The sequence below is a fragment of the Sphingorhabdus sp. genome (assembly GCF_035329025.1).
In the GTDB taxonomy this organism is placed as follows: Bacteria; Pseudomonadota; Alphaproteobacteria; order Sphingomonadales; family Sphingomonadaceae; genus Sphingorhabdus_B.
Window position 1 is genome coordinate 1 of sequence record NZ_DAOLHN010000008.1, and the last position, 55709, is coordinate 55709.

The following is a 55709-nucleotide window of genomic DNA, read 5'->3' on the forward strand; positions in this document are numbered from 1 at the left end:
TCCAGCACCTTGCGGGCATGAAGGATTCAAAGACCATCATCGCCATCAACAAGGATGAAGACGCCCCGATCTTCCAGGTCGCGGACATCGGCCTTGTCGGTGACCTCTTCAACGTGGTCCCGGAACTCACGAGCAAGCTCTGAGGTACGAAATCTATGGCGAGCCGGTCAGGAAAATCAGGATCGGACAGCGCAACCAATCATGCCGGGGCTGAACGCTCCGGCATTTTTGTTGATCTGTCCGCGCAGGAACGAACCGACGAAAGTCGTGCCCTAACTCTTGCCGGGGTTGCGCGCGATGCCCGACTCGACCGGCAGTTTCTGATCCTGATCGCGCTGGCCTCGGCAATTGCCACGCTTGGCTTGCTGCAAAGTTCGACAGCTGTGGTCATTGGCGCCATGCTGGTGTCGCCGCTGATGGGGCCAATCATGGGGGTCGGATTTGGCGTTGCCACCATCGATCTTGGGCTCATCCGAAGGTCTCTGGTGACGCTTGCCGCAGGTATGGCGTTGGCGGTGCTGGTGGCGATGTTTATCATCCTCATTTCGCCGATCCAGGATGTCACCCCCGAATTGCGCGCTCGCACACAGCCGACGTTGATGGATCTTGGCGTGGCAGTCGTCGGTGGCATAGCAGGAGCTATCGCCATCATCCGCAACATGAGCGGTGTCATGGTCGGCGTGGCGATTGCCACTGCGCTGGTGCCGCCTTTGGCAACGGTTGGCTTCGGCATTGTTACTGGCAGGGCAGATTTTGCCACTGGTGCCGCCTTGCTGTTCCTGACGAATACGCTCGCCATAGCCTTTGCGGCAACAATTGTCGCCCGCATCAACCGTTTCGGGCCATCGCTGACCCCGCAACATACGGCAGTGCAATTGGTCGGCATCATTGCCACCCTGGGCGTTCTGTCGATTCCGCTGGCGATCTCGCTCGACAATATCGGTCGCGAGGTGCGGGCGCGGGCGATCGTCCAATCCGAACTGGCAGGGCTGTTGCAACCCCGCGACCGGATCGAAAATTTGAATGTTAGCATTGTTGGTGACAATGTTTCGGTGGAAGGCGTGGTGCTGGTTGACAAATTCACACCATCGCTCGGCGACGATCTTGCCAAGGCGAGCGGGCAGCGCCTTGGTCGCGAAGTGCTTGTCGATATGGCACAGGTGAAACGACAGACGAATGCGGCGGAAGAGTCGCAGGATCAGCTTAACCGGCGCGTTAGCGCGCTTGAACAGCGTGACGCAGAGGTCGAGGCAATCCTCTCCAGTTTGACCGTCGGAGGTCTGATTGGACGCGAAAGCATTCTGATCGATGCGCAGGCGCGACGCGCCATCGTCAACCGCGATCGCGGTGCAGAAGCGGACGAAGTGGCTGCCGCGAAGGACCGCATCGTGGCTGAGGCACAATCACGTTTCCCGGGCTGGCTGCTGCAAAGCGCCAATCTTGAAGGTGCAACTGGCGCCAGCGAGCCAGCGCCTGAAGTGAATAATGAATGAGGAGCGTCGAATGGCACTGGTTTTAACCGAAATCGAAGATGGCATCGCCGTTGTCACACTCAATCGCCCGGAGGCGATGAATGCCTTGTCGCGGGCCTTGCGGGCGGAATTGGCGAAGGCGATGCGGGCTGTGGATGCCGACGACAGCGTCCGTTGCGTCATCCTGACCGGCGCAGGTGAGCGCGCCTTTACCGCTGGGCTGGATCTCAAGGAATTGGGTGCAGACACCAGCAATCTGGGCGCGGCCAATGCCGAAAGCGCCGACGAAAATCCGGTGAAAGCAATCGAGATTTGCCGCAAGCCAGTGATCGGTGCCATCAACGGGGTCGCCATCACGGGCGGGTTTGAGGTAGCGATCGCCTGCGACATCCTCATCGCCTCTACCAACGCCCGTTTTGCCGATACCCATGCCCGGGTTGGCATCATGCCCGGCTGGGGCTTGTCGCAAAAACTGTCGCGCACCATTGGCATTTCGCGTGCGAAGCAATTGTCGTTCAGCGGCAACTTCCTTGATGCCGAAACCGCCGCTGACTGGGGCTTGGTCAATTTTGTCGTGCCTGCAAATGAACTGATGACCCACGCCAAGGCGCTTGCCCGCGATATCGCATCGGTCGATCCGGTGATGGTGCAAACCTATAAGCGCATCATCGACGATGGCTATGCGCTACCCTTTGGCGAAGCGATGGCGCATGAGGCACGCGTATCGACCGCCGCCAATGGTAAGGTGAGCGCCGACGAGGTTGAGGCGCGCCGCATGGCTGTAATCGAACGCGGTCGGACGCAGGGCTAAAAGTCTGTCGCGACGGTCAGGGCCAGGCCATCGACCGGCGCCGCATTGCCGACCACGCGTTTCCGCCAATCGAGTTGCAAAGTGAAGTCGGCGAAACGGTTGTCGACCTGGGCAGACAGCGTCGGCCCGATGTCGGCCCGATAGGCGCCTTTTTGGCCACCCACCCATGCCCCGGCCCCAATCCGGACCGGGATGCCAAGTGGTTTGGCCAGCGGATGCTGCACCCGCGCCTGAGCATCGGCAAACGGGCTGGATATGCCGCCCAGTGAATAGCCCGCTTGCCCATAGGTATCGAGTGTCAGCTTCCCAATCAGCGGTACGCGATCAACACCGCCCGCTATATAGGCTGCGAAACCATCGGCCCCGTAGAAACGGAAACGGCGCTCGACCGATAGCGATACCGGCCATTTCCTGTCAGGCTGCCACCTTGCCCCGACGGCAACTTCCTGTTGCAGTCCGTCCGGCGTGCCCGAAGCGCGCACCAGCAATGCCGGCCCTTTTCCTGCGCTGCCGAGTGGGTCCCAGGTCGCAATCGCGCCATATTGGCTGCCGCCATATTGTGCTTGGGGGGCAAGCGCCGCGCCAGCACTGCCCTGCCGCCAGAAATTATAGCTGTAAAACTGCAGTCGCCGTTGTTTGGGCAAAGCGGCGTAGGGTTGAGCTTTTGCCTGCGCCTGGGCAGTAGCCGGAAGGGCGGTGAGCTGAAACGATCCGGTTTCCGGTAAACCGGTGTAGGGCGCCGGCCTATGGGCAAGTGCAAGGGAAGGATCTGCCCTGCCAGCAGAAAAAGCATGCCGCGCGTGCCGATGCATCCCGGCATATAGAAAGCGGGGCGGCATTGGCAGATATTGAGGCGGGGCTGTTGGATAGTTCGGAACCGGCATCGGGCAGGCGACGCCAATCGATGGCAGCCCCCCTCCTGCCGTTCGCGTCTCTGCGGGCAGGGCGGGCTCCGCAATCGATGCGGGAGGCGATGCAGACAGGCTGATACTGCGACCGACAATCCAGCCTGCGATGAGCAGACCGGGATAGATAAGGGCACGCCCCTTGAAACCCGGCATGGCGGGGGTCCTTTCAGGATGAGTGGGGACTGTTCCGTGAGCGGAGACTGGAAGTTGGCGTTTCAGCCCATCGCTTCAGAAGGTCTTCGCTGGTTTTGCAGCGATGCAAAGAGGATCAATAGCAGCGTCGGGTAAGCCAGATACATAGTCATCAATGCATAAGGTGCAGGCAAGATGTCATCGAATAAAGCCCTTTGCAGGTGCACGAGCACCGCGACCAGTTGCCAGCCGGTGACCCAATAGGGCCAATAGCGGCGACTGTGGATCGCCAGCCACCAGAAACTGGCAAGGACCAGCAGGTCGATGACAAGAAGCTGGATGATCAGTCCGCTCCAGTTTGCGTTGAGTGCGGTGAGCGTCGATGCGAGCGAACCCGCCAACGCTGTCACCGCACCCCAACGCTCGCTTCGTGCACCTCTCCAGAAGGCTGCGGCTAGGGTGGCAGCAAGGACGATGTAATACAGAAGTTTGTGATCCATCGTCCTTACCGCTCTGCTCGCTGCGCCTCAGGCGGCTACGCCTGCGGCCAATCCCGTTGGCGATTCTGATCCATTCTGATTGAGCGGCAACGGCACAACATGGCTACCGCTTGGCGGCTTGTTCAAGCCGGCCCCGAACATGCGCGCACCCAGGCCGACCTGCTTTTGCGTTTCGCCCAGCGCCTGATGCGCCTCGGTCATCATCTGGCGGACCTGACCGGCCGCCGCCACTGCCTGCGTGACCTTTGCGACAGCTTCCTGTCCGACGATCGCAGACATATTGGTATCAATTCGTGCAATCGGTAGCGTTGCTGCCAGCTGGGCAATTTTGACAATGGCCTGATCGATGGCGTGTTCGGCATCATGCAATTCGGCTGCAATACGCTCTGCAGCAACTAGGCGTTCTTTGAGCATTTCCTATTCCCTGTTGGTCTCTATGCCGCCTCGCGGGCGGCGAAATTATTGACCCGGTCAAGTAAGCATGGCCCCCAGACCGAGAAGGACGGCGTAGAGCGCGGCGAAGGCCATGATCGTTCCGAAGGCAATCAGTATCGGCCATAAAATCCGCTCTCTCAGGCCATGCGTGTTGGTTGGCCTGGCCCTGGTCGGAAAGGGGTAGCCGATGCTGAGCGCACCTAACTCGACCCTTCCGGCCGGGGCAGCCTGCTCATCGGCTGCAATTCTGCCCTCTACCAGCTCCGAAGACTGATATATCAAAGGTTGATATGTCGAAGGCTGTACTTCTCCCGCCACCAGCCGGGCCGCTTCGATTCGCGAATTCACACCGAGGATGCGGATCGCCCGCCGCAAGCGCTCGTCGACGGTATGGGGCGACACGCCCATGATTCGGGCAATTTCCTTGGAACTTCGATGCGCGTAAACATGCTGCAAGGTTTCCACCTGTGCAGCCGATAGTTTCTCTATGCCAAGACCCCTGCTTTCGCCCACAGTTCTAAAATAGCGTAAATCCTATCCGGCCTGCCATATAATTATGGTTAGAATCCAATTGCCGCGCGGCAGTTGCCGAAATCCTGCTTTTGCGCCATATTGGCTCCATGTTGATGATGAACCGCAATAAACAGGCCAAATTGCATTATATGGCCAACGGATTTCGTATGTTGTCGAGCGGAGACCATGTGGTCTGTGCCGTCACGGGCGAAACGATTTCGCTTGATGAGTTGCGTTATTGGAGCGTCTCACGGCAGGAGCCTTATGCGAGCGCCGAGATTTCCGTGAAAGCGGCGCTCGCACAGCGATAAGTGTTCGATGAACCTCGCTCGTTCGTCTGTTTCGCTGCTTGCCTTTGCCGCGCTCATGACGTGCACGGCAATACCACCACAGGCCGCCGCGCCTTTGCCAAGCCCGCCAACGCCTGCTGCCGCGGTAATCGAAAATCAAACGCCGGTCGCAAGTAATCGCGAACGGTTCTGGCTCGCACGCGATCCTGTGCAGGGTTCCGTTAGTGTGGCGCGGGCACCATCTGGAGCCATAAGCGTTTTGTTCAATGGAAAGCAGATGCCGCTGACAGCGGATGGCTTTTTCCTCATCGGCTTTGACCGCGATTCTGAAAACAGTGCAAGTCTGGTGGCCACTCTGGCGGACGGACGGCGTGTCGAGCAATATTTGCCCGTCAAACCCGGAAACTGGCAAATTCAGCATGTGAACGCCAATCCGCTGGGCGGCGCCAAAACCACTGCCGAATTTCAGGCAAGGCGGGGGCCTGAACTTGCGCGAATCAATGCCGCACGCGCAAGGGCTGTGGAGAGCGATGGCTGGCGGCAGGATTTCGTCTGGCCATTACGGGGCCGGATATCGGGGCGTTTCGGAGCGCAGCGAATCTACAATGGCAGCCCCGGCAGCTATCATAGCGGCCTCGATATCGCGATGCCTGCCGGCACGCCATTTGTCGCACCTGCCGATGGTGTCGTCGTGCTGGCAGCAAAAGATGCCTTTACGCTGGAGGGGCATTTGCTGATGATCGACCATGGAATGGGCCTGAACAGCGCTTTTCTGCATTGTTCCGAGTTGTTGGTCGAAGAGGGTCAGCATGTCCGCCAGGGGCAGGTAATCGGCAAAGTTGGCGCGACGGGTAGAGCGAGTGGCCCGCATTTGCATTGGGGTATGAAGTGGAACGCTGCCCGGGTCGATCCTTTGAACTTGCTAACAACTATTTAATCGCATCGCGCCCGTTTGCCAATCTGTTGCAAAATAGTGACAGCCACCCACAAAACTAAGTGTTCTTGCGACATTTTCTTTGCCCTGCCCGACGTTTTGTTCCAACACCCTAGGCAATCTGGTGTTTTGCGCGGGTGAGGTGCGTCCTCTTTCCGTGCAGGCCAACAGAGAAGTCGAAACCGGCAAGGTCGGCTCTTCAAATGGGAGGGGAGGCCAATGCCAATTCAGATTAAGGGGCTGGAAACGTGAAAAACACACGTATTAGCAAATTCAAATATGCGACCGCGCCGCTTGCGCTCGGTCTCGCGCTGATTTCGACGCCGTCGTTCGCACAGGACGAAGCGGCTGAGGAAGAAGCAGGCGAAGCCATCATCGTTACCGGTTCGCGCATTGCGCGTCCGAACATCGAAGCGGCAAGCCCGGTTACCGTTGTCAGCGCCGAACAGGTTGCTTTGACCGGTACCACCACCGTTGAAACGCTTCTGAACGAATTGCCGCAGGTTGTTGCCGGTAATACCCGCGTTTCGAACAACTCGGGCGGTGAAAACTTCTCGACCATCGACCTTCGCGGTCTTGGACCCGGCCGTACCCTCATCCTTCTGAATGGTGAGCGTCTGCCGGCTTCGACCACCACGGGCGTGACCGACGTGTCGCAGATCCCGACCGGCCTGATCGAGCGTATCGACGTGGTGACCGGCGGTGCATCGGCCGTTTACGGTTCGGATGCTATCGCAGGGGTTGTCAACTTCATCCTGAAGAAGGACTTTGAAGGCGTCGAACTCGTTGGTCAGACCAGCCTTTCGGAAGACGGTACCGGTTTCGGTTTCAACGTGTCGGGCCTCGTTGGCGGCAACTTTGCCGACGGCAAGGGCAACCTGACCGTTTATGGCTCGTTCACCGATCGTAGCTCGGTTAGCCAGTCGCGTTACAATTACAGCCGCGTATCAGGCGCGCTTCTGTTCGATCCGAATGTTGATGTCGGCACGGGCTATCCTGCTCGCACCGTAACCGATCCTTCGCAGATCGCCACGCTGTTCCCGGATGGGTTTGGTATCGCTGCTGGCGGTGGTTCGGCCACTCCCCCTTGGGGCACTATTGCCGCATCGACGCTGGCCGGTACGCAGTTCCGCAATCTGTCGACTCTCTTGCCGTCGACCTTTGCCGGCGCCAATACCGATTGTAACACCGCAACTGCGGGCGTAAACGTTGGTTCGACAGGTACGGTATCGTTCAACGATGCGCGCCAGCTTTCTCCTCTGGCAAGTGGAGGTTTCTGCACGATTCCGATCCGTGGAAATGGTTCGTCGCGTTATAACTTTGCGCCGCAGAACTATCTGATCACGCCTTATGACCGTCTGACGCTGACGGCCACTGGTCGTTACGAGTTTGACGACAAGACCCGTCTCAACGTCTACACCTCGTTCACCAACGCCAACCAGCAGGTCAATCTGGCTCCGACTCCGGCGACCGGCATTGTGGTAACCACCGCAGCGCCCTTCATCCCGGCTGATCTGGCTGCTGCACTTGCTGCCCGCACCTATTTTGCTCGTACGGCTGGCGTAGGCGCAAGCGGCACGGCATTTGACGCAGGCCGCTTCACCTCGGCTGCTGCATGCCGCACCGTTGGCGACACTGCCAATGATGCACCGGCTGCAAACTGCGTAGAAACTTCGGCTGCAAACGAACCGTTCGTTATCAACCGTCGCTTCTCTGAAACCGGTCCGCGCGATGGTCGTTTCAAGACCAATGCGGTCAATGTTCGTGCTATTCTCGAACATGATCTGAGCGACAACTGGCAAGTCAACGGCGTGTTCAGCTATGGTCGCGTCGACAACTCGCTTCGCGGTATCGGCAACATCAACCGTACCGCCGTTGCACAGGGTCTGCTCAGCTGCCCAGCCGGTTCGCTTCCGGGTTGCGTTCCCATCAACCTCTTTGGTGCAGATACGCTCACGCCGGCGATGCTCAGCTTTGTTCGCGTCGATACGCAGCAAACCGAGGCATTCGAACAGGTTCGTGCCGCAGTCAACCTCACTGGTTCGCTCGGTGAACTTCCTGGTGGCCCGATCGGTATCGCCGCTGGTGCGGAATATCGCAAGGACAGCGGTGAAGGCATTGTTGACGATGCCCAGCGCACCGGCGACATCTATGGCTTCAACGCAGTTCAGAGCCTTGCCGGTTCGATCAGTGTGAAGGAAGTCTACGGCGAAATCCGTTTGCCGATCCTCGACATGTTGTCGGTCGGTGCCGGTGCTCGCTATTCTGACTATTCGTCGGTTGGCGGCCTGTTCAACTGGAAGGCTGAAGCGGAATTGACCCCGGTCGATTTCCTGAAGCTTCGCGCTTCGTACAACCGTGCGGCTCGTGCGCCCAACGTCTTCGAACTGTTCCAGAATGGTGACCAGGGCTTCCCGTCCTATGTTGATCCTTGCAACGATACGGCTGCTCGTTCTGCGGCAGTTCTTGCTCGTTGCGTAGCCGGAGCTCCGGGTGCAAACTTCACCGGTTTTGCGCAGGCTAACGGTCAGGTACAGGCCTTCGCATTCGGCAACCCGAATCTTTCGGAAGAAAAAGCTGAAACCTGGACTGCAGGTGCAGTGCTCAACTTTGACAATGTTGTAGGTGGTGCGCTCACGCTGACCGCTGACTATTACAACATCAAGTTGACCAACCGCGTTGCAGGCTTGGGTGCTGGCTTCTTCATCGCCGGTTGCTACAATGGCGGTGACGCGGCCTCATGCGCTCGCATCGTACGCGATCCGGGTACTGGTCAGATCACCAGCGTAGATACCACGGTTACCAACAGCGCAACTCCGCTGAAAACCTCGGGTGTTGACGTTGGCCTCGACTGGTCGGTCGAAGCTCTGGGCGGTCGCTTCAGCCTGTCGAACGTGTTCACCTATGTTGACTCTTACAAGATTGGTACAACAGAGTACTCCGATACGGTTTTCTCTGGTATCGGTGGCGTAACGATCAAGTACGGCAACGCGTTGACGGCTGGTTTCCGCAAGGACGGTACAACCGTGCAACTCCGTCACGTTTGGAAGAAGGGTGGACGCCAAAACTTTGCTGGTGCAGAGCTTGAAGGCTTCTTCCCCGACAGCGCTCGTATTCCCGATCTCAACCTGCTCAACTTGTCGCTGCGTCAGCAGATCGGTGACAATTTTGAGTTTACGGCGATCGTGAACAACCTGCTCAACAAGTATCCGCCCGTCACGGCGACCGGTTACTTTGAACAGGCAAACACGAACATCAGCTTCTACGATCCCTATGCACTGGGTCGTAACTACACCATCCAGGCACGCGTTAAGTTCTAATCGAACCTGACAATGCCAGAACGGAACGGCGGGGTTTTGTGCCCCGCCGTTTTCGTTTGTGCACTTGGGGCAGGCCGGTTCGTCGCAGAGCTTGACCGACAGCAGCAAAGTTCGCGGCCCGCATCTGCAAGTCGCGGCACCACGATGGCCGGTTTGGAAACCAAAACCAATTTCAGGCGTTAAACGGCACCATATCAAAGGCTGCGGTCAACCGCGTGTCAGTACCGGAAAAGGGTATTGTGCCATGCCACATATAGGATGGGAATAATGCCAAAGTTCCTGTCTTGGGGATTATAATCCTGCGGGGCGGATGGTTGAGCCCAAAGATTGCCGGGGGTTCACCAAAACCAATGCATCCCTCCCGCTTTTCGGTCGCATTGTCCATAATTGACGGCAGCTGCGCATAATAGGCAGAACTAATCCATCCTTGGCTGTGAAAATGCGGGACATGAAATCCGCCGGGTCTGAGCTTTACCGACCACGATCCGGAAAAGCGGATAGCGGTGCCTTTGCGCTTCAGAAAGGGGTGGTCGCTTGCATCGGGCAATTGGTTGACCCAATTGTTTATTGCGACGGTCAAGGCCAGTTTCAAACGGGCGATCATGGGATCGCGGCGATCAAATAAGGACCCTGACGTTTGCGTTCCGTTACGGAGCGACTGATCCCCCGGCTCATATTGGGTCTGATGTAGCGCGGCCAAGGTTTCAGCCACAGCATGTGCGAATCCGGCCGAGCCATCGAAACCTTCCGCTTCAACCTCAATCGGTTGTACCAGTCTCTCATAATCGCACAGCCAGAATTCGCGCTCGTCGTTCAACATACGCCATGCTGTCGCAAGATAGGCCCAAGCTGCCTGATTGAGTGGTACCACGTGAGTCAATATCGTGGCTTGTTGTTCAGCCAACTTGCCGTCACCAGCCTTGATCGCCACCTGCACCAGAAATTCGCGAAAGCTTGCCGCGTCTGAATCGACAAGGTCCTTCAATGGACCGAGCTCATCACTTGCATTGCCTCCCATCGCACGCGAAAAATGTCGGATTGCCCGTATCGCCGGGTCGTTGGCTAGGTATGAAAGCGCTTCGGTCGCAATCTCGTCCGCTTCCGAATAGCGGTTGTGGCCAAGCGTCGCGAACAACCAACGCAACCAACCGTCCGCTTCTCCGGGCCGCGACCTTGCATAGCTTGCCCAATGCGCAAAGGGATTTTCGGGCCGTTCATATTCCACCAATATCCGCGTCAATCCCAGCGATGCCTCGTCATGATCTGGTGCCGCCGACAACACCTGCTGATAGCGCAAGATTGCTCCATCAATGTCGCCGCATTCCAATTCAGCTGCCGCGAGACAGCAATGCGTCGGAATATCGTTTAAACCAAGATTGATTGCCTGCTGAAACTCCGCCCGTGCCGACTCAAATTCCCCTGCTGCCATCAAGGCCGCGCCATGATTTTTCCGGGTTAGTGCCCGATTTGGTTCGGCTTGGATTGCGGCTTCGAACATTGGCAATGCTGATGGTATTTCGCCGCAATTTTTGAGCGCAAGGGCCTTGATACCTATCAATCGCGCATTACCGGGAAACATGCCTAAGCCGTTTTCCGCCATCTCTGCTGCTAATGCGAAGTCACCAGCGTCATTTGCCGTCAACGCGAAGTTTATGTAACCATCCAGCGACTTGCGATCATGTTTGAGTAGAGATCTGAAAGCGGAAAGCGCTTCGTCAAACCTCCCGTTGGCCGCCAGGCTGTTGGCATGGATGTTCCAGACACGGACGTCAGTCGGTGCCAGTCGATGAGCTGCGGCAAAGCATCGCTCAGCCTCGTCTCCAAGCTCGCCCGCCCGCGCGACAAAGCCCATGAGCATCAACGTATCCAGATGCTGCGGTGGGCGAGTGTAGAGCGTGTGCAACTCCCGCAACGCTGCGGATATATTTCCGGCATTGAACATACGAGCCGCCGAAGCGGCACGAATCTGCCAGTCTGGAGGGGGTGGCAATAAGCTGGCCATAGGACCGGATGTCAGTCAATCCGGCGTTTGATCCGGAACGATGGCCGGCCTTCCACCGAACCGGTATAGCTGCCCATTGCCGCGCGCTTGATCACGATTTTATGCCCGGCTTTGGGTGTAATACCCGGATAGCGATCTTCGGTCTGCGCCCAGACCGCACCATCCTCGAGCGTGAATACATAGCCTGTGGAACTGGAGCGAACGGACTTGATCACTGCCTCGATCTGCTTGATGATGTCTTCGTCTGCGTCATCCTCATCATCGCCACCGAAAATGCCAAGATCAGGAAGCGCCAAGCCGAACAGGCCACGGCGGCTCTTTTTCACCTCTTCCTTGTCGGCAATGTAAAGCTGCTTGCTCTGCTGAGCCGATTCCAGCGAAGCGACCTTGCTGTCATAACAAGCAAGCCTCTCGGCATCCGCCGCTATCTTGCGGCAATCAACCACATCCTGGAAAATTTTTGGCGCAACTTTGGCTTCATCCTTGTCCTTTGCACCAGCCGGAACAGTGGCAAGGACCAAGGCAAAGGTTGCAATTGAAACAGCGCGCAATCTCGACATGTCGATCTCCCTCTTCAGGAAACTTTATGCCAGCAGATTGCGCGCTGCGTCAAACGTTCACTTGGATGATTTGACGGAGAATTTCAGAGCGCCGTCACCTTCCTCTATCTTCAGCGTTGATCCATCGGGGACTTCGCCTCTAAGAATCAGATCGGCTAGCGGATCTTGCAAATGGCGCTGGATCGCACGCTTCAGCGGCCGGGCGCCGTAAACCGGGTCGTAACCGACGCGGCCCAGCCAGCCTTTCGCACCATCGCTGAGTTCGATAATGATTTTGCGATCCTTGAGCAGTTTTTGCACACGGCCGACCTGGATGTCGACAATCGGTGCCATATGCTGCGCGGCCAAGCGATGGAACAGGATGATCTCGTCGAGCCGGTTGAGGAATTCCGGGCGGAAATGTGCGCGGACGACTTCCATCACCTGCGGCTCGGCCTTCTCGACATCCTCATCATCGCCCAGTGCTGCCAGATACTGGCTGCCGAGGTTCGATGTCAGGATGATCAACGTGTTCGAGAAATCGACCACGCGGCCCTGACCGTCGGTCAGGCGACCATCGTCCAGCACCTGCAGCAGCACATTGAAGACATCGCTGTGCGCCTTTTCAACCTCGTCGAACAACACCACCTGGTAAGGGCGGCGGCGCACGGCTTCGGTGAGCACACCGCCTTCATCATAACCGACATAGCCCGGAGGGGCGCCGATTAGGCGCGACACGCTGTGCTTCTCCATGAACTCGCTCATGTCGATACGCACCATCGCATTGTCATCGTCGAACAGATATTGGGCGAGCGCCTTGGTCAGCTCGGTTTTGCCGACGCCGGTGGGGCCCAGGAACAGGAAGCTGCCGAGCGGGCGGTTCGGATCCTGCAGGCCAGCGCGTGAACGGCGCACCGCCTTGGACACGGCCAAGACCGCATCCTTCTGCCCGATGACGCGTGCGCCGAGCCATTCTTCCATTTTGAGCAGCTTTTCGCGCTCGCCTTCCATCATCTTGTCAACCGGAATGCCGGTCCAGCGGCTGACGACCGAGGCGATATCCTCGCTCGTCACTTCCTCGCGCAGCATCGCATTGCCAGCGGCAGCTTCGGCATCGGCCAGTTGCTTTTCGAGGCCTGGGATCGTGCCATATTGCAGTTCACCCGCTTTGGCCAAATCGCCGTTGCGCTGCGCCTGCTCCAGCTCAATGCGGGCATGGTCGAGCGCTTCCTTGATCTTCGATTCGGCCGAAATCTTTTCCTTTTCCGCCATCCAGCGGGTGGTGAGTTCGGTCGACTGTTGTTCGAGATTGGCAAGGTCGGCTTCGAGCGTAGCCAACCGGTCTTTCGAGGCAGCGTCACTTTCCTTTTTCAGCGCCTCACGCTCGATTTGCAGCTGCATGATGCGGCGGTCGAGATTTTCAATTTCCTCGGGCTTGGATTCGACCTCCATGCGCAGGCGCGAGGCAGCCTCGTCCATCAGGTCGATCGCCTTGTCGGGCAGGAAGCGGTCCGAAATATAGCGGTGCGACAGCGTTGCCGCACTCACCAGCGCGCCATCCGTTATGCGAACGCCGTGGTGCAGCTCGTACTTCTCTTTCAGGCCGCGCAGGATCGAGATTGTATCCTCGACCGTCGGTTCACCGACAAATACGGGCTGGAAGCGGCGCTGGAGCGCGGCGTCTTTTTCGACATGCTTCTGATATTCGTCGAGCGTGGTTGCGCCAATGCAGTGCAGTTCGCCGCGGGCCAGAGCGGGCTTCAAAAGGTTGGAGGCGTCCATCGCACCCTCCCCCTTGCCCGCGCCGATCAGCGTGTGCATTTCATCGATGAACAGGATGATGTCACCCTCGGCCTGTTTGACCTCGTCGAGCACACCTTTCAGCCGCTCTTCAAATTCGCCGCGATATTTGGCGCCTGCAATCAGGCTACCCATGTCGAGCGACATCAATTTGCGATTCTTCAGGCTGTCGGGCACGTCGCCATTGGCGATGCGTAGCGCGAGGCCTTCGGCAATCGCCGTTTTGCCGACGCCGGGCTCGCCGATCAGGACAGGGTTGTTCTTGGTGCGGCGGGCCAGGATCTGCACAGTCCGGCGGATTTCCTCATCGCGGCCGATGACGGGGTCGAGCTTGCCTTCGCGGGCAACCTCGGTGAGGTCGCGGGCGAATTTTTTGAGCGCGTCATATCGGTCTTCGGCGCTTTGCGTGTCAGCGGTGCGACCCCCGCGCAAATCATTGATTGCGGCGTTGAGGGCCTCTGCCTTGACGCCTGCAGCCGCCAGTGCCTTGCCTGCGGCATTGGCCGTCCCCAGCGTCAGCGCGAGCAACAGACGCTCGACCGTCACATAGGAATCGCCAGCCTTCTGCGCGACTTGTTCAGCAGAATCGAGCACGCGGACGCTATCATTGTCGAGGCCGGGTGTCTGTTGGGCGCCACCGCCGGACACCGCGGGTATCTTGGCCAGCGCCGCATCGGTTTCGCGCAGGGCTGTGGCGGAGTCGCCGCCTGCCGCCTTAATCAGGCCCGATGCCATGCCCTGTTCGTCCTCAAGCAGTGCTTTCAGCAGATGCTCCGGCGAAATCCGCTGATGGTTCATGCGGATGGCAACGGTCTGGGCCGACTGCAGGAAACCTTTTGCGCGGTCGGTAAATTTCTCGAGATTCATATCCCTCGTCCCTTGTGTCTCAGCGCTTCCCCAAAACCAATTTAGGAAGCCTCAGGCAAAGATGTAATGTTGCATTTTTGCAACACAAGGGACGCGAGCGTGATTTTTTGTTAGCGTTTCCAGTTGCGGACAAACTCGTCGAGGATGCGCACACCCCAGCCCGATGCACCTTTCGGGGTCACATCGTCGCTGCTGTCGGCCCAGTTCACCCCTGCGATATCCAGATGCGCCCAAGGTGTGGCGGGATCGACGAAGAAACCGATGAAGGCGGCACCAAGGCTCGCGCCCGGACGCCCGCCTTCCGCCGAATTCTTGATATCGGCGATGTCAGATTTCATGGTCTTGGTGTGGTTGGGGTGCAATGGCAGCCGCCACACTTCTTCACCGACAGCTTTGCCGGCTGCGGTCATTTGCGCAGCGATCGCGTCATCGCGTGTCAGCAGGCCTGCATATTCGTAACCAAGAGCATTGCCGACCGCACCGGTCAGCGTGGCGATATTCACAAGCGCAGCGGGCTTGTGGTTGGCGATGACATATTCATTGGCATCGGCGAGCACGAGGCGTCCTTCAGCATCGGTGTTCATCACCTCAATCGTCTTGCCGCTATACGTGCGCACCACATCGCCCGGACGTTGCGCATTGCCACCTGGCATGTTCTCGGCGAGTGCAGCCACTGCCAGCACATTCACATTAGCGCGCGATTTGGCGAGCGAGAGGACTGCGCCCATGGTGGAGGCGGCACCTGCCATGTCGGATTTCATTTCCCACATGCCCGCATTGGGTTTGATCGAAATGCCGCCGCTGTCGAAGGTGATGCCCTTGCCCACCAAGGCGATGGGGGCGCCGTTGCCGCCACGATATTCGACGAGCATCAGGCGGGGCGGACGGCGCGAGCCTTGGCCTACACCTGCCAGCGTGCCCATGCCGAGGCGACGCATCGTGGCTTCATCGAGCACTTCGATCTTGACGCCCGGTACGCCTGCAAAGGCTTCGCGCACGCGGGCGACGAAACTTTCGGGGTAGATGACATTGGCGGGTTCGGTGGAAAGATCGCGGGTCAGCGTAACGCCTTCTGCCAGCGCTGCCCCACGTGACTTCCATTCGGCTTCGGCGCTGCGGACATCTCCCACAATGATGGTGGCTGGCTGGGTGGATGGCACCGACTTGCCAACTGTCCTGTACCGGTCAAACCGATATTGGCCGAGGCTGTAGCCGAGAGCGACGGTAGCCGCTTCATCGCTGGCCGCACCGACGATGCTCACCGGATGCGCTTCATCGCGCATCGCCTGCGCGATGCGCCCGCCGGCCCGGCGCAGCCGGTCTGCGACATCGCCATCACCGGCCATGCCGACCAGATCGATACGCGCATGGCGACCAATTCCGCGTAACGTCAGATCACTGCCGTCCTTGCCATCGAACTTCGCATTGGCGATTGCCGCCTTGACGCTGGCTTCAGCCGCGCTGCCAAGCACGCCCGTTGGCAGATCGGCATTTCGCATCAGTATCACGAGCACGCCATCATCGGCAGCGCGGTTTGCGAAGGTAATTGGACGCGCCTGCGAATTGGCTACGGTGGAGGGTTCGATACCCGATCCGGCCGACACGCCCTGTGCCAAGGCAGGCACGCTGGCGGTAGCGAGGATAAGAGCGAACAAGTAACGGCGCATGGGTGAACTTTCCTTTCCCTGAATCTTCTATATGCAACGCCCATAGGCAAAGTCACATCAGTGACAAGATAGCATCGACAAAGGGGAGACGAAGATGGGCAAATGGCTATGGGGCGGGGTCACTGCGGTCGCAATGATTGGCGGCGCATCGATATTCTGGGAACCGCTTGCTGCCGAAAGCGCGTCACCGCCGCCCACCAAAAGCTATGATGTCGAAATCGTCCGCGATGGTTTCGGCGTTCCCCACATCAACGGCAAGACCGATGCCGATGCTGCCTATGGTTTGGCCTTTGCGCATGCCGAGGATGATTTTTCGACGATTGAGGAAGTCGTCTCGATGACGCGCGGCCGCTATGGCGCGATTGCGGGGCAGGATGGGGCGAAGGTCGATTTCGTCTTTCACCTGCTCGGCGTGCGCGACACGGTGGATCGGCGCTATGAGGAGATTCCGGCGGATGTCCGGGCCGTGCTTGATGCTTATGCGGCGGGGCTCAACCATTATGCCGAGAAACATCCCGAAGAAGTAAGGCTATCCAACCTCTTCCCGGTGAATGGCAAAGACATCGTTGCCGGCTTCGTGCTGCGGGCACCCTTTTTCTACGGGCTCGACAATTACATTTCGACGCTGGTTGAGGGGAAACCGCCGCCCAATGAAAGCGCTGCGGCGATGACGCCGATTGGGCGCGATCCGGAAATGAACGGCTCGAACGCCTGGGCGGTTGCGCCGAGCCGGATGGCTGACGGCAAGACCTGGCTGGTTTCCAATTCGCACCAGCCGCTGGAGGGGCAAGTCGCCTGGTACGAGGCCGTTGTGCATTCGGGCGAGGGGCTGGACATGGCAGGCGCTCTGTTCCCCGGATCGCCCTTCGTGCTGCTTGGTCACAATCGCCATCTTGGCTGGACCAATACGGTTAACCGGCCTGATCTGGTGGATATCTATAAATTGGTGCTCAACGAAGCGGGTGACAAATATCGCTATGATGGCAAATGGCTGCCGCTCGAAGAAAAGCGTGTCTGGCTGCCGGTCAAATTCGGCTGGTTTACCGTGCCGATCCCGCAGACCATCTATCGGTCCGTGCATGGGCCTGTGATCAAGAACGATCAGGGCGCTTTCGCGATCCGCTATGCCGGGATCGATAATGTTAAGGCGGTCGAGCAATATTATCGCAACACCAAGGCGACGAATTGGGAAGAGTGGACCAAGTCGATGTCGACTGGCGGCATCACCGGAACGAACTTCATCTATGCCGACAAGACCGGGCGTATTGCCTATGTCTACAATGCGTTATTCCCGGACCGGAAACCGGGTTTTGACTATACCAAGATATTGCCGGGCGACAGCTCCGCGCCGGTGTGGAAAGGGCCTGTGCCGTTCGATCGCTTCCCCAAGGTCGTCAGCCCCGCGTCGGGCTTCGTGCAAAATGCCAACAACACGCCCTATCTCGCGGCAGGGCCGGGTTCGGAAATCGATCCCAAGACGCAGTCGCCCTATCTCGGTATCGAATTGGGCATGACCAATCGCGGGCTGATGGGCACCGGATTGATGATGAACGACAGCTTGATCACGCCCGAAGAGCTGCTCGCGATCAAGATGGACACGCGCTACGCCAAGTCGAGCTGGGTCAAGCCCTGGATGGACAGCCTGTTGGCCGTTGATGCCAAGGGCGATGCGAAATTGGATGAGGCACAAAAGCTGCTGCGCGAATGGGATTGGTCGAGCGACGGCAAGGGCAGGGCAGATGCGATTGCCGAACGGCTGATACGCCATGCAGCGCGGGCGAACTGGCGCAACGATCCATTGCCCGATCCACGCGAGACGTTGCAAAAAACGGTGGAAGAATTCAGCGAGCGCTTCGGTCGTCTCGACCCGGCGCTGGGCGACATCCAGCGTTTGCGGCGCGGCAAGGTCGACCTGCCTCTATTGGGCGGCACGGATACGTTGCGCGCAACAACGATGTGGGATGGTGAACAGCCCGATGGCAAGATGCGTGTGCGCCATGGCGACAGCTTCATCATGCTGATGCGCTGGGACAAGGCCGGGCAAGTGGTCTCGGAATCTATCCAGCCTTATGGTGCCGCGACCAACCGTCCGGACTCGCCGCATTACACTGATCAGATGAAGCTCTATGTCGCAGGCAAGTTCAAGCCGGTGCATTTCGAATGGGCCGATGCCGTGAAGCATGCCAAGCGGCGCTATCGTCCCTGAGGCAAAGAAAAAGGCGGGTGTTACGCAACCCCGCCTTCTTCCCCTCTTGATGCGCCGCTATGGCGGCTGCCATCACCCCTTGGTTATTTCGCTGCCCAGCGCGCCATATTTCTTTTCGAAACCGGCGACGTCTCCGGCGACGAGCAATTTGGCCTGATCGACCCAATTGTCGCGTCCGATGCGACCGGTGAAGACGCCGAGCTTCGGATCAATGTCTGCAATGTCGGCAGCCGACCAGTTCGCAATCTGGTCTAGGCTGGTAATGCCCAGCGATTTGAGAAGGGTCACCAGTTTCGGGCCGACACCTTTCAGCAGTTCGATATTGTCAGGAATGGCAGGCTTGGCAGCTGGTTTCGCGGCGACGCTCTTTGCCTTTGGCTCCGCTTTCGCCTTTGGCGCTGCTGCTTTAGGGGCTGCCGCCTTCTTTGGCGCAGGAGCAGGCGCCGCTTTGACCTTAACTGGCGCCTCAGCTTTTGCCTTGGGCGCAGCCTCCGCTTTTACCGGTTCAGCTGCTTTAGCTTTGGGTGCGGCTTTCGCTTTGGCGGGGGCAGCGACTTTTGCTTTTGGCTCGGCCTTGGCTTTGGGCGCTGCACCAGCCTTTGCCTTTGGAGCGGCTTTGGTCTTTTTGGGTGCTGCGGGTTCGACCTTGGGCTCTGCCTTTGCTGGAGGGGCCGCTTTGGCTTTCACCGGTGCCGCCTTCGCCTTTGCAGGTGCCTTCGCTGCAGGGGCTTTAGCCGCCGCTTTTGGCTTCGCTGCTGCTGTATCCTTCAGAGGTGCAGGCTCTGCGACGACTGGTTCGGGCTCGACTGCTTTGGGCGCAACTGGCGGCGATACCGTTTGGGCGGGTGCTTCAATCTTTGGCGCGACTTTGGGCGGTTCCGCCTTTTTGCGGGGGAAAACGAAAAAGAGGATGGCGAGAACCGCTAAGCCGACAACCAGAAAAATGAGTGCAGTCGATTCCATCTAAAACTCCCCTCCAGCCTTTGGCTGTTCCGATTCATCTGGCGAGCACCTTAACCGGCCAAGGGCCAGTGTCCAGTGGCAGGATTTAACCAAATTTGGGCCGACTGTCAGCGGACATGCTCGACCAGATATTTGGCGGTACGCAGGTCGCACCCGGTTCGTTCACGGACCAGCTTTACCGCCTCGATCAAGCGCCCGTCGGCGCGGTAGAGCAGAACGAGTGACTTGAGATCCGGTGGCAATTCGACCGGCTGTAAAGGCTGCACTGGCGGCGTTTGCACGCGCTTTCGTCGCAAAAGTAAGAAGCACAAAGCGAAACCAGCGACTACACCGAGTGCAAAACTGGTCCAGTCGGTTACCACATCGCCCGTCATTCAGCTTTGTGACTTCTCGCGCTCAATTTCGCGCCAGCCGATGTCGCGACGTGCGAAACCTGTCGGGAAATTGATGGCATCGACAGCGGTATAGGCTGCGGCTTGGGCTTCGGTTACCGAAGCACCGGTGGCTGTGACATTCAATACACGGCCACCATTAGCAACCAGCTGATCGCCTTTCATGGCGGTTCCTGCATGAAATATCCGCGCTGCGCCGACATTTCCGATAGTGATCGCCCCTCCCTTTTCGGGCGTGCCGGGATAACCGTTCGCGGCCATCACGACGGTGAGGGCATATTTATCCGAAAGAACGGGGCGCGCGGCTGCGGCCAATCCACCCTCGGTCGCTGCGGCAATTAACAGTTCGACCAGATCGCCTTCAAAGCGCATCATCAGCACCTGGCATTCGGGGTCGCCAAAGCGGCAATTATATTCGATTAGTTTCGGTCCTTGGGCCGTCAGCATCAGGCCGGCGAAAAAGACGCCGCTATAGGGCCGTCTGTCGCGCGCCATCGCCTTGACGGTCGGCTGGATGATGCGGTCCATCACATCGGCTTCGAGTTCGGGCGTAAACACAGGCGCAGGCGAATAGGCCCCCATTCCGCCGGTATTGGGGCCGGTATCGCCATCGCCGACCCGCTTGTGGTCCTGCGCCGATCCAAAAGGCACGACATTTTGGCCGTCGCTGATCGCGAAAAAGCTGACCTCTTCGCCGGTCATGAACTCTTCGATCACGACCTCGGCTCCGGCATCGCCAAAGCCGCCGCCAAACATATGTTCGATGGCTTCGCGGGCCTCGCTTTCTGTCTCGGCAATGATAACGCCTTTGCCAGCCGCCAGCCCGTCCGCCTTTATGACGACGGGCAGGCCAAACCGCGGCAGGTCGGCGAGAGCTGCAGATTTGTCTGTATGTCGTGAATAGGCGGCGGTTGGAATGTTCTCCCGTGCGCACAGATCTTTCACAAAGCCCTTGGACCCTTCAAGCACAGCGGCGTTGGCATTGGGGCCAAATACCTTGATACAAGCTGCGCGCAGGCTGTCGCCCAGCCCATCGACCAACGGTGCTTCGGGGCCAACTACGACAAACTCTATGTGTTTCGCGGCGCAGAATGCAATCACCGCCTCATGGTCGGTCGGATCGACATCCACACACTCAGCGCATTCGGCGATTCCCGGGTTGCCGGGACTTGCGAACAATTTTTCGCAAAGAGGCGATTGCGAAAGCCGCCACGCCAGCGCATGTTCGCGTCCACCCGAACCGATAAGCAAGATATTCAAGTGATGGACTCCCCGATTCCCGATGACGAAGGCAATGCGCGGCTGTTAGCCGAGGCCAAGGCTGGCAGCAATGCCCCGGCCCTGTCGGTGTCCGAAATTTCGAACGCGTTGAAGCGGACGGTCGAGGATCGTTTTGGCCATGTCCGTGTGCGCGGTGAGCTTTCCGGATTCAAGCGGGCGGCATCGGGGCATCTCTATTTCAGTCTGAAGGATGCTGACGCCAAGCTCGACGGAGTCATGTGGAAGGGTAATGCCGGGCGGCTACCTTTTGCGCCCGAGGACGGGCTGGAGGTGATCGCGACCGGAAAACTTACCACTTATGCCGGTCGTTCGAGCTACCAGATTGTTGCCGACCGTTTGGAACTGGCCGGCGAAGGCGCGCTGATGCTGCTGTTCGAAAAGCTGAAAGCGCGGTTGGCAGCGGAAGGGCTGTTTGACGGCGCGCGCAAACGACCGATCCCCTATTTGCCACGGACGATTGGTATCGTGACGTCGCCTACTGGCGCAGTAATCCGCGATATGATGCATCGGCTTGAGGACCGTTTTCCCAGCCATGTGGTGCTTTGGCCGGTGATGGTGCAAGGCGATGGCGCGGCTGCACAAATAGCCGCAGCCGTTCGCGGCTTTTCCGGACTGCCGGAAGATGGCCCGGTGGCGCGCCCTGATTTGCTGATTGTCGCGCGTGGTGGTGGATCGATCGAGGATCTGTGGGCCTTCAACGAGGAGGCGGTGGTTCGCGCAGTTGCTGAATCTTCGATCCCGGTTATTTCGGCGGTCGGGCACGAGACAGATACGACATTGTGCGATTATGCCGCCGATTTGCGTGCGCCGACACCGACGGCTGCCGCCGAAATGGCGGTACCCGTACGGCTCGATCTTGCACAGCAACTTACGCAAAACGGGATGCGGCTTACCGGCGGGCTTCGCCGTTTTGTCGACCGGGCGCGCGAACGGCTGACGGCGCAAATCAGGCTGTTGCCAAAGGCGGTCGACATCATCGGGGTGCGTCAGCAGAAGGCTGACGATCTGGCAGATCGGCTGCGTAGGGGGCTGGAAAAGCGGGCAGACCTTGCACGGGTTGCATTTGCAGGGGTCTGCGGTCGGTTGTCGCCCGCCATGTTGCGGCGCCGTGTGGCAATGTCGGAAGAACGGTTACAGTCGCTTCGGTTGCCGACGGCGCTGATCGAACGTCAGTTGGCGGAACGCAAATCAAGGCTGATGGGGCTCGATCGGCTGCTCAACTCGCTCCATCCAGAATCGCCGCTGGCCCGTGGTTTTGCGCGGATAACAACTGCTGATGGCAAGTCAACCATCGTCAGCAGCAGACAGGCTATGGCGGCAGGGGTCGTGCGCCTCAATTTTAGCGATGGCGGTGTCGAGGCATTGGTGCAGGGAGGCAAAGCACCAGCGCAAAAGGCGAAACCTTCTTTTGGTAGCGGGCCTTCTACAACCCAGCAGGACCTGTTTGGCGAGGGTTGATTGGGGCTTAGTTCGTGCTGGACGACGAACCCGGAAAATGGCTGTGCGCCGTTTTGTCCCAGCTTAAGGCAGCACCCAGGATATGGCGGAGATAAGCGGTCACCGCGCGCCTTGCCGCCATGATCGCGATGATATTGGCGATCAGCGTTCGCGGCACCGATATCAGCGCCTCACCTTTGCCGTGCACGCGGGCGACAAAGCAGGCGCGCACTGTTAGCCTCCAGATCAGCAGAACTGCATTGATGGCCAAGACTATCAGCAGAAAATCACCAAAAGGTTTTGGTTGATGGTGCCCCGCAAGCTGGCCCAGAATTAAGAGGGCCGTCAGGAAAATACAGGCATAAGCAGCCGTCAGAACAATTGCTGCAAAAACCGCTTTTCGGTCACGCATGCGCATCCAGAACTCGATCAATCCGCCCTGCCAGCCAAGCCGGTCCCACCCCGCAAGCGCAATCCCTGTCATCCAGCGCGCCTTTTGCCGAACCGCAGTACCCAGCGTGTCAGGGAAGCAGGCGCGAGTGCCCACCAGTTGGCCCGATGCATCCTGGATGCGAGCGAAAATCGTTCGATTGCCATCCCCCGCAACACCCAGACCCAGCTCATAATCTTCCGTCAGCGACGATTGGTCAAAGGGCAGGCCGCCATTTTTCAGCGCGATCCGGCCAAGATGTGTCCGCGATATCGCGCATCCGACACCGGCCAGCGGGATCGCCGCCCCCACAGCTTCGCGCACGACCAGCGCCTTGCCATGGGCTTCGGCAAACTCATCACAATAATGACCGCTGATCCAGCGTGAGCCCGGAACGCGCACGGGAATCACCGGCAGCTGCACCGCGGTCGCCCGTTCGATCAGATAGTCGTAAACTCGAAGCTCGTCGGCGTGGACCATATCTTCAGCGTCGTGGAGCACGACTGCCTTGGCTTTTAACCCGGCGGCAAGTTCGTCACGTGTCAGGGCGCTCCACAGTCGGTTCAGGCAGTCCGCTTTCGAAGTCGGTCCATCTTGGTCACACAGCACGAGGCGGGCGTTTCCATATTGTCGACAACCAGCCATTATGGCCGCCACGCCGACGCGATCATTCGGGTAGCAACCTATGTAAATGCGGTAATGCGTGCCATTATCGACCCAAGCGTTGCGACAGCGCGCGAGCATGGTGGTGATGACGTCCGCTTCGCACCAAGTTGGGATGAAGATGGCGATCAAGCCCGCAACTTGCGGGTCAGGCAGTTCGCTTGCGCGCATCGGGGGGGCGATCCGATAGCGTGCCAGCCACCGTCCGGATCGGTGCAACAACCATAGAGCGTCTACAATCAGGTCATCAATGGCCCCAACCAGAAACCAGATAGCGCTGAACAGCATAAGTTCGTGCTGCCAGCTCTCCAGCGTCAACCATAGTGAGGGAGCAGCCAATGGCGATATCATTGATCCCGTGGTCCAAGCTCTGCTGGACGGTCAGGCTTGACCGGTTATGCCCAGCGGGTTGCAGACGATTCAGGACTCCACTGGAAATCGCGCGCGGTCCAAAGCGATACCGATCACCATGGTGAGCATCACCGGCAACGACCAGAATGCCCCAAATCCGTAATAGAGCATCTGCCGGACTCCTTCGCTGAAGAAGATCGCTAGATGCGATGTTACCGAAATCAAATGGAAACCGGTGGCCCAGATAGGCCAGAAACTTTGGCTGTGCAGGGCAAGCCAGTAAAAGCCCAATAGAAGGCATAGGTCGATGGCCATGACGGGAATATGGGTTTGTGCCCAGCTTCCGAACTCGCCAGCTACTGCTGAAGCGACGCTTGCTGCCATGATCATCGCAGCGCCTGCGCGACCCGTTTTGCCACCTGTAATTGCGGCGAAACCGCAACACAAGGCTGCAAAAACCCAGAACAGGCTGATGATCAGAGCGTCGGGGAGGGAAGTAGTTGGCATGTCCTGTCAAGACCATCGACCGTGGCAATATGCAAGTCGGGGTGGTGGCTTCGACCTGCATATTGCCGACCTTTGCCGGAAAATCAGAAACGCATCCTGCAGGACGCAGCTCTGGTCCGCCGCTGGTGCCGTGTTCAAGGGTGTGTGGTTCAGCCGAATGTCCGGAAGAGACCGGATACCAGGATCGTCAATGCAATCACCGACGCCAAAGCCAGAACCGCGACCTGCAGGATACGCAATGTTCGCGATGTGCCATCTAGGTCATTTCTCTTCCCTCCTACCGGGGGAAGGATCAGCAATCGCCGCAATGTGTGGCCGAAACTGCTGCCTCCCGCTTCGGCAGTCAGGATGGCGTTTTGGTCGGTTTGGGCAAGCGCCTGCGGTTGCCTAGGCAATTTCTGCCCAAGCTCGATTTCGGCAAGCGCCCGCGCGGCCGATCCGCGATTTGGCGCGCCAAGGCTCTGCACGGCGCTGGTCACATGGTTGTCGACGGTCGAGGGTGACAGGTCAAGAAGTCGACCGATTTCCTTTGATGTGAATCCTTGCGCGACCAGCCGCAGGCAATCCTTTTGCCGATCGGTCAGTTTGTCGACGTTAAGCTGGTCCATCGAATTCCACCCATCCGGCAATCGCCTGTTCTTGGCAATTACTTGAACCGACAGGAAGAAAGCAACCACTTTGCCGTAAAACGTTGCCCTTATGATGTAAGGGGCGCTATTGGTTGGTCCTATGATGGAAAAAGCCAAGTCAGCAGCGGCCAAGCCTGTTTCGGCGCTTCGCGATTTTCTCGATAGCGAAGCGGCTGGCGGGATCATCCTGATGGGTGTTGCCGCGCTCGCCATGCTGGTTGCCAACTCGCCGCTTGCGGAGAGCTATTTCCATTTCATCCATGCGGTAACGGGGCCCGAACTGACACCGAAACTCGGCCCGATGACGGTGCATCTTTGGATTAACGATGGCCTGATGGCGATCTTCTTTTTGCTCGTCGGCTTGGAAATCAAACGCGAATTTGTCGACGGGCATTTGGCCAGCTGGAACGACCGGTTGTTGCCCATGATTGCAGCTGCAGCTGGTATGGCGTTGCCAGCGGCTGTCTATCTTTTCATCGCTGGCAGCGATGCATCGCTGGTGCGCGGCTGGGCAATCCCTGCGGCGACCGATATTGCCTTTGCTATCGGTGTGCTTGCCCTGCTGGGCAGCCGTGCTCCGGCATCGCTCAAACTGTTCCTGACCACCGTTGCCATAGTCGACGACATGGGGGCAGTCGCAATCATCGCCCTGTTCTACACAGCCAGTCTCAACATGATGGCATTGGGTGCCGCCGCCGCTATCTGGCTGGCGATGTTGGCTATGGGGCGCTTGGGCGTGGCGCGTCTGTGGCCTTATCTGATCCTTGCCGCCTTGCTCTGGTATGCGACCCTGCTGTCCGGGGTGCATGCAACGATCGCAGGGGTGCTCGCCGCATTTGCAATTCCCTTGCGTCGAACAAAAGCCGCGCCCGATTCCGAAGACTCGTTGCTCCACCAGCTGGAACATGCACTGGCAAAACCCGTGGCCTTCGTTATCGTGCCGCTGTTCGGCTTCGCAAATGCAGGTGTTTCGCTTGAAGGGGTCGGGCTGGACGCGTTACTCGCACCGCTGCCGCTCGGTATCGCGCTGGGCCTTTTCATCGGCAAGCAGGTTGGAATTTTTGGCAGCGTATGGGCTTGCGTCAAACTCGGGCTGGCAACGCGACCGCGGGACGCGAGCTGGCTGCAGGTTTATGGCGTGGCGCTGCTATGCGGGATCGGTTTCACGATGAGCCTGTTCATCGGCGGCCTTGCCTTCTCCGATGCCAAGCAGGGCGACGCTGTGAAAATCGGCGTACTGATGGGTTCCATTCTTTCCGCACTCAGCGGATATTTCCTGCTTCGCTTTGGCAGCAAGGCGAAAAAGGCCTGATTTGCGAATCAAAAAAGGGACGCAAACCGCGCCCCTCATTCGATAGACAGACAGCACAGTTGCAGCCCTTTTGGGCCGCTGCACAGGCTTACTTGATCTTGGCTTCCTTGAACTCGACATGCTTGCGCGCGACGGGATCATATTTGCGGAAAGACATCTTTTCCGTCTGATTCCGGGGGTTTTTCTTCGTTACGTAGAAGAAGCCGGTGTCAGCGCTGCTGACGAGACGGATTTTGATGGTGGCTGGCTTCGCCATGGCCTGTTCCTTCGGTTCGAATCGCTAAAATGAAAACGGACGGCGCGATGCCGCCCGAAACTGGCGCGCTACTGCGCTGGACCGGGTCAAAAGTCAACCCCGCATATGAAACTGTCGCGCTTAACCAATCGGTAACCATAATGGCGCAAAGCAGGGTCAGGGCAATCGGGGGCAACCGGCATGCAATATGATCATGATCAACTGTTGTTGATTCGGGCGGAACTGGGCGAACTGGTCGAGGCTTTGCGCATGACCGCTTATGACGCCAATCCGTTGCAATTCCTGATGCGTCTGGAAAATATCCGCGAAACCTCGGCGCGCCACGGACTTACAGCGATTGCTGAAATTGCTGCCACCTTTGAAGCGGCGCTCCAACGTTTCGGCGCGCACGGCAGCCATGCGCTAAGCGACAGCTTTCTTGGCATTATATCTGACGCAATCGGTGTCGCGCATCTGCACCCGGCGGCATCCGAAGCTTTGCTCGCCTCAGTCGCGATCCGACTTGGTGGCTGACACGCCCCAAGCGCTCGACTAGGCAGTTCCGGTGGACAGCCTGATTGCATCCTTCCTGACGCTGATTCTGACCGAAACCGGCGATCGGACCCAGTTGCTGGCCGCAGCGCTGGCCATTCGTTTTGCCAGCAACCGCCCGGTTCTACTGGGTCTCGCAGCCGCAAGCCTTATCAACTGCCTGATGTCGGCCTATGCCGGATCCTTCATAGACCAATGGGTCAGCCAAGATCCGGTGCGGTTGTTCAACGGTCTCGCTTATGTGCTGGCCGGCGTGGCCATGCTTGCGTGGCGGCGACCTGTTGATTTGCTGGAGGGTTGGAAAACAGGGCCATTTCTGACAGCCTTTCTGGGCATCTTCATCCTTCAATTTGGCGACAAGGGACAGTTTATCATCGGTGCCAATGCGGCGCGCGCCGACCATTGGCTGTTTCCGGCAATTGGTGGCTGGCTGGGAACGTTGGTCGCCGTGATCCCCGCGATCCTGCTGAAAGAGCGGCTGGCCAAGATCTTGCCCATTTCGAAAATCAGGATCGGCGGTGGTGTTGCCCTGTGCCTTTTGGGGCTGATCCATGCATTGCGGGCGTGGCACATCATCTGAACGCTTGCGCGAAACGAAATTAGCCGACAGTTTGGCTCTTCCAATCAGGAGTGGAGCCTCGATGTCAATTTCACCGCAGCCCTTTACCGTATCTATCGACCAAAGCGCGCTTGATGACCTGCAAGCGCGGCTGGCGCTAACCCGGTTGCCCGAAAAGGAAACCGTCGACGATTGGGATCAGGGTCTGCCGCTATCCTATGCGAGAGAGTTGCTCGATTATTGGCGCAGCAATTACGACTGGCGACGGTGTGAGGCGGAGCTCAACCGCTGGCCGCATTTCAAGACAAAGATTGACGGGCTCGATATCCACTTCATCCATATTAAAAGCAGCCGTGCCGATGCACGCCCGATGATCATGACGCATGGCTGGCCGGGATCGGTGCTGGAATTTGTGAATGTCATAGAGGCGCTCACCGAACCGACAGATGCCAGCCAACCCGCTTTCCACCTCGTCCTGCCTTCGCTGCCCGGCTACGGCTTTTCGGGACGGCCCGACAAGGCAGGCTGGTCGGTCGAAAAGATCGCCGAAGCCTGGGATGTGCTGATGCGCGGGCTGGGATATGACCGTTATTTCGCACAGGGCGGTGATTGGGGTGCAATGGTAACCTCGGCCATCGGCGCGCAAAACAAGGGCGCTTGTGCGGCGATCCATGTCAACATGGCGGTCGCGACACCTCCTCCCGAAGTGCTCTCTGCGCCAACGCCGTTCGAGGCGCAGTCATTGATGCGGGCAGGCTGGTATCAGGAAAAGGACAGCGGCTATTCGAAAATCCAGAGCACGCGCCCGCAGACTTTGGGCTATGCGCTGACCGACAGTCCAGTCGGACAGATGTGCTGGATCATCGAGAAATTTCACGGCTGGTCCGATTGCGACGGACATCCCGAAAATGTCTTCAGCCGTGATCACCTGCTCGACAATGTCATGCTATATTGGCTGAATGCAACGGCGGCCTCATCGGCGCGGTTGTACTGGCACAGCTTTGCCGCCGGGAACCTCGCCGAGGTACAGGTGCCGACCGGGATCAGCGCCTTCCCCAAAGAACTGTTCCGTCCCTCGCGCCGCTGGGCCGAAACGCGGTACAAGAATATCGTCTACTGGAACGAACTGGAAAAAGGCGGGCATTTCGCCGCGATGGAGCGGCCCGAGCTGTTCATCGCCGAAGTCCGCAATTGCTTTGGGACTCTAAGCCTCTAAACACGGCCCATGGGCAGACTGATTGCACGGCGGCTGTTGACGGCGATACCGACGCTGCTCGCCATCATTGTGCTGTCGTTCGTGCTGATGCGCGTGGCGCCGGGCGGGCCCTTCGATGGTGAGCGGCCCTTGGCGCCCGAAGTGCGGGCTGCGCTTGAGGTTGCCTATGGCCTCGACAAGTCACTGCCAGAACAGGTCTGGCTATATCTCATGCGTTTAGCGCAGGGCGATTTCGGGCCAAGCATGGTCTATCGCGATTTCACAGTCAGCGGCCTGATTGCCGAGGCGCTGCCGGTGTCGCTGCTGATCGGCGGCTGCGCGCTCGTTCTGGCGAGCGTGCTGGGCATTTCGACGGGGCTATGGGCCGCGTTGCGCGCGGGCAAGTGGCAGGATGAGGTGCTGATGTTGGGCGCTACCTTGCTCACCGCCTTGCCGACCTTTGTCACCGGACCGCTGCTGGCGCTGATCTTCGGCCTGTGGCTCGGCTGGCTGCCGGTTTCGGGGCAGAATGATGGCTGGAGCTGGCTGGTGCTACCGGTGGTTGCGTTGGCCTTGCCGGTCACGGGCGCGGTCGCCAAATTGGCGCGTGCAGGGCTGGCGGGCGAATTGGGTGCTGACCATATCCGCGCCGCCCGCGCACGAGGGATAGCGCCGCTAACAATCCTGCGCCGCCACGCCTTGCGCCCAGCGCTGGTGCCCGTGGCAAGCTATCTTGGTCCCGCAGCTGCGGCGTTGCTGACAGGGGCAGTGGTGATCGAAACCGTGTTCGGCCTCCCCGGCCTAGGCCGCTACTTCGTGCAGGGCGCGCTCAATCGCGACTATCCACTCGTTCTCGGCGTGGTGACTCTCTACGCCGCGCTGATCATTCTCTTCAACTTGTTCGCTGACCTCATTTATGGCTGGCTCGACCCGCGGATGCGCGCAGGATGAAGCCCGCGCTCGTCATCGTTGCGCTGATCGCACTGGCCGCATTGTTGGTGCCGCCACTGCTGCCGTATGACCATATCTCGATCGATTGGGACAGCGTTCGGGGCGGCCTGTTCACCGACGGTCACCTCCTGGGAACCGATGATCTGGGACGGGATCGGCTGGCGCGGTTGCTGGTGGGAACGCGGGTGACCTTGTCGGTGGCGCTCGCGGCCGCAATGGTCGCGCTGCTGATCGGCGTCGCTTGGGGCGCGATTGCCGGATGGGTCGGCGGGCGCACCGATGAATTGATGATGCGCATCGTCGACGGGCTGTATGCGTTGCCCTTCATGTTCGTCGTCATCCTGCTGATGGTGGTGTTTGGGCGGTCGATCCTGCTGGTGTTCCTGGGGATTGGTTTTGTCGAGTGGCTGACGATGGCGCGCGTGGTGCGCGGGCAGGTGATTGCACTCAAGCAACGGCCCTTCATCCTAGCGGCGGAGGCTGCTGGATCGCCAGCCCGCGCTACCCTGCTGCGCCACATTTTGCCCAATGTCGCGGGGGTGGCGGTCGCTTATCTGATGCTCACCGTCCCGCATGTGGTGATGATCGAGAGCTTCCTATCCTTCCTCGGCCTGGGCGTGCAGGAGCCGCTGACCTCGCTCGGCATTCTCGTCAATGAAGGCGCAGAGGAGATGGACATGAACCCTGCGGCGCTGTTTTTGCCTGGCGGTGTCCTCGTCCTGCTGATCGCCTGCCTGACGATAGCCGGGGAGCGATTTCGCGACCGGCTGGCGGATGCTGCGAAATGAACGAAGGCTATGTCGTCCGGAACTTGCGCGTTTGCGTTGGGGATCATGTCATTGTCGAGGACATCAGTTTCACCCTCTCCCCCGGCGAGATCGTAGCGCTGGCGGGCGCATCGGGAGCGGGCAAGAGCATGAGTGCGATGACGCCCTTCGGCCTCAGCGCAGGGGTGGCGAGTGGTTCGGCCATGCTCGACGGGATCGAACTGGTCGGCCTACCAGAACGCCAATTGAGCCGGATGCGCGCGGAGAAAGTCGGCTTCGTTTTCCAGCAACCGCTGACTGCGCTCACCCCGCACCGTACCGTGCGCCAGCATTTGCAAGAAGCTGCGATGCAGGCTGGTGGTACCAAGCCTGACAAGGCGGCGATGGTCGCGATGCTGGAGGCGGTCGGGTTATCGCGCCCCGAAGAGAGGCTTGCCCAATATCCGCACCGGCTATCGGGCGGCGAAAGGCAGCGCGTGTTGATCGCGACCGCGCTGGCGCATGGGCCGCGCTATCTGTTTGCGGACGAACCGGTAAGTGCATTGGACGCAGCCCTGCGCGGCGAGATCATGGCGCTGCTCGTCCGGCTGTGCCGCGAACGCGGGATGGCGATGTTGCTGGTCAGCCATGATCTGGCGGGGATCGAACATCATGCCGACCGGCTGCTGCTGCTCGATTCCGGGAAGGTCGCTGAAAGCGGGACCGCACGGCAGATCGCAACTTTACCCACCACCGACTATGGCAAGCGATTGATGGCCGCGACGCCGCGCCTGTCCGAGCCGCTCCCGCCCTTACCCGAGATCGGCGAGGTGCTGCTGGAGGTGGAAGGTGCCCATGTTCATTTCCCCAAGCCCGGTTGGCGCCGTGGCCGCATTGATGCCGTCCTAGATGCCCGCCTGACTTTGGCAAAGGGCGAGACTTTGGCACTGGTTGGCGGTTCGGGTTCGGGCAAGTCCACACTCGGGCGGGCGATTGCGGGTCTGGGGCCGATGGCGTCGGGATCGGTGCGCTGGCAAGGCGAATTGCTCCCACCACGTCAGCACCGCAGCGCAGAGCATCGCCGTCTGATCCAGCCCGTATTCCAGGACCCGCTCGCAAGTCTCGATCCGCGCTGGAGTGTGGCGGATATCATATTGGAACCGGTGAAGCGGCTATCTCCTCCCCTCCCCTTTAGGGGAGGGGCCGGGGGTGGGGGGTCACAGTCGGACATGACCTCACTACCCCACCCCAACCCCTCCCCTGAAGGGGAGGGGCTTGTCGAACAGTTGCTCGAAGAAGTCGGCTTGCCGCGCGACTTCGCCTCCCGCAAACCAGCCTCACTTTCCGGGGGGCAGGCGCAACGCGTGGCGATTGCGCGCGCGCTGTCGGCCAATCCCGAAATGCTGCTGCTCGACGAGGCAACGTCGGCGCTCGATCCGTTGGTGGCTGATGGTGTCGTTTCGCTGTTCAGTCGGCTGCAACGCGAGCGCGGTTTATCGCTGCTGTTCATCACCCACGACCTCGCGCTCGCCCGCCGCGCCGCGCACCGGATTGCGGTGATGGATGCGGGACGGATTGTCGAATGCGCAAGCCGCGAGGAACTGTTCTCCAACCCGCAGGCGGAAGCGACCAAGAGGCTGATTGCAGCTAGTGGCTAGCCAGCAATGGCCGCAAAGCCCCGCGCAAGGTCGGCTTTCAAATCCTCGACATCTTCCAGACCTATCTGCAGGCGGATAACGGTGCCGTCGCAATTCCACTCCGTCTCACTGCGGTATTTTTCGGGGCGTTTGGGGCAAGCGAGACTCTCAAAGCCGCCCCAGCTATAGCCGATGCCAAATAACTCGAGCGTGTCGATGAATTTCGCTGCCTTGCTCCAGTCGCCTTTCAGGACGAAGGAAAACAGCCCCGACGATCCGGTGAAATCGCGCTTCCAGATGGTGTGGCCGGGGCAAGAGGGCAGGGCGGGATGCAGCACGCTCGTCACCTCGGGCTGCGCGGCCAGCCAATGCGCTATGTCCAGCGCCGCCGCCTCATGTGCTTTCAGCCGAACCGCCATTGTGCGCAGTCCGCGTGCGGCAAGATAGGCGTCGTCGGGAGACAACACTTGCCCAAGCGTTTGCGCGGTCGACCGAAGCGCCTGCCAATGGCGCTTGGTGGTGGTGACGCTGCCTGCCATCACATCGCTATGGCCGACGACATATTTGGTCGCGGCCAGGATCGTCATGTCGACGCCCTTTTCGAGCGCGGTGAAAAAATAAGGTGTGGCCCAGGTGTTATCGAGCAAAGTGACGATCTCGCGCTGGCCCATATGCGCTTTCGCGGCGGCGCAGATGGCGGGGATGTCCGACACCTCAAAGGTCAGACTGCCGGGGCTTTCGAGCAGGATCGCGCGGGTGCGCTCACAGAACAGCTCCGCTATTCCCGCTCCTATCAGCGGGTCGAAGAAACGCGTTTCGACACCCCAGCGCTTCAGGAAACCCTGCGCAAAGCTGCGGCTCGGGTCATAGGCATTATCGCTCATCAGCAAGACATCGCCCGGTTGCAGTGCCGAAAGCAGCGCGCCCGTGATCGCGGCGACGCCTGACGGATAGAGCATGGTGCCATGTGCACCCGGTTCCAATTCGGTCAGCGCCTCGGCGAGCGACCATTGGGTGGGGGCACCGCGTCGGCCATAAAAGAAGCGGCCATCCTCATTGGTCTTGTCACCAGCATCAAGCGCAGCGACATCTTCATATAGGTGCGTGCTCGCGCGCCAGACCGGCGGGTTGACCACTGCACCGGTCAGCGCCTTGCGGCGGCCACCGGTGATGATTTTGGTATTGGGTTTCTGCGGGTGCTTGGGGTCGGCCATGCCCGTTCGATAGCCGTTTATGCAGTCAGGTCGCAAGGCTCCGAAACAATCAATCGCTTCACCTTCACCGTAGTGCTGAGCCTGTCGAAGCACGCCTCCCAGTCCAAAGCAGCATTTGAAACCTCTGGACGCCCTTCGACAGGCTCAGGGCTGCGGTGAAACTTTAAGCGCCTCCCTTATTATGTGCTTCGACCGCGCGCACATAAAGATGCCATGTCGTATGGCCCAGCACTGGCAGCACGACAAACAGGCCGAGGAACGCGGGCAAGATAGCAAGAAATGTGCTGACCGCTATGATTGCTGCCCAACCGATCATCACCGACTTGTTCGAACGGATCGTGCCGAGGCTGACGATGATTGCAGTGATGAAGTCGACATCCTTGTCGCACAGCATTGGCAGACTCATCACTGTGATTGCATAAAGCGCGAAGGCGAAGATCGCGCCTACAATACTGCCGACGAACAACATTGCGATAGCAAGCGGTTGGAGCAGCATCTCGACATTCTCTGCGCCTATCCCCGATTCAGCCATGAAAATCGCGAAAATGCCGTGCGCCAATATCATCCAGAAACTGAAGGCGACGAAGACGATTCCGGCGACCATCAGCACCTGATCGTCGCCGCGTCCGCGCAAGGCCCAGATGATCGCGCGCCAATTGATGGGTAGCCCGAGCTGCCGCCTGCGGCTGACTTCATAAAGGCCGACCGCTGCAAAGGGTGCAATAATCGGAAAGCCGGCGATCAGTGGAATAGACCAAGCGCCTTCTCCGAGCTTGATCAGGCCATAGACCAGCACCGCCCCTCCAATGGCGTAAAAGGCTGCGAAGAACAGGCCGAACGCCGGATAAGCGAGGAAATCACGCCATCCTGCGGCGAGGGCTGCACGCAAATCGGCAAATGTCAGATTGTTGGCGACCGTATAGGGCGCAATGGGGGTTTGGCCGGTTGCAGCCATGATGCTCTCTCCCTGTCCATCTTCCCCATGGACAGGATGCAACGATTCGCGCTTGGCTTCAAGCGCTTAACATCGGGGCTGGTTAGTTAGACCTGCGGCTCAGGCCGCGCCGGTTTCCTTGGGGGTGTCGGGGTCCAGGCCCCATTCGCTCCAGCTGCCGTCATAGAGCGCGACGTCTTTCTTGCCGGTCAATCGCGCGCCAAAAAGCACGACGGCGGCGGTCATGCCCGAACCACAGGTGGTGATCATCTGTTTGTCGAGATCGACGCCTGCTTCGGTGAAGGCAGCCTCCAGCGCGGCACCCTGTTTCCAGGTGCCATCGGCATTGAACAGGTTGGAATAAGGGAGGTTGCGGCTACCTGGAATATGGCCCGATGCCATTTCGGGGCGCGGTTCGGCTTCCTCGCCGGTGAAGCGGCCTGCGCCGCGGGCATCGACGACAACGGCGTCCTTGCTGTGCAGATTGGCGAGCATGTCTGCCTTGGTTTTGACCCCGCTATCGTCTTTCCAGACGGTGAAGTGGCGGTGGCGCAACGACGGCTTGCCATTTTCGAGCGGACGCCCTTCGGCCTTCCACTTGGCAAGGCCACCGTCCAGGATTGCAACATCATGCGCACCAAATAGCGTCAGCATCCACCAGGCACGGGTTGCCGATTTGAAAACGCTGTCGTCATAGACGACGATTCGGCTGCCATCGCCAAGGCCCAGCGATTGCATGCGGCTGGCAAATTTTTCGGGCGGGGGCAGCATGTTAGGCAGGCTGGAATTGCTGTCGGCGATTTCGGCAAGATCCATAAAGACCGCACCGGGAATATGGCCGCCTTCATATTCGGCAGCGGCGTTGCGGCCTGCGTCGGGCATATGCCAGGTGGCGTCGACAATCCGCAGATCCGATGCGCCCAACTCTTTCGCCAGCCACTCGGTGCTTACCAATAAATCCATTTTGCCCGTTCCCTTTTCGTCCGTCTTTGCCCGCTTATAGCGATTCTTGTGCAGTGCACGATATGCCGCTTTTCCGGCCTAGTCGAGCGCTAACAGACGGATTTCAAGCAAAGACGGGTCGAGCGGCAATTCCCGAAAATCGTTTGGGTCCGCGATCGATGGGCAATGGCTGCATGCGGTCGCTCTGGCCGGTACCTTCCCGACCAATCAACTGGGTAATCTGGATTTCGACCGGCTCACCATCTGCGCTGCCGAATAAATGGATCAGGACAATGGGTGCGACAAATTCGCGTTCTGTCCAGCGGAAGGAGGACAATTCGGTGCGCGGCAGGCGAATTTCAATCGTCGCGTCTATCCTTTCCCCTGCAGCCAAATCACCAAGCGGCTGGATCGAACCTGCGCCACGGTCGCTATGGAAAGCGGCAACAGCTTCCCGCTGGCCATCCTGCGCCGAAATCATATGGCTGCGCAGGATCAGCCCGCTGACAGGTGTCCGTGTCTGATTTTTGATCGCCAATATGCCGGTAACGGACAGGCTGGCGATACTGAGTTGCGCGCTGGTCGGGTTGAATTGCGCAGCGACCGGACCTGCGGCCTCCGCCGTCCGTTCGGGCGCGCGTGGCGGGGCAGTCGGCGGTGTTTTGCGCGGCGTATCGAGCCGGGCGGGCGGCGAAGGCTGCGGGACGGGTTGCTGACCAGCTGCCTGCTGTCGATAGGCTGACCGCTGTCTGCGCCGGAAGAAAAACCAGCTCGCAGCCGCGAGCATCGCTGCGAATCCCGCGACGGCAAGCCAGAACCAGGGCCGGGATAAAATTGCAGAAGGCGCATTGAGCGGGACGCTGTTCGCAGGAGGTCCGGCATAGGCGTCGACGGTTGTCGCAGGGACTGCGCGTTCGGGGGCAATCACCGGTTCACCGGTAGCGACGGGTGCGGGCGTATTGCCGGTTTCGGGGGTTGCCTCGCTAGGCCCCTGCGCAACGGGCGCGGGGCTGGAATTTGTTGCGGCACGGCGGCCGACCGTCGGGCGCTGCTCGGCGGGCGGTGTTGCGATGGTGCTGCGTTCGGTCGGAGGTGGCGTTTCGACAACAGGCGGCGGCGAACTTTGTTGCGGCGCTGGCCGGGCTGGTGGCGTATCCAACCGGAAGTCCCGCAATTCGGGTGGCGTTCCTGCACCAATGTCCTGGCCGGATCCGCTGACTTGGGTATAGGCGACCGACGACGACATGACTGCCGCCGCAAACATCATTGCCCATCCCTTCAACCCTTTGGTCATTGCCATCCTTTGAGGTGCCCAACCGCTGAACGCCATGTGAATGGCGTCTCGGGAATGACATAGGCCGTGCAACACGCTAGACAAGCGGTATGTCAGATAAACCGAATCCCAAATTTCTCGGCCAGAATGCCGCTTTGCCCCTAACCCCCGAAGCAGCGGAGTTGGACTATGTGCCAAACCCGCGTGCGGGAACACTCTATCTTGTCCGCTTTGCTGCGCCCGAATTCACATCGCTTTGCCCGGTGACCGGCCAGCCTGATTTCGCCCATCTGGTCATCGACTATGCCCCAGATGCAACCATAGTCGAATCGAAATCGTTGAAGCTCTTTCTCGGCTCTTTCCGCAATCATGCGGCCTTTCATGAAGATTGTACTGTCGGCATTGGTCAGCGCTTGTTCGATGAAATGAAACCAAAGTGGCTGCGCATCGGCGGTTATTGGTATCCACGTGGGGGTATCCCGATAGATGTATTCTGGCAGTCAGGGGCGCCGCCCGAGGGTCTGTGGCTGCCCGATCAGGGGGTTGCCCCCTATCGCGGCAGGGGTTGATTTTACCTGCGCTGTCATTTTCGGTTCAGCTAGGATATGGTCTCTTTCACCGACTGAAAAGGAGATTGGGCCATGAAACGTCGTTCCAAAATTGCTGCCGTTCTGTTGATTGCGGCCATTCCGGTTACCGCTTGCACGACCAACCCCGAAACCGGGGAAAAGCGTATTTCGAAAGCTGCGATTGGCGGCATTGGGGGTGCATTGGGCGGCTATCTGCTCGGCGACCTGATCGGTGGCAAGCGCGACCGGACAGAGAAAATTCTCGGCGCAGGCATTGGCGCTGTCGCGGGCGCGGGCGTTGGCTATTATATGGACCAGCAGGAAAAGAAGCTGCGCGAACAGACCGCCGGTACCGGAGTCGAAGTTGTCCGCGAAGGTGACCAGCTGGTGCTCGACATGCCGTCCGAGGTCACCTTTGCCTTTGGCAGCGCCAACCTTTCACCCGAGTTTCGCAGCACGCTCGACAAGGTTGGGGCCACGCTGGTCGAATATGAAAAAACCTATGTCGATGTGATGGGTCACACCGACTCGGTTGGATCGGAAGCCTTTAACCAAACCCTGTCAGAACAGCGTGCGGCGACGGTCGCCAGCTATCTGACCGGACGTGGTGTCCAGAGCGCACGCCTCGCCACCAAAGGCTATGGTGAAAGCCAGCCCAAGGCGAGCAACACCACCGAAGAAGGTCGCGCCGAAAATCGCCGCGTCGAAATCCGGTTGGTGCCGGTGACGGAAAGCTAAACCGGCAGCCCTTGCAACAGCTTGGGCAGATTGCCCGACTCTCCGCGCGCTTCAGCCATGAAGAAGTCTTTGAGCGGCTTCATGCGCTGGACCGCGGCGAGGCCGAGGCGGCGGGCGGCGGAGGCGGTTTTGCCGGGAATGCCGAATAATTTGTTGAGCGTGTCGGTCGCCATCATCACGCTTTGTACGTCAAGACTGCGCCAGCGGGTGTAGCGATCAAGGATTTGCGCATCGCCGGGATCGAGCCCGAGCCGTATGCCTTCGACCACGACCTGCGCAAGGCAAGCCACATCGCGCAGCCCAAGGTTGAGGCCTTGCCCTGCAATCGGGTGCATTCCATGTGCAGCGTCGCCGACCAGCACCATGCGCGTATCGGTGATGCGGTTGGCGTGCTGGAAATTGAGAGGATAGCCCATCACCGGCGCGTTCATCTCTATTTCACCGAGCAGGCCGCCCATCGCTTTTTCAATCTCGTGCGCCATCCCGCGCGGTGACAGTTTCTTGTAAACCGGGGCTTCGGCACGCGATACCGACCAGACAATCGCCGAACGGTGCCGCCCCGCTTCGTCGTCAAGCATCGGCAGGATGGCGAATGGCCCGGTGGGATAGAAAATCTCGTAAGCGACCTGATTGTGGGGCTTCTCGTGGAAAATGGCAGTCACCATTGCCTCATGCGCATAATCCCATTCGGTGAGGCGGATTCCGGCCGCGTCGCGCGACACGCTCTTGCGACCTTCGGCGACCACCAGAAGCGACCCGGTCAGCACATCACCATTTTTGAGTTCGACGCGCACACCAGCTTCGTCGGCTTTTGAAGATGCGATCTCGGCGGGCATGTGCAGCTGGATTTCCGGGCGCGCCAAGGCGACTTCATAAAGGGCGCGCCGTATCAGCTGGTTCTCGAACATCTGGCCCAGATAGCCGTCACCCTCGGCGGGCACGAAATCGAGCGAACCAGGCTTCAGGCCATCGCTGACCCAGATCTGTTCGATCGGGCAACCTTTGCCTTCCAAGGCTGGGCCGAGGCCTATGGCTTCGAACAATTTCATGCTCGAGCTTGAAATCGCCGAGACCCTACCGTCGAAATGCGGGGCAAGCATCGCGGCCTGATCGGCGCGGTCGATGACATGGCAGGTGACACCGTGCACCGCAAAGGCGAGTGCTTGGGCAAGGCCGTTGAGCCCGCCTCCGATGATGATGATGTCGGCAAATTCGTTCTTGGACATGGGGATTCGCTTAGGCCGGTTTTCCGGGGCTGAAAAGGGAGGAAAAACTGCGGACTCTTGACGGGGACTCCCGCCTCCGCGAAAAGGTGTGCATTCACTCTAACAGGCGTCGCAAACAGCATATGGCATCGCGTTCCCCCAAATCCCAGACCGCCAACTGGCGGCAGATGATGCGCCAATCCTTGCTGCGCAGCGGCGCGCTGATCGGGGCGGGTGTCGTCGGACTTTTCGCGCTCTTCTATGCCGTTTCGATCCTAAGCTACTCGCCTGCCGACAATGCTTTTAACAGCGCGGCACAGGGTGCAAGCGACAATTGGATGGGGCAGAGCGGTGCCTATCTGGCAGATGCGTCGCTGTTCACCTTTGGCCTACCTGCAATCCTGCTTTTCCCGCTGATGCTGGTCTATGCCCGTCGCCTGTGGCGCGATGTGCCGCAGCCGCGCTGGAAACGGCAATTGCTGCTCTGCCTAATAGGGATGCTGATCCTGGGCTTTGGCCTTGCGCATTGGCAGCATGGCAGCGACATCGGCTTGCCAGCAGGCTGGGGCGGGACACCGGCCTTGCTGCTCGATGGGGCCTATAGCGCGCTGATCGCCAAACTGGGTGAGGGGTGGAGCAATCTGGCGCGCTGGGTGGCGATCTTGGGCTCTGTGGTCGGCGGGATTGTTCTGGTGACCCGTTCGCTGGAGCTGGAGCGACCGCTTTTCACCATTCCGTCGCTCCCGATGCCCTCACTTGGCGGCTCGGCCGAACGCGTGGCCGCCGATCCATCGGCGCCACAGCGCGAGCCTGAATTCGTCGCCGATCCCGTTCCGCGCAAGCCGGTAGAACGCGAACCGCGCCGCGCCCCTGAAATTGCCGAACGGCAAGTCGCGCCAAAGAAGGCCAGTTTTGCCAGTGGAGCCAAACAGGGCGACTTTTTCGGCAATTACACGCTGCCCTCGCTCGACCTGCTTGATACCCCGCCGCCTTCAACCGCGCCCAAGCTGGACAAGGCGGCACTCGAATCGAATGCGCGTCTACTCGAATCGGTGCTTGATGATTTCAAGGTGCAGGGCGAAATCGTCGCCGTCCGCCCCGGCCCTGTCGTCACCATGTACGAACTTGAACCCGCCCCCGGCGTGCGTGCGCAGCGTGTCGTGCAACTGGCAGAGGACATCGCGCGCAACATGTCCGCGCTCTCCGCCCGCGTTTCGACGGTTCCGGGGCGCACGGTCATCGGCATCGAACTGCCCAACCACAACCGTGAGGCGGTGGTGCTGCAGGAAATGATCGCCTCAACTGCCTTTGCCGATCAAAAGGGGCAATTGCCGATCATCCTTGGCAAGAATATCTCGGGCGACCCGGTGGTCGCCGATTTGCAACCGATGCCGCATTTGCTCGTCGCAGGTACTACTGGTTCGGGTAAGTCGGTTGGCCTCAACTGCATGATTCTGTCGCTGCTCTACCGGCTTACGCCAGACCAGTGCCGGATGATCATGATCGATCCCAAGATGCTCGAACTCAGCATCTATGACGATATCCCGCATCTGCTGGCGCCCGTGGTGACCGAGCCGGCCAAGGCGATCCGCGCGTTGAAGTGGGCGGTCGAGCAGATGGAAGACCGCTACCGGATGATGTCGTCGGTCGGCGTCCGCAATCTGCAGGGTTTCAATGAAAAGATACTTGCAGCCAAGGCCAAGGGCCAGCCACTGGGGCACAAGATACAGGTTGGCTATGATCCGATGACCGGCCTCCCACAATATGAAGAGCAGCAGCATGATTACCAGCCGCTGCCGCAAATCGTCGTCATCGTCGACGAACTCGCAGACCTGATGATGACCGCGGGCAAGGAAGTCGAATTTCTTATCCAGCGCCTCGCCCAAAAGGCGCGTGCGGCGGGTATCCACCTCATCATGGCAACGCAGCGCCCCTCGGTCGACGTCATCACCGGTGTGATCAAGGCGAACCTGCCGACGCGCATCAGCTTCCACGTAACCTCGAAAATCGACAGCCGTACCATATTGGGCGAACAGGGTGCGGAACAGCTGCTCGGCAAGGGCGATATGCTCTATATGGCGGGCGGGCGCGGGCTGACGCGTATCCACGGCCCGTTTGTTTCGGACGAGGAAGTCCGCAAGGTCGCCGAACATTGGCGCGGCCAGGGTGAACCCGACTATATCCAGTCGGTCACCGAAGAGCCTGAAGATGGCGGCTTTGCGCTCGATGGCCTGGGCGATGACGATAGCCCCGAGGATGCGACTTATCGCAAGGCCTGCCAGATTGTGTTCGAAAGCCAGAAGGCCTCAACCAGCTGGATACAGCGCCAGCTGCGCATCGGTTATAACAGCGCCGCGCGCCTGATCGACCGGATGGAAGAGGACGGCTATATCAGCGCCCCGAACCATATCGGGCGGCGCGAAGTGCTGCGTGATCGTAATGGCGAGCCGATCTAACGCGCTCTGATATTCAGAATCGGTTCAATGCGGCGTTGCTACCCACGCTGGCAAAAGCCAAGGAATAGATATGACCAATACTTTCTCCCGACTTTTGCTCGTCCCCGCGCTGATGGCGTCGGCTGCCAGCGCGCCAGCACAGCAATCGAACGACCTGAGCCAGGTCGTCGGTCACATGCAGGCAGTGTCCACGATGAACGCAACCTTCACCCAGACCGACCGCAATGGGCAAAGCCTGACCGGCAAATTGTTGCTCAAGCGCCCCGGCCATGTGCGCTTCGAATATCAAAAGGGTGTGCCGTTGCTGATCGTTGCAGACGGCAAGGCGCTGACGATGGTTGATTATGAGGTGAAGCAGGTTCAGCGCTGGCCGATCAGGAACAGCCCGCTTGCGGCGCTGCTTGACCCGGGCAAGGACCTGTCCAGGTTCGGCAAGCGCGTGGCGACATCAAATCCCAATGTTATCAGTGTCGAAGTGCGCGATCCCAAACGTCCTGAATATGGCACGATGACGATGATCTTCACCAAACAGGCCGGAGCGCCGGGCGGGCTGACGCTCAACGGCTGGGTCGCACTTGATTCGAAGAACAACCGCACCACAGTGCGACTCGGTAATGTGAAATTCAACCAGCCGATCGCACAATCGAGCTTCAGCTGGCGCGATCCGCGACCGCGTCGCAAGAGCTGAGATGACTCATCGGTGAGTTGAGCCACCAAGCCGACCAGTCGATAGTCTGAACGGTCCTGTTCATCTTACCGACAGGAAAATCACCCTAGATTGTCCATATCGAAGGTTAGACGGCTGCGCGGTTTTCCCCCTGTTGCCCGCAGCACTCAGGTCTCCCTTCGGTTTCAGCGTGACGAACGCAAGCTCGACCCCCATCCCAAATGCCCCCGGGATGGGGGTTTTGCTTTTTTGGCTCGCTCCCCCCTTGCCGTGCGCGGGGCCCGCCCCTAAGCAGCCGCCATGGCAACCACCCTTCGTATCGCTTCCTGGAACATCAATTCCGTCCGCGCCCGCATCGACATTGTCGAACGGTTCCTGCGCGACGAAGGGCCTGACATATTGTGCCTGCAAGAAACCAAGGTTGCCGATCCGCAATTTCCGGAAGGGCCGTTCCGCCAGTTGGGCTATAACCATATTGTCATCAACGGACAGCCGATGCATCACGGTGTTGCGATCATCAGCAAGGTGTCGTTGGCGAACAAACAGGTACATGATTGGCAGGCCAATGGCGAAGCGCGGCATGTCGGCGTTGAGATTGCGGGCGGTGTCCGGCTCGAAAATGTCTATGTGCCGGCAGGCGGCGATATTCCGGACCGTGAGCAAAATGTGAAGTTCGGCCAAAAGCTCGATTTTCTAGCGCGGATGACCGAATGGTCGAGCGCGGTTTCGGCGCCCACGATATTGACCGGTGACTTCAACGTTGCGCCGCTCGAAACCGATGTGTGGAGCCACAAGCAGCTGGTCAATGTCGTCAGCCACACCGCAGTCGAAATCGAAGCGCTGGGCGGGCTGCAGTCTGCAGGCAACTGGATTGATCTGGCCCGCGAATTCGTCCCGCCCGAAAAGAAGCTCTACACCTGGTGGAGCTACCGCGCGCAGGATTGGGAAACCTCTGACCGGGGCCGACGCCTCGACCATATGTGGGTGACGCCTGACCTGAAGGACAAGGCGCACGCCCATGTCGTGCACAAGCCTTGCCGCGGCTGGGGCAAGCCTTCGGACCATGTGCCTATCGTAACGGAATTCCGTCTTTGAGCGATGCAGCCGCCAAGCGCGCGGCCCGTGCCATTGACGCGCTGCGGCGCGGTTGGCCGGTGCGCGTCGGCGGGTTGACACTGGTCGCTATCGAAACCGGGGCTGCGGCAGAACTGTTTGCCGGGCACCAAGTCAAAGGCATATTGCTGTCATCTGCACGCGCCGCCACGCTCAAGCTCGCCAACCAGTTTGCGGCAGCCGACACGCAGTTGCCGGTATTGATAGCGCCACCATCCGAACTCGATGCCGCATTGTCGCTCGCGATATCCGATCCGTCGCTCGACCTGCGTTATCCGTTCAAGGGGCCTTTCGCTGCTTTGGCACTCGAACAGCCGGAGGCCGCTCAGGCGGCGATGGAACTTGCGCGAGAGGCAGGGTTGCTGCCGGCGTTTCTGCTGGTTGAGGGGGATGCCGACGCGGAATTCACCCCTGCCGATCTTGCAGCCTTCCAGGATGCTGACCATCTGCGCATCGCCGCGCGAGCACGCCTGCCGGTTTCGGCTGCGGAAGATGCGGAACTAGTGGCCTATCGCTCGGTCGCCGATGCGGCAGACCATGTCGCGCTGGTCGTTGGTCAGCGTGATGGCACCCCGCCGGTCATCCGCCTGCACAGTGAGTGTCTGACCGGCGATGTGCTGGGTAGCCTCAAATGCGATTGCGGGCCGCAACTGCACGAGGCGTTGCACCAGATAGCCGACGCGCAATGGGGCGTGCTGCTCTATCTGCGGCAGGAAGGGCGCGGCATTGGCCTCGTCAACAAACTGCGCGCCTATGCGCTGCAGGATCAGGGTTTCGACACGGTAGACGCCAATATCCGATTGGGCTTTGCCGTCGATGCGCGCGATTTTTCGGTAGCGGCGCAAATGTTGCGGCTGTTGTCGATTTCAGAAGTTCGCCTGCTGACCAACAATCCGGAAAAAGTTGCGGGACTGGAAGCCGAGGGCATCAAGGTTGTCGAGCGCCTGCCGCTCAAAATCGCCGCAAATCCGCACAATGCGCATTATCTGGCGACCAAGCGAGATCGCACGGGGCACAAGCTTTAAACGATCAGTTCCTCCAGCATCCGGCGGGACACGATGCGCAGTGCGTCATCCTGCCGTTCGACAATTCCGCGACGCAACAGGCTTGTCAGCGCACGTGACGCGGTTTCGCGCGTAGTATGCACGCTCACCGCCAGTGCCGCGATAACCGGTGGCGGCCTAATCATCCCGTCATCATCGGCCAGTTGGAGCAGCGCTCGATAAAAGCGGCCCGTTGCGCTGAGTCCGATGCGCGCGGCCATTCGATCGAGCACCAGATCAAGCTGCTTGGCCAACAACCGCGCAACACCTGCCGCAATCTCCCTGTCACTTGCGACGAGTTCGACCAGCCGCTCGGTCCGGATAACCAGCAAACGCGTCGCACCACTGGCGCTAAACCCCGCCCGATAGGTGGTTTCCTTCGGATAAGCGCCAAAAATTTCTCCCGGTCCATGCCGGGTCAACTGCGCCTGTTGGCCATCATAGCCAAAAAGCTCAGCCGCCACTGCACCTTCGGCTACAAGATAAAAATGGACCGAAGGATCTCCGGCGTGGGCGATTGCGCTTCGGTGCGGGAATGAGCGCGAAACCATCAAAGCTGCCAGACGTTCTGCGCTTTCCTTGCCAAAGCCCAAGCAGCTTGCAATGATTGCTATGTCGTCGCGACCCGACATATTTTCTAGCCCGACTGCCATTATCCCGGAGGCTCCGCGAGTGCGGCGAGACACACCTCGAAAGGGCCTTCGGGAGACGCCATCTCACCAATCGTTTCGATACGGCTGGCGAGCCCTGTTGCGAGCAGCGCCAATGCCGCACTTCGGCTGGCTGCGATCATGCCATGCGCGCTGTGTGCCATTAAGGAGCCAACGCGAACCGTGTCGTCCGTTCGGCAATCAAGCGCTGCGATTTTTTCAGCGGAAGCCAATATCGTCTGAACGGCATCTTTCAACGCGTCAAAAGCAAGTGGTGGGTTGCCATTGAGCACGACGTCGAACATCAACTCTCCTTGCGGAAGCTGTTCTACCGGGCTTTCCCGCATCTCGGTGACGGCGACATGGTGGAGCGCCCGCCCCGAATGCAGCCACGGGTCGCCCAACGCCGGGCGGTCGGCAGGCTCTATGCGCAAGGCGACGGCTTTTGCCTGAAGTTGCTCGGCGCGTTCAACCACCAGTCCCATAGCGTGGAGTTCTGCCAGAGCGACCCCCGCCGCACTGGTACCTGCATCGGACGCGCAAATGGCGACCGATTCTGCCTGCAAGAGCAGAGCATCGAATCGCTCAGACCAGATTTCACCAAGGGGTGCTACCGATGAAAGTTGAAAGTCTTCAGGCTGGGATGGCAGCACGACGTGCAATTCCGCCCCTGCTGCAATGGCCGCTTCGGCCGCGATGATATCTGCACCGGCCGCCAGCGCGCCATAAGCAAAACCCGGAGCGATTGCCGATACAGCATCATGGATGGCACGATGTGCAGTCTGATCGTCTGCCGAGATGCCCAATATGCCATTAAAGTGCATCACCGGCGGGGGACGAAACCGGTCCAGCCAATCACTGGCTTGCCTGGTTGCCGAAAGAATCAGAGCAAATTGCCGTAAGGTTGAAGACTGGTCTTCCCAGGCTTTGGGTGCCAATTTGATTGCCGATGCAAGGCTGTCGCGCGCCTCATCGGTCTGTCCCAACAACAACAACGCCTCTGCGCGGGTCGCCTCCCCCCAATAGGGCGTTTCGCCCATGTCAGATCCGCTTTCGATCAGATGTAACGCCTGATTAGCAAGAATGGCCGCTTGTTCGGGCTGTCCGGCAAATAGCGCCATTGCCGCCGCGTTGATCAATGGATAGCTCTCAGCGCGTAAAGCGGCAGCCTTCTCGTACGCCAATCTGGCCTGATCGAAGAGCTGGCGGCGATCCCCGCCCGTCGCTTGTCTTGCCCGATCCTTCAGCAGGCGTCCCTTCAATGTCAGCGCTGCGAAATCGGTCTCCGCTGCATCGAGGCCCGCCGCGACAAAGGCATCCCAGGCCCGCGAGGTTGCACCTGAACGGGCGAGAGCCAAGATGATGCGGTGGTCAGACATACGCAGCGGCGGCCCGGCTTAGGGGTCCGTCCCTTCGGGCCAGCGTGTGTCGGGATCGAACATCATGGGCGCGACGCTGGTTTCATTCCCTGCATCATCGAAGTCGCGCCAGTCGAGTGCTATGTTGAAATCGGCGACAAAGCTTCCCGCCGGAGCCGCAGAGCCCTCGAATGTGAAGCAAGCGAGGACACCGCCGGTATCACCGCGACTATTGGTCGAAGGATTATAGAGCGTCAGTGATCGTTCGCCGGGCGACCAATCAGGCCCAAAAACCTTCAGATCAGCGTAAAGGCCTGCATTTTTGCCGGCCGCGGTAATCGGCAGGTTGAGGCTGGAAAAGCTTAGCTCCTTAACTTTGGCGGGTACGCGGATGAGCAGGATCCGGTTGTCGTGCTCATTCAGGATCGAAAGCCTTTTGCCCTTCTTTTTCACAGGACGAAGCGATTTCGGGTTCTTCTTGGTCAGGTCGGCTATCGCGGCAGCCAGATTGGCTTCGGAATAGGGCCAGCTGCAACCCAGATGAAAGTCAATGTCGACGCCTTTGCCATTGTCCATATCGAGTTCGACAGCAACAATTGTTGTTAAGTCACCCACCTTCCTGTCTGTAAGTGCTGACTGGCCATTCGAAAGCTTTCCCAGCTTGTCGTCTATCATTTCAATCCCCCTTATTTCGTAGGTCGTTCGCTTTTTGTAACAGCTTCTTTCGAAACTCGTTTTGCGGCTCCTGCGTTATGAGCCGCTGCAAATCAGCGACTGCCCTTTCCAGCAACGTGGCACTTTCAGCCTGCTTTGAATCGTTCGATTGCCGAAGCTCTTCCGCCAGTGCCAGCTGAGCTATGATTTTCAATTCGTTCCAGTCGGCATTGCGCTTGTCCAATGCTGTCAACTTGTCGGCTGCCGCAAGTTGCTTGCGCCTGCTGCTTAAGGCCAAATCCGGCTGGCTATTGGCCCGATAGGCTTCTGCCAGCCAAGCAAGTCGGTTAACGATGTCAGCCTGGATTTCAGGATCTTCTGGGGCCAGCTTTGCACTGGCTTGCATGTGGCGCAATGCAGACTGACATAGCGAAAGTGCCGTCGCATTGTCTTTTTTAGATTGCAGCCAGAAACTGCACAGATTGCCGTCAGCATAGCCCTGCTCGCGGCGCCATTTCGGGTTATTGGCATCAATGGCCCCCAACCGATCCGCCAGTTGCTTGTAGCGTTCAAAATAGGGTCGGGCCGCCGCGCTATCGAGCCTGGCCAGTGCCAGGCTGCCGACCCAATATTCGCTCTGGGCATGACCAAAAATGCGGTCAGGGTTGTTTGCGTCGCGGGCCAGCAGCGTTCCGGTTGTGCGATGGGCCTCTCGGAACTTTTCGAGTGCAGACTTGGCGTCGCCGCGCAGCTTATCGTCTTCTCCCATGGCGTGCAAAATGCGGGCGCGCCGCTCCAGCGCGTCAGCAGAAAGCCCCGATAAATCGCCCTGTCCGCGATAGTGCTCCATCGCGCGCTGGTTAACGCCTTCCATAACATCGATGCGACCGACACCCTTCAATTTGGTCCGCAAGTCGGTCAGCATATATTCGACCAGCCCTTCTGCACTTGCGCGTTGCCGGGCGGCCTCGTTGCGGGCGGTTATGGCAAAGCCGGTCATAACCGTCATAGCTAGCATAGCAGTCAGCGCTGCCAGCGTGATGGCGGTCACGCGGCGAACGCGTCGCTGGGCGTCCCGTTGGACCAGCGAGTCGAGCGGCACCCCCGCAATTCCGGCAACGATCTTCAGAAAGCCGAGCGGCCAACCATCGCCCTCCTTGCGCAAGTCGGCAGCGAGTGGTTCAATCCCACCGGCGGTCAACGCAGCCGGAAATGCGTCGTCGAGCTGCCCGTTGACCAGCGCGGCCAGGACCGGACGTTCAGGATGCAGTTGCCGGAACAGAGCAATTTCTTCTGAAACCCAACGCGATTTTTTGGCGTCCGGCGAGCATATCACCACGAGTGCGCCGGTTTCGCGCAATGCATTCCGGATGGCATCGCTCAGGCTAGGGGCAGCGGCAAGATCATCGCGGTCCCTGAATATTATGCCGAGCCTCGGCGAATCGCCGTCGGGTGTCAGTTTAACATGTTCGGGAAGACGATACCGCTCTAGCTGACGCTGCAATTTCTCGGCAGCTTTTGCATCCGCATGGCTGTAGCTGATGAACGCAGCAAAACGCCGTTCATGCTCAGCCAAATCGACATCCTCGTACTTTGGCATCGCACCGCCCCCCCTGCGATTCGCATGGCAAAGTTACACGATATTAGAAATGGTTAAATCGCTATTTGGGTCAAAGTCGGCAACCAGATCTGATTACATCATCCCGCTTTGGCGAGGCCATGCTCTTCGAACAGTTCCTGCAATTCGCCTGCCTCGTACATCTCCATCATGATGTCGCTACCGCCTAGAAACTCGCCCTTGACGTAGAGCTGGGGGATGGTGGGCCAGTCGGAATATTCCTTGATACCCTGGCGAATTTCCTGATCCTGCAGCACATCAACGCTGGCAAATTCGACATTGAGGTGGTCGAGGATGGCAATCGCGCGGCTCGAAAAACCGCATTGCGGGAACAGGGGGCTGCCCTTCATGAACAGGACGACGTCGTTGTTCTTCACCAGTTCATCGATACGTTCGTGCGCGCTCATAGTCTTCACTCCTTATTCGGGTACGGCCGTGGTCAACTGCAGTGCATGCAGCACGCCGCCCATCCGGCCGCCCAAAGCGTTATAAACCGTCTGATGCTGCTTCACGCGCGGCATTCCGCGGAAAGTTTCGCTGACGACGCGCGCAGCATAATGGTCGCCATCGCCGCGCAAGTCGGTGATTTCGACCGCTGCATCGGGGATGGCGGCCTTGATCATGCCTTCGATATCTTCAGCCGCCATCGGCATGGGAATGTCCCTTATGCCTCTTCGATGAACTGGCGGCGCGCCTCGACAAGCTTGGCGTCGAGCGCAGCGCGAATCGCGGCGTCATCTGTTTCGATACCCGCCGAGGTTATGTCACCGAGCAGTTTGCGGATGACATCTTCGTCGCCCGCTTCTTCGAAGTCTGCCTGCACGACCGATTTGGCGTAGGCATCGGCCTCTTCGGGCGTCAGCCCCATTTTCTCGGCAGCCCAAAGGCCGACAAGCTTGTTGCGGCGGGCAGTAACCTTGAACTGAAATTCCTCATCACGAGCGAATTTGTTCTCAAAGGCGTTTTCGCGATCATCAAAAGTGGTCATGCTCGAATCCTTCGGCGCTTCAGGCTTAAAATAGTCACGCGGCCCCTGCCAAACAAGGGCCGCGCCTGCAAGGATTAGATGGTGACGACGAGCTTGCCGACAGCCTCGCGGTTGCCGAGTTTGGCAATAGCTTCGCCGCCGCGTTCGAGCGGGAATGTTTCCGACACGCGAGGTTTGATTTTCCCTGCCTTGTAGAGCTCAAAAAGCTCCATGATGTTAGCACGGTTCTTCTCGGGCTCGCGCGCGGTATAGGCGCCCCAGAAAACGCCGCAGACATCACAGCTTTTGAGCAGCGTCAGGTTCAGCGGTAGCTTGGCGATACCGGCTGGGAAGCCGACGACTAGGAAGCGGCCCTCCCACGCGATTGAGCGCACGGCGGGTTCGGAATAGTCGCCGCCGACCGTGTCATAGACGATGTCGAAACCATTGGGGCCTGCTGCTGCCTTGAACATTTCGGCCACCGCCTTGGACTGGTCCTTGTCGAATGGCTGATAAGGATAGATGACGACATCGTCGGCGCCGGCTTCGCGTGCGACCTGCGCCTTGGCTTCGCTTGAAACACCCGCGACCACGCGGCCGCCATAGGCCTTGGCGAGTTCGATGGCGGAAATACCGATGCCGCCTGCGCCGCCGAGGACGAGGACGCTCTCACCCGGCTTCATCCGACCACGGTCTTTCAGCGCATGCGCGCTCGTGCCATAGGTCATCAGCAGCGAGGCACCTTCCTCGAACGACATTTCGTCGGGCATTTTGTAGAGATTATGCGTGCCCAGCACGATTTTCTCGGAAAGCCCGCCATTGCCGCAGCCAGCAAGCACGCGGTCGCCCACGGCAAAGCCGGTCACACCTTCGCCGATCGATTCGACCACTCCGGCAATTTCGCCGCCGGGTGCGAAGGGACGGGGCGGCTTGAACTGGTAACGGTCTTCGATGATCAGCGTGTCGGGGAAATTGATCGAGCAGGCCTTCACGGCAACGACGACCTGGCCTTTGCCGGCAACCGGATCGGGCAGGTCGCCCAGCACAAGGGTTTCAGGGCCGCCCGTAGCGGTCGATAACAGCGCTTTCATTTTTCTCTCCTCAAATCATCTGTGGCACCAGCCACGGTTTTTCTGTGTTTAATTTGCTTTCGTAGGCCGAAATCGCGTCGCTGCTGGCGAGCGTCAGGCCAATTTCGTCGAGGCCATTCAGCAAGCAATGCTTGCGGAACGGATCGATTTCAAAAGTGAAGCGATCCTGGAAGGGGGTTGTCACAACTTGGTTTTCCAGATCGATATAAATCGGGTCGGTTTTGGCGACCTCCATCAACCGGTCAATCGCCTCTTGCGGCAAGACGACCGTCAGCAATCCGTTCTTGAATGCGTTGCCCGAGAATATGTCGGAGAAACTCGGCGCGATAACCGCCTGAATGCCCATATCGGCCAGCGCCCAGGCGGCATGCTCGCGGCTGGAGCCGCAGCCGAAATTGTCCCCTGCAATCAAGATGGGGGAGCCTGCATATTCGGCGCTGTCGAACAGATTGCCCGGTTCCTTGCGCAACGCCTCAAACGCACCTTTGCCGAGCCCCAACCGGCTGATCGTCTTTAGCCACGCGGCAGGAATGATGACATCGGTGTCGACATTTTTGAGGCCGAACGGATAGGCCTTGCCAGCGATGGTGGAGACGGGGTTCATCTGGAATCAGTCCGCTTCGGTCTTGAGGTTATATTCAATTCGCGATTGATTCTGACCTCAAGTCTATTTTTGCCGCTTTGGCAAGAAGCGCCGCCAAATTGATGGCTTCACGCGCTGCGGCAATGCCTGACCGGTCGCATCGAGCAGATATTTGGCCAGTAGCAACGCCTGATTGTGCGTCATCAGGAAATGATGGCTGTCGATCTGATGATCCTCCAGCGCCTGTTGTGAGACCGTGCTCTGAATGCGCAGGTCGATTGACGAGCCGAGACCATTGTGCGTCCAGCCCACAACAACGGCCCGATGCTCGGCGGGTTCGGTAGTTTCAGCTTTCTTCTTGGCCGGACGTCGTGCCATCAATCGCCTCCTGAAGCCATTTTACATTCCGCAGCGAGGTGATCGAGTCAATATGCCCAAAGAAAGATGTGCCGCAGCGGGACTTAGCCGATCAACTCCCGCACGTCGGTGTCGACACTTTCGAGGCTGCAAAGATAGGCCTTACCAGAGATGCCGTTGACGGGATTCATTTTTTCACTGTTCCCTTGGAATCCTTACTGTGCTTGGCCTTCAGTTTTTCGGCGAGTTTTGCAATCTTCTTGGATTTCTCTTCGATGATTTCATCAAGGCAAAATTCAAATATCTCATATGCGTCAAGAAGCTCTTCATGACTCACTCGTCGTCCATGACTGCCTGTATTACATAGCCATTTAATGGACATGAGATTACTACCGAGTTCCGGATGACTTTTTGAAAAAAGCTCGATCTTTTGGTGAAGATTGATTTCGTTTCCATCGGCTTCGTTGCTGGAAAAGCCTAGATTTATCATCAGCTTATCCAAGGCATTTCGAATGCTGTTCGCACACGATTCCGGATTTCTCCAAAACGTTTCAAACGACTTAACTAGCTCGCCTTTGACATCCACATAGGTTTTGCTCGGTAGTGTAATAATGTGAGGCATCGGATATGAAGTCTTTGGATAGTATGCTTCATCCCAGTCCCAATCGTCATGATCAGTGTACGATTGTTCAACTCCACCGTTGCCAGCTAAAACGTACATCTGGCCGCATTTCTCGTTTCCGCATTTCGCTCGAACCCCGAAAACGTAGTCGATCAAATGCGGGTCCCAATCTACGTCGTTTCTCCAAGCTTTCGACCGAGTAGTTTCTTCGGCCAAAAATGTATTCTGAACTATTTGCAGAACTCCACCGGAGCACGCACAGCAAGGATATGGGGGGCAATGATGCGCACTAATCTGCGCCCTCCAAAGTTGCCTTTTCAAGTGATCAACTCCCGCACATCGGTGAGTTTTCCTGTCACCGCCGCCGCTGCGGCCATGGCTGGGCTGACGAGGTGCGTTCGCGCGCCCGGGCCTTGGCGTCCGACGAAATTGCGGTTGCTGGTGGAGGCGCAGCGTTCCCCCGCAGGCACCTTGTCCGGGTTCATGCCGAGACAGGCGGAGCAGCCGGGTTCGCGCCATTCGAGGCCGGCGTCGATGAAGATGCGGTCGAGCCCCTCGGCTTCGGCCTGGCGCTTCACAAGGCCGGAGCCGGGTACAACGATGCCCCAGCGGATGTTGGCGGCTTTCTTGCGGCCTTTGAGGATCGCCGCCGCAGCGCGCAGGTCTTCGATGCGACTGTTGGTGCAGCTGCCGATGAAGATATTCTGCACCTCAACGTCGCTCAGAGGTGTGCCGGGTTCGAGGCCCATATAGGCAAGGCTTTTGGCGGCTGCTTCCTGCTTGGAAGGATCGGCGAAGCTCGCCGGATCGGGAACGGTGCCAGTGATCGGCACGACATCCTCAGGACTTGTGCCCCAAGTTACGCTTGGCGCGATATCGGCGGCGTCGATGACCACGACCTTGTCATAGGTCGCGCCCGGATCGGTGGTGAGGGTGCGCCAATAGGCGACTGCCGCATCCCAGTCCGCACCCTTCGGAGCCATGGGGCGGCCCTTTAGATATTCGCAGGTCTTTTCATCGGGCGCACAGAGTCCAGCGCGCGCGCCATGCTCAATCGCCATGTTGCTGACTGTCAGACGGCCTTCGATGCTGAGATTGCGGATGGCGCTGCCGGTATATTCGATGACATAGCCGGTGCCGCCTGCCGCGCCGAGTACGCCGGTGATGTGGAGGACGATGTCCTTGGCGGTAACGCCGGGGCCGACTTCGCCCTCTACGCGCACTTCCATCGATTTCGATTGCTTAAGCTGCAGCGTCTGCGTTGCCAGCACATGCTCGACCTCGCTGGTGCCGATGCCAAAGGCGAGTGCGCCAAGGCCGCCATGGCAGGCGGTATGGCTGTCGCCGCAGACGATTGTGGTGCCGGGTAGCGAGAAACCCTGTTCGGGGCCAACGACATGGACGATACCCTGTTCTAGGTCGGCATCGCCGATATAGCGGATGCCGAAAGCGGGGGCATTGGCCTCCAGCGCCGCCAGCTGCTGCGCGCTTTCCGGGTCGGCAATCGGGATGCGCTTGCCGACCGCATCGCGTCGTGCGGTGGTCGGCAGATTATGGTCGGGCACGGCCAGTGTCAGATCGGGCCTGCGTACCTTTCGTCCTGCCGTGCGCAGCCCTTCAAAGGCTTGCGGGCTGGTCACTTCATGCACCAGATGGCGGTCGATAAAGATCAGGCAAGTGCCATCATCGCGGGCAGACACGACATGCGCGTCCCAGATTTTTTGGTAGAGCGTGCGGGGCTGAGTCATATGCTTGGCCTAAAGGCACAGCACACCGCGCTTGGCAAGCAAGGATATTTTAAACACGCAGCATTTTGGGCATTTTCCTTTTGCGCTCCGAAGGCGGTCGTGATTTGAGCGCGACCGCCTCCATCGCATGCCGGTCTATATCAGCGGCAGGTATAGGTCGGTGATGGCTTCGCGTTCGGGAACATCGGGGAAGAAGCTGACGCGCTGACAGTAAAGCGGAAAGTCGCGTAATTCTTCGCCGCTGTCGGGAAGCCATTCACGATACAGGAACATTGCGGGAGCCTCCAGATCGTCGGGATTTCCGACAACACGGAGCCGCGCGCAGCGACCGCCAGGTATCAATCCCGATTCAACGCCCGCGCTGGCATCGTCCAGCCCTTTGTCTGTCGCGACGCACAGATCGAGCCGATAGTCGTCGTCCGCCGTCGACCGTGGATCGTTGTGAAAGATGTTATAGGTCGCGTGCAATGACGGGCTGAGGCGATTGCTTTTGCGCCATGCAATAAAGCGCTCGATCGACGACCGGATGTTTCTCGGGCTGCCGCGATGTTCCATAATTGCGACCGGAATATCCGGTGTCGTTATGATTTCGACATCGTTCGCGGTGTAGTTGATATCCATATATTTTCTCCGTGATGTTTCGAATGGCTCAAAGGCCGCAAGCCACGGATCCCAGTCGGGAGAAGAGCGAAATGACGAAGGCGATTGTCCGAATTTCTGGCGAAATGCCCGGGCAAAAGCGTCGGGCGCTTCATAGCCGGTATCAAATGCGATATCGGTGACGGTATCGCTGTCGCGAAAAGCAAGGCGGTACGACGCCCGCTTCATTCTCGACAGCTGGACATAGCTATAGACAGAAATCCCGAACATTGCGGAAAATTGCCTGTGAAAATGATGCTTTGAGAAAGCCGCAATGCCGCTCAGCACATCGAGGCTGAGATCCGCTTCGGGGTTTTGGTCGATATAGGTGATCACCCGCCGCATTCTGTCCTGATATTTATTCAAAGCTGCCTTAGTCATTTTTATCTCCGTGGCAGCCTTTGTTAGCTAAGGGGAGGGACACCACGCTCGACCGATATTGCTTTTCTACAGCTGGTTGCAGGTTTGTTTTCATCGCGGCGACTGGAAATTGTAACTTTTTAGTCGTATCCCCGAATCGACATGAACACACTCTCCCACCTATTCCCGATCAAAATCCTGCCCGAAGATATCGACTTCATGGGGCATGTGAACAACAGCCGTTATCTCAATTGGGTGCAGGAGGCGGTGCTCGAACATTGGCGTAATCTTGCCCCGCCCGAGGCGGTGGCGCAGCGCGCATGGGTCGCGCTCAAACATGAAATCACCTACCGCAAGCCCGCTTTCCTAGAGGATGTCGTGGTCGCCAATGTGGTGCTCGAAAGCATCCACGGTGCGCGCGCTTTTTACGAAACAGTGATCAAGCGCGGAGAGGAAGTGCTCGCCGAGGTCAAATCGAGCTGGTGCTGCATCGATGCCGAAACACTGCGTCCTGCAAGAATCGGCGCGGATATTTCTGCCTATTTCTTTCCGAAGGCGGATTAAGATCGTTCCACATTGCGCAAGCCGCTAATGTGCTAGTTGTGATTTGCGGCTTGTTATTCTGACCGGGCTCTTCGACCATAGCTATAACACTTTTGCGGAGTAGGTGAT

General features: G+C 59.0%; 54 protein-coding genes and 1 pseudogene. 22 read left to right on the forward strand and 33 right to left on the reverse strand.

Going from position 1 to position 55709, the window contains the following annotated elements; all coding sequences use genetic code 11:
• The 3 genes and pseudogenes from PKC81_RS03260 to PKC81_RS03270 all read left to right on the forward strand — a co-directional run.
• Positions 1-143: pseudogene (locus tag PKC81_RS03260) on the forward strand (electron transfer flavoprotein subunit alpha/FixB family protein); the annotation flags it as partial.
• A 12-nt stretch (positions 144-155) separates the two neighbouring features.
• Positions 156-1493, forward strand: a complete 1338-nt coding sequence (locus PKC81_RS03265) for a DUF389 domain-containing protein (RefSeq protein ID WP_324333204.1) — start codon at positions 156-158, stop codon at positions 1491-1493.
• A 10-nt stretch (positions 1494-1503) separates the two neighbouring features.
• A complete protein-coding gene (locus tag PKC81_RS03270) occupies positions 1504-2283 on the forward strand; it encodes an enoyl-CoA hydratase (RefSeq protein WP_324333205.1) in 780 nt (259 codons plus the stop codon).
• Here the strand turns inward: PKC81_RS03270 and PKC81_RS03275 are convergent.
• The 4 genes from PKC81_RS03275 to PKC81_RS03290 all read right to left on the reverse strand — a co-directional run bounded on the left by PKC81_RS03275 (position 2280) and on the right by PKC81_RS03290 (position 4771).
• Complete coding sequence (locus PKC81_RS03275) at positions 2280-3344, reverse strand: hypothetical protein (protein ID WP_324333206.1); 1065 nt, start codon at positions 3342-3344, stop codon at positions 2280-2282. The genes PKC81_RS03270 and PKC81_RS03275 overlap by 4 nt on opposite strands.
• 62 nt (positions 3345-3406) lie before the next feature.
• Positions 3407-3823 (reverse strand): hypothetical protein, encoded by a 417-nt coding sequence (locus PKC81_RS03280; RefSeq protein ID WP_324333207.1) that lies wholly within the window; start codon positions 3821-3823, stop codon positions 3407-3409.
• A 27-nt stretch (positions 3824-3850) separates the two neighbouring features.
• Positions 3851-4237, reverse strand: coding sequence for a hypothetical protein (locus PKC81_RS03285; protein ID WP_324333208.1), 387 nt, complete (start codon positions 4235-4237; stop codon positions 3851-3853).
• A gap of 57 nt (positions 4238-4294) precedes the next feature.
• Positions 4295-4771, reverse strand: coding sequence for a helix-turn-helix transcriptional regulator (locus PKC81_RS03290; protein WP_324333209.1), 477 nt, complete (start codon positions 4769-4771; stop codon positions 4295-4297).
• Positions 4772-4878: 107 nt separating this feature from the next.
• On the opposite strand from PKC81_RS03290, the gene PKC81_RS03295 reads away from it, so the two are divergent.
• The 3 genes from PKC81_RS03295 to PKC81_RS03305 all read left to right on the forward strand — a co-directional run bounded on the left by PKC81_RS03295 (position 4879) and on the right by PKC81_RS03305 (position 9315).
• Positions 4879-5082, forward strand: coding sequence for a DUF2093 domain-containing protein (locus tag PKC81_RS03295; protein ID WP_298597341.1), 204 nt, complete (start codon positions 4879-4881; stop codon positions 5080-5082).
• 7 nt (positions 5083-5089) lie between these two features.
• Positions 5090-5998, forward strand: a complete 909-nt coding sequence (locus PKC81_RS03300; RefSeq protein ID WP_324333210.1) for a M23 family metallopeptidase — start codon at positions 5090-5092, stop codon at positions 5996-5998.
• A gap of 245 nt (positions 5999-6243) precedes the next feature.
• Entirely contained in the window at positions 6244-9315 is a 3072-nt protein-coding gene (locus PKC81_RS03305; RefSeq protein WP_324333211.1) for a TonB-dependent receptor, read from the forward strand.
• A gap of 172 nt (positions 9316-9487) precedes the next feature.
• Here PKC81_RS03305 and PKC81_RS03310 read toward each other — a convergent pair whose 3' ends face one another.
• The 4 genes from PKC81_RS03310 to PKC81_RS03325 form a co-directional block, all read right to left on the reverse strand.
• Positions 9488-11317, reverse strand: coding sequence for a putative 2OG-Fe(II) oxygenase (locus PKC81_RS03310; protein ID WP_324333212.1), 1830 nt, complete (start codon positions 11315-11317; stop codon positions 9488-9490).
• 11 nt (positions 11318-11328) lie between these two features.
• Positions 11329-11877, reverse strand: coding sequence for a hypothetical protein (locus PKC81_RS03315; protein ID WP_324333213.1), 549 nt, complete (start codon positions 11875-11877; stop codon positions 11329-11331).
• Positions 11878-11934: 57 nt separating this feature from the next.
• Positions 11935-14523, reverse strand: coding sequence for an ATP-dependent chaperone ClpB (clpB, locus tag PKC81_RS03320; RefSeq protein WP_324333214.1), 2589 nt, complete (start codon positions 14521-14523; stop codon positions 11935-11937).
• Positions 14524-14633: 110 nt separating this feature from the next.
• On the reverse strand, positions 14634-16190 hold the full coding sequence (locus PKC81_RS03325) for a leucyl aminopeptidase (RefSeq protein ID WP_324333215.1): 1557 nt from the start codon (positions 16188-16190) through the stop codon (positions 14634-14636).
• Positions 16191-16284: 94 nt separating this feature from the next.
• Between PKC81_RS03325 and PKC81_RS03330 the strand changes: the two genes are divergently transcribed.
• Positions 16285-18396 carry an acylase gene (locus PKC81_RS03330; protein ID WP_324333216.1) on the forward strand — a complete coding sequence of 704 codons (2112 nt, stop codon included), beginning with the start codon at positions 16285-16287 and terminating at the stop codon, positions 18394-18396.
• A gap of 72 nt (positions 18397-18468) precedes the next feature.
• Here PKC81_RS03330 and PKC81_RS03335 read toward each other — a convergent pair whose 3' ends face one another.
• The 3 genes from PKC81_RS03335 to purD all read right to left on the reverse strand — a co-directional run bounded on the left by PKC81_RS03335 (position 18469) and on the right by purD (position 21011).
• A complete protein-coding gene (locus PKC81_RS03335; RefSeq protein ID WP_324333217.1) occupies positions 18469-19359 on the reverse strand; it encodes a hypothetical protein in 891 nt (296 codons plus the stop codon).
• A 107-nt stretch (positions 19360-19466) separates the two neighbouring features.
• Positions 19467-19733 (reverse strand): hypothetical protein, encoded by a 267-nt coding sequence (locus PKC81_RS03340; protein WP_324333218.1) that lies wholly within the window; start codon positions 19731-19733, stop codon positions 19467-19469.
• Complete coding sequence (purD, locus tag PKC81_RS03345) at positions 19734-21011, reverse strand: phosphoribosylamine--glycine ligase (RefSeq protein ID WP_324333219.1); 1278 nt, start codon at positions 21009-21011, stop codon at positions 19734-19736. It abuts the gene before it with no gap.
• Positions 21012-21014: 3 nt separating this feature from the next.
• Between purD and xseA the strand changes: the two genes are divergently transcribed.
• Entirely contained in the window at positions 21015-22490 is a 1476-nt protein-coding gene (xseA, locus tag PKC81_RS03350; protein ID WP_324333279.1) for an exodeoxyribonuclease VII large subunit, read from the forward strand.
• A 7-nt stretch (positions 22491-22497) separates the two neighbouring features.
• Here xseA and PKC81_RS03355 read toward each other — a convergent pair whose 3' ends face one another.
• From PKC81_RS03355 to PKC81_RS03365, 3 genes are all read right to left on the reverse strand, one after another.
• Positions 22498-23913, reverse strand: a complete 1416-nt coding sequence (locus PKC81_RS03355; RefSeq protein WP_324333220.1) for a glycosyl transferase family protein — start codon at positions 23911-23913, stop codon at positions 22498-22500.
• Positions 23914-23982: 69 nt separating this feature from the next.
• Positions 23983-24420, reverse strand: coding sequence for a hypothetical protein (locus PKC81_RS03360; RefSeq protein ID WP_324333221.1), 438 nt, complete (start codon positions 24418-24420; stop codon positions 23983-23985).
• Between the two features lie 149 nt (positions 24421-24569).
• Positions 24570-25028: a LuxR C-terminal-related transcriptional regulator gene (locus PKC81_RS03365; protein ID WP_324333222.1), complete on the reverse strand. Its 459-nt coding sequence runs from the start codon at positions 25026-25028 to the stop codon at positions 24570-24572.
• A 121-nt stretch (positions 25029-25149) separates the two neighbouring features.
• Here PKC81_RS03365 and nhaA point away from each other — a divergent pair, with 121 nt between their 5' ends.
• On the forward strand, positions 25150-26361 hold the full coding sequence (nhaA, locus tag PKC81_RS03370; RefSeq protein WP_324333223.1) for a Na+/H+ antiporter NhaA: 1212 nt from the start codon (positions 25150-25152) through the stop codon (positions 26359-26361).
• Positions 26362-26449: 88 nt separating this feature from the next.
• Here the strand turns inward: nhaA and rpmG are convergent, their stop codons facing one another.
• Entirely contained in the window at positions 26450-26617 is a 168-nt protein-coding gene (rpmG, locus tag PKC81_RS03375; RefSeq protein ID WP_115550391.1) for a 50S ribosomal protein L33, read from the reverse strand.
• 180 nt (positions 26618-26797) lie between these two features.
• On the opposite strand from rpmG, the gene PKC81_RS03380 reads away from it, so the two are divergent.
• The 6 genes from PKC81_RS03380 to PKC81_RS03405 all read left to right on the forward strand — a co-directional run bounded on the left by PKC81_RS03380 (position 26798) and on the right by PKC81_RS03405 (position 32257).
• The gene (locus tag PKC81_RS03380) at positions 26798-27130 is read left to right on the forward strand and encodes a hypothetical protein (RefSeq protein ID WP_324333224.1); all 333 of its coding nucleotides are present in this window, start codon (positions 26798-26800) and stop codon (positions 27128-27130) included.
• 31 nt (positions 27131-27161) lie between these two features.
• Positions 27162-27728: a TMEM165/GDT1 family protein gene (locus PKC81_RS03385; protein WP_324333225.1), complete on the forward strand. Its 567-nt coding sequence runs from the start codon at positions 27162-27164 to the stop codon at positions 27726-27728.
• 61 nt (positions 27729-27789) lie between these two features.
• Positions 27790-28923, forward strand: a complete 1134-nt coding sequence (locus PKC81_RS03390; protein ID WP_324333226.1) for an epoxide hydrolase — start codon at positions 27790-27792, stop codon at positions 28921-28923.
• Between the two features lie 9 nt (positions 28924-28932).
• The gene (locus tag PKC81_RS03395; RefSeq protein WP_324333227.1) at positions 28933-29853 is read left to right on the forward strand and encodes an ABC transporter permease; all 921 of its coding nucleotides are present in this window, start codon (positions 28933-28935) and stop codon (positions 29851-29853) included.
• Positions 29850-30641: an ABC transporter permease subunit gene (locus tag PKC81_RS03400; RefSeq protein WP_324333228.1), complete on the forward strand. Its 792-nt coding sequence runs from the start codon at positions 29850-29852 to the stop codon at positions 30639-30641. The genes PKC81_RS03395 and PKC81_RS03400 overlap by 4 nt, the downstream gene beginning before the upstream one ends.
• On the forward strand, positions 30638-32257 hold the full coding sequence (locus PKC81_RS03405; RefSeq protein ID WP_324333229.1) for an ABC transporter ATP-binding protein: 1620 nt from the start codon (positions 30638-30640) through the stop codon (positions 32255-32257). Before PKC81_RS03400 ends, PKC81_RS03405 begins: the two co-directional genes overlap by 4 nt.
• On the opposite strand, the gene metC is transcribed toward PKC81_RS03405, so the two are convergent.
• From metC to PKC81_RS03425, 4 genes are all read right to left on the reverse strand, one after another.
• Positions 32254-33450 carry a cystathionine beta-lyase gene (gene metC, locus PKC81_RS03410; RefSeq protein WP_324333230.1) on the reverse strand — a complete coding sequence of 399 codons (1197 nt, stop codon included), beginning with the start codon at positions 33448-33450 and terminating at the stop codon, positions 32254-32256. The two genes, PKC81_RS03405 and metC, sit on opposite strands and share 4 nt — an antisense overlap.
• 163 nt (positions 33451-33613) lie before the next feature.
• Positions 33614-34405: a DUF2189 domain-containing protein gene (locus tag PKC81_RS03415; RefSeq protein WP_324333231.1), complete on the reverse strand. Its 792-nt coding sequence runs from the start codon at positions 34403-34405 to the stop codon at positions 33614-33616.
• A gap of 99 nt (positions 34406-34504) precedes the next feature.
• On the reverse strand, positions 34505-35347 hold the full coding sequence (sseA, locus tag PKC81_RS03420) for a 3-mercaptopyruvate sulfurtransferase (protein ID WP_324333232.1): 843 nt from the start codon (positions 35345-35347) through the stop codon (positions 34505-34507).
• A gap of 103 nt (positions 35348-35450) precedes the next feature.
• Positions 35451-36620, reverse strand: coding sequence for an LPXTG cell wall anchor domain-containing protein (locus PKC81_RS03425; protein WP_324333233.1), 1170 nt, complete (start codon positions 36618-36620; stop codon positions 35451-35453).
• Positions 36621-36709: 89 nt separating this feature from the next.
• Here PKC81_RS03425 and queF point away from each other — a divergent pair, with 89 nt between their 5' ends.
• A complete protein-coding gene (gene queF, locus PKC81_RS03430; protein ID WP_324333234.1) occupies positions 36710-37168 on the forward strand; it encodes a preQ(1) synthase in 459 nt (152 codons plus the stop codon).
• Between the two features lie 72 nt (positions 37169-37240).
• Positions 37241-37906, forward strand: a complete 666-nt coding sequence (locus PKC81_RS03435; protein ID WP_324333235.1) for an OmpA family protein — start codon at positions 37241-37243, stop codon at positions 37904-37906.
• On the opposite strand, the gene PKC81_RS03440 is transcribed toward PKC81_RS03435, so the two are convergent.
• The gene (locus tag PKC81_RS03440) at positions 37903-39132 is read right to left on the reverse strand and encodes an FAD-dependent monooxygenase (RefSeq protein WP_324333236.1); all 1230 of its coding nucleotides are present in this window, start codon (positions 39130-39132) and stop codon (positions 37903-37905) included. The two genes, PKC81_RS03435 and PKC81_RS03440, sit on opposite strands and share 4 nt — an antisense overlap.
• Before the next feature lie 122 nt (positions 39133-39254).
• Between PKC81_RS03440 and PKC81_RS03445 the strand changes: the two genes are divergently transcribed.
• From PKC81_RS03445 to ribA, 4 genes are all read left to right on the forward strand, one after another.
• A complete protein-coding gene (locus tag PKC81_RS03445) occupies positions 39255-41567 on the forward strand; it encodes a DNA translocase FtsK 4TM domain-containing protein (RefSeq protein WP_324333237.1) in 2313 nt (770 codons plus the stop codon).
• A gap of 112 nt (positions 41568-41679) precedes the next feature.
• Positions 41680-42255: an outer membrane lipoprotein carrier protein LolA gene (locus PKC81_RS03450; protein WP_324333280.1), complete on the forward strand. Its 576-nt coding sequence runs from the start codon at positions 41680-41682 to the stop codon at positions 42253-42255.
• Positions 42256-42534: 279 nt separating this feature from the next.
• Positions 42535-43329 (forward strand): exodeoxyribonuclease III, encoded by a 795-nt coding sequence (gene xth, locus PKC81_RS03455; RefSeq protein WP_324333238.1) that lies wholly within the window; start codon positions 42535-42537, stop codon positions 43327-43329.
• Positions 43326-44372 carry a GTP cyclohydrolase II gene (gene ribA / locus PKC81_RS03460; RefSeq protein WP_324333239.1) on the forward strand — a complete coding sequence of 349 codons (1047 nt, stop codon included), beginning with the start codon at positions 43326-43328 and terminating at the stop codon, positions 44370-44372. The genes xth and ribA overlap by 4 nt, the downstream gene beginning before the upstream one ends.
• Here ribA and PKC81_RS03465 read toward each other — a convergent pair.
• The 13 genes from PKC81_RS03465 to PKC81_RS03525 all read right to left on the reverse strand — a co-directional run bounded on the left by PKC81_RS03465 (position 44369) and on the right by PKC81_RS03525 (position 55058).
• On the reverse strand, positions 44369-45043 hold the full coding sequence (locus PKC81_RS03465) for a Crp/Fnr family transcriptional regulator (RefSeq protein ID WP_324333240.1): 675 nt from the start codon (positions 45041-45043) through the stop codon (positions 44369-44371). The genes ribA and PKC81_RS03465 overlap by 4 nt on opposite strands.
• The gene (locus PKC81_RS03470; RefSeq protein WP_324333241.1) at positions 45043-46419 is read right to left on the reverse strand and encodes a TRAFs-binding domain-containing protein; all 1377 of its coding nucleotides are present in this window, start codon (positions 46417-46419) and stop codon (positions 45043-45045) included. Before PKC81_RS03470 ends, PKC81_RS03465 begins: the two co-directional genes overlap by 1 nt.
• 18 nt (positions 46420-46437) lie before the next feature.
• A complete protein-coding gene (locus tag PKC81_RS03475) occupies positions 46438-47073 on the reverse strand; it encodes a hypothetical protein (RefSeq protein ID WP_324333242.1) in 636 nt (211 codons plus the stop codon).
• A gap of 1 nt (position 47074) precedes the next feature.
• A complete protein-coding gene (locus PKC81_RS03480; RefSeq protein ID WP_324333243.1) occupies positions 47075-48652 on the reverse strand; it encodes a toll/interleukin-1 receptor domain-containing protein in 1578 nt (525 codons plus the stop codon).
• A 98-nt stretch (positions 48653-48750) separates the two neighbouring features.
• A complete protein-coding gene (grxD, locus tag PKC81_RS03485) occupies positions 48751-49077 on the reverse strand; it encodes a Grx4 family monothiol glutaredoxin (protein WP_324333244.1) in 327 nt (108 codons plus the stop codon).
• Positions 49078-49089: 12 nt separating this feature from the next.
• Entirely contained in the window at positions 49090-49323 is a 234-nt protein-coding gene (locus PKC81_RS03490; RefSeq protein ID WP_324333245.1) for a BolA family transcriptional regulator, read from the reverse strand.
• Between the two features lie 11 nt (positions 49324-49334).
• Positions 49335-49658 (reverse strand): DUF1476 domain-containing protein, encoded by a 324-nt coding sequence (locus tag PKC81_RS03495; protein ID WP_324333246.1) that lies wholly within the window; start codon positions 49656-49658, stop codon positions 49335-49337.
• Positions 49659-49732: 74 nt separating this feature from the next.
• Positions 49733-50728 (reverse strand): NADPH:quinone oxidoreductase family protein, encoded by a 996-nt coding sequence (locus PKC81_RS03500; RefSeq protein WP_324333247.1) that lies wholly within the window; start codon positions 50726-50728, stop codon positions 49733-49735.
• Between the two features lie 10 nt (positions 50729-50738).
• The gene (gene leuD, locus PKC81_RS03505; protein ID WP_324333248.1) at positions 50739-51332 is read right to left on the reverse strand and encodes a 3-isopropylmalate dehydratase small subunit; all 594 of its coding nucleotides are present in this window, start codon (positions 51330-51332) and stop codon (positions 50739-50741) included.
• 63 nt (positions 51333-51395) lie between these two features.
• The gene (locus tag PKC81_RS03510) at positions 51396-51689 is read right to left on the reverse strand and encodes a hypothetical protein (protein WP_324333249.1); all 294 of its coding nucleotides are present in this window, start codon (positions 51687-51689) and stop codon (positions 51396-51398) included.
• Positions 51690-51855: 166 nt separating this feature from the next.
• Positions 51856-52446 carry a DUF4145 domain-containing protein gene (locus PKC81_RS03515; RefSeq protein ID WP_324333250.1) on the reverse strand — a complete coding sequence of 197 codons (591 nt, stop codon included), beginning with the start codon at positions 52444-52446 and terminating at the stop codon, positions 51856-51858.
• 161 nt (positions 52447-52607) lie between these two features.
• On the reverse strand, positions 52608-54038 hold the full coding sequence (gene leuC / locus PKC81_RS03520; protein WP_324333251.1) for a 3-isopropylmalate dehydratase large subunit: 1431 nt from the start codon (positions 54036-54038) through the stop codon (positions 52608-52610).
• Between the two features lie 135 nt (positions 54039-54173).
• Positions 54174-55058, reverse strand: a complete 885-nt coding sequence (locus PKC81_RS03525) for an AraC family transcriptional regulator (protein ID WP_324333252.1) — start codon at positions 55056-55058, stop codon at positions 54174-54176.
• Between the two features lie 141 nt (positions 55059-55199).
• Here PKC81_RS03525 and PKC81_RS03530 point away from each other — a divergent pair, with 141 nt between their 5' ends.
• Entirely contained in the window at positions 55200-55601 is a 402-nt protein-coding gene (locus tag PKC81_RS03530) for a thioesterase family protein (protein WP_324333253.1), read from the forward strand.
• Positions 55602-55709 lie beyond the last annotated feature (108 nt).

What these genes read in the sequence shown, in the direction of transcription:
- PKC81_RS03445 (WP_324333237.1), top strand. Translation starts at nt 39,255, where the DNA reads ATGGCATCGCGTTCCCCCAAATCCCAGACCGCCAACTGGCGGCAGATG.
- PKC81_RS03285 (WP_324333208.1), bottom strand. Translation starts at nt 4,237, where the DNA reads ATGCTCAAAGAACGCCTAGTTGCTGCAGAGCGTATTGCAGCCGAATTG.
- PKC81_RS03360 (WP_324333221.1), bottom strand. Translation starts at nt 24,420, where the DNA reads ATGCCAACTACTTCCCTCCCCGACGCTCTGATCATCAGCCTGTTCTGG.
- PKC81_RS03395 (WP_324333227.1), top strand. Translation starts at nt 28,933, where the DNA reads ATGGGCAGACTGATTGCACGGCGGCTGTTGACGGCGATACCGACGCTG.
- PKC81_RS03530 (WP_324333253.1), top strand. Translation starts at nt 55,200, where the DNA reads ATGAACACACTCTCCCACCTATTCCCGATCAAAATCCTGCCCGAAGAT.
- PKC81_RS03355 (WP_324333220.1), bottom strand. Translation starts at nt 23,913, where the DNA reads ATGATATCGCCATTGGCTGCTCCCTCACTATGGTTGACGCTGGAGAGC.
- PKC81_RS03270 (WP_324333205.1), top strand. Translation starts at nt 1,504, where the DNA reads ATGGCACTGGTTTTAACCGAAATCGAAGATGGCATCGCCGTTGTCACA.
- PKC81_RS03465 (WP_324333240.1), bottom strand. Translation starts at nt 45,043, where the DNA reads ATGGCAGTCGGGCTAGAAAATATGTCGGGTCGCGACGACATAGCAATC.
- PKC81_RS03400 (WP_324333228.1), top strand. Translation starts at nt 29,850, where the DNA reads ATGAAGCCCGCGCTCGTCATCGTTGCGCTGATCGCACTGGCCGCATTG.
- PKC81_RS03495 (WP_324333246.1), bottom strand. Translation starts at nt 49,658, where the DNA reads ATGACCACTTTTGATGATCGCGAAAACGCCTTTGAGAACAAATTCGCT.
- leuD (WP_324333248.1), bottom strand. Translation starts at nt 51,332, where the DNA reads ATGAACCCCGTCTCCACCATCGCTGGCAAGGCCTATCCGTTCGGCCTC.
- PKC81_RS03480 (WP_324333243.1), bottom strand. Translation starts at nt 48,652, where the DNA reads ATGCCAAAGTACGAGGATGTCGATTTGGCTGAGCATGAACGGCGTTTT.
- metC (WP_324333230.1), bottom strand. Translation starts at nt 33,450, where the DNA reads ATGGCCGACCCCAAGCACCCGCAGAAACCCAATACCAAAATCATCACC.
- PKC81_RS03500 (WP_324333247.1), bottom strand. Translation starts at nt 50,728, where the DNA reads ATGAAAGCGCTGTTATCGACCGCTACGGGCGGCCCTGAAACCCTTGTG.
- PKC81_RS03335 (WP_324333217.1), bottom strand. Translation starts at nt 19,359, where the DNA reads ATGGAATCGACTGCACTCATTTTTCTGGTTGTCGGCTTAGCGGTTCTC.
- PKC81_RS03440 (WP_324333236.1), bottom strand. Translation starts at nt 39,132, where the DNA reads ATGTCCAAGAACGAATTTGCCGACATCATCATCATCGGAGGCGGGCTC.
- xth (WP_324333238.1), top strand. Translation starts at nt 42,535, where the DNA reads ATGGCAACCACCCTTCGTATCGCTTCCTGGAACATCAATTCCGTCCGC.
- leuC (WP_324333251.1), bottom strand. Translation starts at nt 54,038, where the DNA reads ATGACTCAGCCCCGCACGCTCTACCAAAAAATCTGGGACGCGCATGTC.
- PKC81_RS03275 (WP_324333206.1), bottom strand. Translation starts at nt 3,344, where the DNA reads ATGCCGGGTTTCAAGGGGCGTGCCCTTATCTATCCCGGTCTGCTCATC.
- PKC81_RS03380 (WP_324333224.1), top strand. Translation starts at nt 26,798, where the DNA reads ATGCAATATGATCATGATCAACTGTTGTTGATTCGGGCGGAACTGGGC.
- PKC81_RS03450 (WP_324333280.1), top strand. Translation starts at nt 41,680, where the DNA reads ATGGCGTCGGCTGCCAGCGCGCCAGCACAGCAATCGAACGACCTGAGC.
- PKC81_RS03325 (WP_324333215.1), bottom strand. Translation starts at nt 16,190, where the DNA reads ATGCGCCGTTACTTGTTCGCTCTTATCCTCGCTACCGCCAGCGTGCCT.
- PKC81_RS03365 (WP_324333222.1), bottom strand. Translation starts at nt 25,028, where the DNA reads ATGGACCAGCTTAACGTCGACAAACTGACCGATCGGCAAAAGGATTGC.
- PKC81_RS03525 (WP_324333252.1), bottom strand. Translation starts at nt 55,058, where the DNA reads ATGACTAAGGCAGCTTTGAATAAATATCAGGACAGAATGCGGCGGGTG.
- PKC81_RS03295 (WP_298597341.1), top strand. Translation starts at nt 4,879, where the DNA reads ATGTTGATGATGAACCGCAATAAACAGGCCAAATTGCATTATATGGCC.
- PKC81_RS03280 (WP_324333207.1), bottom strand. Translation starts at nt 3,823, where the DNA reads ATGGATCACAAACTTCTGTATTACATCGTCCTTGCTGCCACCCTAGCC.
- xseA (WP_324333279.1), top strand. Translation starts at nt 21,015, where the DNA reads ATGGACTCCCCGATTCCCGATGACGAAGGCAATGCGCGGCTGTTAGCC.
- PKC81_RS03310 (WP_324333212.1), bottom strand. Translation starts at nt 11,317, where the DNA reads ATGGCCAGCTTATTGCCACCCCCTCCAGACTGGCAGATTCGTGCCGCT.
- PKC81_RS03265 (WP_324333204.1), top strand. Translation starts at nt 156, where the DNA reads ATGGCGAGCCGGTCAGGAAAATCAGGATCGGACAGCGCAACCAATCAT.
- PKC81_RS03315 (WP_324333213.1), bottom strand. Translation starts at nt 11,877, where the DNA reads ATGTCGAGATTGCGCGCTGTTTCAATTGCAACCTTTGCCTTGGTCCTT.
- nhaA (WP_324333223.1), top strand. Translation starts at nt 25,150, where the DNA reads ATGATGGAAAAAGCCAAGTCAGCAGCGGCCAAGCCTGTTTCGGCGCTT.
- grxD (WP_324333244.1), bottom strand. Translation starts at nt 49,077, where the DNA reads ATGAGCGCGCACGAACGTATCGATGAACTGGTGAAGAACAACGACGTC.
- PKC81_RS03435 (WP_324333235.1), top strand. Translation starts at nt 37,241, where the DNA reads ATGAAACGTCGTTCCAAAATTGCTGCCGTTCTGTTGATTGCGGCCATT.
- PKC81_RS03475 (WP_324333242.1), bottom strand. Translation starts at nt 47,073, where the DNA reads ATGATAGACGACAAGCTGGGAAAGCTTTCGAATGGCCAGTCAGCACTT.
- sseA (WP_324333232.1), bottom strand. Translation starts at nt 35,347, where the DNA reads ATGGATTTATTGGTAAGCACCGAGTGGCTGGCGAAAGAGTTGGGCGCA.
- PKC81_RS03405 (WP_324333229.1), top strand. Translation starts at nt 30,638, where the DNA reads ATGAACGAAGGCTATGTCGTCCGGAACTTGCGCGTTTGCGTTGGGGAT.
- PKC81_RS03390 (WP_324333226.1), top strand. Translation starts at nt 27,790, where the DNA reads ATGTCAATTTCACCGCAGCCCTTTACCGTATCTATCGACCAAAGCGCG.
- PKC81_RS03340 (WP_324333218.1), bottom strand. Translation starts at nt 19,733, where the DNA reads ATGACGGGCGATGTGGTAACCGACTGGACCAGTTTTGCACTCGGTGTA.
- PKC81_RS03300 (WP_324333210.1), top strand. Translation starts at nt 5,090, where the DNA reads ATGAACCTCGCTCGTTCGTCTGTTTCGCTGCTTGCCTTTGCCGCGCTC.
- PKC81_RS03470 (WP_324333241.1), bottom strand. Translation starts at nt 46,419, where the DNA reads ATGTCTGACCACCGCATCATCTTGGCTCTCGCCCGTTCAGGTGCAACC.
- queF (WP_324333234.1), top strand. Translation starts at nt 36,710, where the DNA reads ATGTCAGATAAACCGAATCCCAAATTTCTCGGCCAGAATGCCGCTTTG.
- PKC81_RS03425 (WP_324333233.1), bottom strand. Translation starts at nt 36,620, where the DNA reads ATGACCAAAGGGTTGAAGGGATGGGCAATGATGTTTGCGGCGGCAGTC.
- PKC81_RS03490 (WP_324333245.1), bottom strand. Translation starts at nt 49,323, where the DNA reads ATGCCGATGGCGGCTGAAGATATCGAAGGCATGATCAAGGCCGCCATC.
- PKC81_RS03415 (WP_324333231.1), bottom strand. Translation starts at nt 34,405, where the DNA reads ATGGCTGCAACCGGCCAAACCCCCATTGCGCCCTATACGGTCGCCAAC.
- clpB (WP_324333214.1), bottom strand. Translation starts at nt 14,523, where the DNA reads ATGAATCTCGAGAAATTTACCGACCGCGCAAAAGGTTTCCTGCAGTCG.
- rpmG (WP_115550391.1), bottom strand. Translation starts at nt 26,617, where the DNA reads ATGGCGAAGCCAGCCACCATCAAAATCCGTCTCGTCAGCAGCGCTGAC.
- PKC81_RS03330 (WP_324333216.1), top strand. Translation starts at nt 16,285, where the DNA reads ATGGGCAAATGGCTATGGGGCGGGGTCACTGCGGTCGCAATGATTGGC.
- PKC81_RS03510 (WP_324333249.1), bottom strand. Translation starts at nt 51,689, where the DNA reads ATGGCACGACGTCCGGCCAAGAAGAAAGCTGAAACTACCGAACCCGCC.